We start from the raw sequence: 57671 nt of genomic DNA, 5'->3' as shown, positions 1-57671 counted from the left end.
ATGAGAAAATGAGCGGTGACAAGCAGTTTGAGCCCTTTTTGAATGCGCAGCGGGATTGGCTTTTTGGTAGAAATCCTTGGGGAACATCCATGTTTACCAAAATGCCTGAACGAGGAGAATATCCTGTGGAGGTGCATACAGCGCCCTTTGTGCTGTTGGGTATGCAGGTGCCCGGAGGTTTGGTGGATGGACCGGTCTATACTTCGATTTACAACAATCTGCTTGGTTTGAGGCTTTTGAAACCGGATGTTTTTGCCCAATTCCAAAATGAACATGTCGTCTACCATGACGATGTGGGCGATTACAGCACCAACGAACCCACGATGGACGGCACCGCCGGGTCGATTTTGATGATGACACATTTTAGTAAGGGAAAGTGAGATTCGAAGGAGAAAATTGTCAGTGGGGACACTGACAATGGCGATAAAAAGTAAACCAATCCAGAAATATAAAAAGCCCCAAATCGGGGCTTTTTCTATAGTTATACGGGTTTACAAAACGACTAAAGCATTTAAATGATATTAGTGGATATTGGGATACGATTTGATATTACTTCAATTTATTAACCAAATAACCAAATAACCAAATAACCAATAACCATTAACCAAATAACCATTTTTCAAATTGATTTACTGAATCCAAACTTCCTTTCCTCTTTTTCCTGCATCCTGAGGTCAAAAACCATGCATACGTTTCGGACAAATGGAAGTCCTGTAGCCAGGATTTTGATTCCCTTGGCGTCAAATTCGATGATTCCCTCTTCAGCAAATGTTTTGAGTTTGTCCCAATTCCTCTTTCCCAATACAGAATAGTAACAGAAGTTCCAATCGGCCTCATGGTTGCAGATTAGTTTCAAAATCAGGTTTCTGGTTTCGATATCTTCCTTTGACATCATGTGTCCTTTGCTGATGGCAAAATGTCCCAAGCTGATTTGTTCTTTGTAAAGGTCAATTTCCTTGGTGTTTTGGGCGTAAGCATAATACACATCGGAAATGGAACTGTTGCCTAAGCCCAACAATATCTTTGACGGCGAGGTGGTATACCCCATGAAGTTACGGTGGAGGGTTTTGTTTTTCTTGGCGATATAAAGCGGATCATTTTCCAAGGCAAAATGGTCCATCCCAACCTCCAGGTATCCCATTTCTGTGAGGATTTGTTTTCCTTTTTCGTAGAGATTCCTTTTTTCTGATTCCTTGGGGAGAAATTGCTCAAAACTTTTTTGGGCAGGAAATGCCGATGGCAGGTGGGCATAGCTATAAAAGGCAATGCGGTCCGGTTTGAGTTCGGCGACTTTCTCAAAAGTAGCGCTGATCGTCTCGGCTGTCTGATGTGGCAAGCCATAGATCAGATCAAAATTCACCGAGGTATATCCGATTTCCCGTGCCACATCGGTGGCTTCCTTGACCCGCTCAAAGGGCTGAATGCGGTGGATTGCTTTTTGGACTTCTTCATTGAAATCCTGAATGCCGTAACTCACCCTTCGGAAACCAAGATCAAACAAAGTCTGCAAATGCCCACGTGTGGTATTGTTGGGATGTCCTTCAAAACTGAATTCGGCATCGGGCATGACTTCCGAACTCCCGATGATTATTCCCAACATTTCTTCCAATGAATCAGGGGAAAAAAATGTGGGTGTTCCCCCACCAAGATGGATTCCGGCAAGTTTGGGTTTTGTATCTAATATTTTCAGATAAGCATCCCACTCATTCATGATTGTAGTGATGTAGGGCGTTTCTACAGCGTGGTTTTTGGTGATCCTTTTGTTGCAGCCGCAATAGGTGCAGAGGCTTTCGCAGTAAGGAAGATGGATATAAAGGGTGATTCCTTCCGATTCCCCAAAGTCCTCATAGGCCTTTTTGACTAAACTGATCCAACCCCGTTCATTGAGGTCGTCGGCCCAAAGAGGTACTGTCGGATAGGACGTATAGCGTGGTGCAGGAACGTTATATTTTTGAAGAAGTCGTGGTGAGATTGCTGTCATTGCTACAAATATTTCCCACAAATTTCACTTTTTAGGCTGCGGATTTTCATGACCAATACTGCTGGAGAAGATGATAAAAGTCATGGTTTTTCTTTTTTTGGAAATGGTTCTTAGAAATTATCCTTCTCATTTTTGTTCAAAGAGACTGACATATTTCACTTTGATATTATATAAAAATATTGGAGACATATTTTCACGCCAATCCCGAAAGGGATTAAATACCATCAGGTTATTTACCCCGGATGAAATCCGGCGGCAAAAGAAATCTTCAAGAAAGCCAACAACCCTGATAGGGGTTGAATTAGATATCAAATAAATCTGTAAACCATTTTGAATTTTCCCCTATATCCTTTTTTCAAAAAATCAAATCCTACCCGAAAGAAAAGGATGGACATTAAACCTTAATTTGATATTTTTAAGATCAACCAACAGTCCAAACTCATGAAAACCCATTCCACTGATTCTTCACGAAGGAAATTTTTAGCAAAATCCGCGACACTTGCAGCAGGTTCTGTTTTTCTCAATGGCATTGCAGAAGCACTCACCCTTCATGACAACCCGGCCGCAAAAATGAAAATTGCACTTGTCGGCTTGGGAGTTCGGGGAGCCAATATGTTTGGAAGGGACGTGCAAAATGTCTACAAGGATCAGATCGAGTTTGTGGGCCTTTGCGATAACAATCCCGGTCGTTTGGAATTTGGAAAGAATTACCTTGGAGTGGCGTGTCCACTGTTTACCGATTTTGACCAAATGCTTGTTGAGCGCAAACCTGACGTAGTCATCGTCACCACCATGGATTCGACCCACCACATCTTTATCATCAAGGCTTTGGAAGCAGGGATCAATGTCATCACTGAAAAACCAATGACTACAGATGAAGACAAGTGTCAGGCTATCCTTGACGCCGAGCGCAAATCAGGCAAGAAAGTCATCGTCACGTTCAATTACCGCTATTCACCCCACCGTCAACGGATCTATGAAATTCTCCGCAATGGCGAAATCGGTGACATCACCTCCGTGGATTTTCATTGGTACCTGAATACCTCCCACGGGGCAGATTATTTCCGCAGGTGGCACGGGTACAAAGCCAAAGGAGGAACACTGCTTGTCCACAAATCCACGCACCACTTTGACCTGCTCAATTGGTGGTTGGACTCAGATCCGGAGGAAGTTTTTGCTTATGGTGCATTGGAATTTTATGGGAAAAACGGTCCTTTCCGAAGCACCAATTGCCGTCCCTGTCCGCACAAATCCAAATGTGATTTTTATTGGGACATCACAAAAAGCAAGCACATGGTGGACCTTTATGTCAACAATGAACACCACGATGGTTACCTGCGAGACGGCTGTGTTTTCAGGGAAGACATTGATATTTATGATAAAATGGCGGTTCAGATCCGATATATGAACGGTGTGCAGGTGAGTTACTCGCTGACAACATATTCACCCTATGAAGGTTACCGGATTGCCTTTAACGGTACCAAAGGCCGCGTAGAGGCTTGGATCAAAGAAAGCCAACCTTGGGAGGAAAAGGAGGAGGACGAAATCCGCCTGACCAAAAACTTTGGAGAAACAGAATTGATCATAATTCCGCACGGAGGCGGAGGTCATGGAGGCGGAGATACCCGGCTCAAGGACAAACTTTTCCTAGATCCCAACATGGCCGATCCTTACCGACAATCCGCCGGAACCCGTGACGGGGCCATGTCCATTCTTGTCGGCATCGCCGCCCGCAATTCCATCGAATCCGGCAAACCAATCAAAGTCGCCGACCTGACAGATATTGAATTGAAAAAAAGCGGGAGGGGGAGATAGAGGAAAGGGACGGAAGTCGGAAGTCGGAAGTAGAGTGGTTTAGAGAATGGGATCGAGAATCCAATAGAGGATTCGAGATATGATTGTCATTTTTGAACCCCGAAGGGGTGATAGTTTTATAGAAAAAGATTATTATTTAACCAACAAAACCCCGAAGGGGTGACATGCTATATGCCTGGAACATTTTCCCAAATCTATATTCAATATGTTTTTGCCGTTAAAGGGAGGGAAAACCAATTGCTAAATCCTTGGCGAGAGGAAGTGTTTAAATACATAGCAGGAATAATAAAAGGCAAAAACCATAAACCCATAATTGTAAATGGGGTAACTGACCACGTTCCTGTTTTTGTTGGACTCAAACCTGCGATGTCAATATCCGATCTTATCAGGGATGTTAAAAAATAATTCTTCCAACTTCATCAATGAAAATAAATTTGTTAAAGGGAAGTTCGAATGGCAGGAAGGATATGGTGCATTTTCTTATTCCCATTCCCAATTGGATAATGTTTATCAATATATTTTAAACCAAGAAGAGCATCACAGGAAAACTTCCTTTAAACAGGAATACATTTCATATTTGAAGAAGTTTGAAATTGAATATGAAGAAAAATATTTGTTCGATTGGATTCATTGAAATCATGTCACCCCTTCGGGGTTTTTGCCTATGTGATCTTGGTTTTCTATAATCTTGACACCCCTTCGGGGTTGGTCAAATCTTGATTTTCACTAAACTCTCGAATCCCTTATCTATTCACTCTTTCACCCTCCCATCCATATCTTCTCTGTCTTTTTCAGGGAATAGGGGGAATTTGACGGGTTTGTTGTCGCGGGTTGAGCGGTAGATGGCGGTGAAAAGCTCCACTGTTTTGCGCCCTTCTTTGCCTGTAATTAGGGGTTCTCGTCCTGCACTAAGCGCATCCAAAAATTCCTCAATCTGTTTTTCAATATAATGGACAGTGGGATCGATGCTGTTGAATATCTCTGTGTCTTCTTTGGTCCATTGTTCGATAAGGTGTTCTTCTCCCGGAACTGTCCATAGGTCATTGACCGGTGGCCCTGCTATGCCGGAAACACCTGCGATAAACATGGCGCCGGCTTCAGGCGTCACCCCAACAGAAGCACCGTTACTGCCGTGAATCTGTACTTTGGTATGGATTCCCGGTTTTTGGCAATTGCTGAGGAAGATGCTTCCCAGACCGCCGTTTTTGAATTTGACGATTGCCAAAGCGGTGTCTTCCACTTCGATATAAGGATGGGTCATATTGGCCCAAGTGCCATATACTTCATCGATTTCTCCCATCAGCCATACAAGCAAATCAAGTTGATGCGGTGCCTGATTGACCATCACGCCGCCGCCTTCATGTTCCCATGAACCTCTCCAAGGATCGGATTTGTAGTATTTTTCATCTCTCCAACTCAGCATGTTGATGGTTCCGAGGATGGGCCTGCCGATTTTCCCATCGTCAATGGCTTTTTTCAACCTGATGACCGGCTCATAGAATCTCCTTTGGCTGATCGTCCCAAGTTTCTTGTTGTATTTTTTACCCGCAGCAATCATCACATCACAGTCCTCCAAGGTTGAAGCCAAGGGTTTTTCGACGATCACATGTGCGCCTGCCGCCATGGCTTCGAGGGTGGGGTCAAGGTGATTTGGATGTGGCGTGCAGACCATGACGAGATCGAGTTTTTCCTTTTCTACCATCTCAGTGATATTGTCATAGGCATTGACGCCATATTCCGAAGCAAAAGATTTTGCTTTGTCCAAAGTCCTGCTGTAGACTGCCGCAAAATCCGATGTTGGCAGGTGCTTCAAAGCTTTGGCGTGGAGGTGGGCTACTTTGCCACAGCCGATGATTCCGGTTCTATACATGTTGGTTAGGTTAGGGTTGAAGGATTACTTTGTTCAGTCCTGGTTCTTTGGCATACAGTCTTCTGAACCAATCTGCACCATCTTCCAATGGGGCTGTAGCACTCAGTAAGGAGTCCACATCGACGAGTCCTTTTTCGATCAATTCGAGTACAATGCCGTATTCTCCCGCGATGGCACAACTGCCCTGCAAACGGACTTCCCGGGTGACAACTGCCTGAAGCGGGATTTCTACTTTTGGAGAAATATTGCCCACCAAAGTCACTGTGGCTGCTTTTCTTACATTTTCAATCGCCATCTTGATCGTCGCACTGACACCGACCGCTTCGAAAGCGACATCTGCGCCTCGATTGTGGGTGAGTGCCAAAATGGCTTCGTGGATATTGGAATCTGTTGCAGAATTGAAAGTATGGTCTGCGCCGAATTTTTTGGCAAGGGCCAATTTTTGGTCATCGATGTCAATGGCGATGATGGTACCTGCATTGGAAAGTTTGAGTAACTGTACCAAAAATAGCCCGATCATACCTGTACCGACTACCAAAACAGTGTCACGGAGATTGATGGGAGTGAGGTCGATCGCATGGGCTGCGACAGCTACTGACTCCACCATGGCCGCCTGCTCAAAAGTCACCGAATCCGGCAAATGGTAAAGGATATGCTCGGGTACAACAACATATTCCGCAAAAGCGCCATGCCTTTTATATTCCTTGGGAGAAACGCCAAGAACCATCCGGCTATCACTGAGGTTGTATTTTCCTTTGAGTGTGTACCAATCGTCAAGGTCATAGACTGTGGAGTCGAAGGTGACCCGGTCGCCGACCTTGTAGTTTTTGATCGAAGAACCGACTTCGACAATTACTCCGGATGCCTCGTGGCCCATGATCAGAGGTGGATTTCTCCTCCCCGAACTCCCGTCAAAACCGTGGATATCACTTCCGCAGATCCCGCAGGCCTTGACCCTGACCAAAACCTCATTGGGTTTATATTCCGGTTCGGGCATGTCTTTATACACCAGATTATTGTAGGATTCCAGTACCAGTGCTTTCATATTCAGGGGCAAAGAGTTAGAAATTAAAAATAAGGGAAATTTTGAAGAAAAGGGAAAGCTTCTGGTCGAATGGAACAATTAGATGCGGAAAGGATTCCGATCCATTCTATTTTTATCATTTGCTGATATTCTCAGGCCAAAAAGCTATTGGCTTTACAGCCGGAATATTTGCTTTACCTGTACAATAAAAAATGAACGTTGATAGCTGGAACAATATCAATAAGTATCCAATATCAATTAATATCCGATAGCTTTGATTTGGAATTTTACATGGAAAGTGGCAAAATTACGGTCAAACCAAAAAGTAAAGAATCCCAAAAAAGAATATGCCTAATTATTTCCAATCTCAAACTTTCACCGGTTCAGATTTTGAATCCAAATTTTTCATCAAAGGGGAATATGAGTCGTGTATTTTTAAGAGCTGTGATTTAGCAAATACAGACTTGTCAGGTTCGGTTTTTATTGAGTGCGAATTTTTGGGCTGCAACCTGAGTATGGCAAATCTTTTCAAAACAGCCTTTAGAGAGGTCATATTCAAAGACTGCAAGTTATTGGGTTTGCGTTTTGACAAATGTGAAATCATAGGTTTGGTATTGGGGTTTGAGAACTGTGTTTTGGACCATGCTTCATTTTTCAGGACAAAGCTTCAGAAGACGGTTTTTAAAAATTGCAGGTTGAAGGAATCTGACTTTTCAGAAGCGGATTTTAGTGCATCCATTTTTGACGGTTCTGATCTTTCAGGAGCGGTTTTTGACAATACCGTTTTGGAAAAAGCTGACTTCCGGCTTGCTTCTAATTTCAATATTGATCCCGAGAGAAACCGGATCAAAAAAGCAAAGTTTGCCCTTGACGGACTTCCGGGATTATTGGGAAAATATGGGATTGAAATTAGCTAGTTCAGGCATAGTTCAAGTCTTTGGACTTGGACTGACACAATTAAGTCTCCAGACTTGGACTACCTATTTTAAATTTTTTTCGAAAAAGCAGTCCGAAGACTGCATTGAAATGGTCCAAGACCAAGTCTTGAACCACGGACACACTAGTTCAAGTCTTGAGACTTGGACAACCAATTTCTGATTTTTTTACCGCAAGGGACACGAAGGTTTCGCAATGGTCGCAAAAGGGGATTGAAGAAAATTTACCACAAAGTGACCAGAGAACTCAGAGAAAGACTGTGAAAAGAAAATGGATCGAGCGGCAGATTCATTCATAATTATGAATTCATCATTTATTTTCCTCTGCGTCTTTGCGTGATACTAAATCCCTAAAATCACATTTCCTTAAACTCCACCTTGCTGATGATATCCAAGGTCACGTGCAGCATCACTGCAGCCACGATAAATATCCCCATACTGACTCCAACCATGGCATAGATAAATTGACTTGAAATGATAAATCCAAAAAGTCCAGCTGCCAGTGAAGGCAAAATCCCAAATAAAAACACCCCGCCGATAATAACCGGTTTGATGAGTTTGCGGTCCCAACCTTCTTCAAATCCCACCTGCGTCGTCAGTGTAATCGCAAAGCCCGTTAGATAAAACGCCACCATGCAGTAAGGAAACAGCAACATCAATCCCCAATTTAGGTCTGCTATCAGCACCGTGGGGATGATCATAATTACTGCAAAAATCAAAGTCTGATAAATGTCCAACTTGATCATGTTCCAAAATTTGGAAGGCCAAGAAGCCGGAATCAAGATGAAAAAGGGTTTTTTCAAATCCCCAATACTCGTCCTGCCCATTCCTGCCATAAAATAGAATCCCACCATCATGATCAAATAGCCATAAATGATCTTGTGCGAAAACCAATCAAAATTGGACAAGATGGCCATAATGATGGCAATGGCTGTAAATCCCAAACCATACAATCCAAAAAGTGGGTGGAAATCCTGTCTCGAACTGTGGACGTAATTTCTCCAGTACAACGCCGTAGCGCCGGTTCCAAAGTCCTTAAGTTCCAATTTTTTGTTGACATTTAGGCTTCCGGTAGACTCTGATGCATTCTGTTTGCCCTTTGCTTTTTCTTTTACCTCCTCATTGGATTGGGTGGAATCGAGGACATCTTCATAATAATACCCGGCATGGGTCAGTACCAACTGTACAATAATCAAAAATGAAAGAAGATAAACGCCGATGAAGCCCATTGAAATCCAAACATTCTCATGGCTTACAAAAGTGATAATCCCCCGACTCCAGCCGACAAGAGGAAAGAAATCAAACCAAGGCGACCCGATCCATCCAAACATTCCCTGCCAAAATTTCTCAGCCATCATACCCGGAATCAAAATCATCAAAAAGAGGATAATGCCAAGTGCAAAAACTCCACTTTTGATGTATCCTAATATATTGTACTTGGTGTTGAGGGTATAGATCAGAAATTTGATTGGGGAAAGAATAAAAAAGAACAGGGTCACGCCGATCGACATTAAAGCCAAATTCCAGAAGTTGAGGTCAAAGACATCATTGAGCTGCGCGGTACTGTAGATGACAAACAGGAATGAACCTCCCAATGAAGGGATAATGGATCGAATCATGTAATACATCAATAATTTCTGGGGTGAAACGGGCGAGGTAAAAAGGAGATTTACATCAGCCATACTGAAAAAACTGATGTTTTTCTTGGTAGCCCGATAAAGTTGAAACATCAGGAATGCCAAAGCCAATAGGGTAATTCCACCGGCAATATTCTGAACCGCAAAGTCCACCTCTTCAATTTGACCGGCAGCATCCTGGATGTTTCCGATTTCATCTGTGCTGATTTCGGTCTTTTTACCGGTTCTCCGGAAATAGAAAAAACTGAAATAGCCCAACACAAATATGTAAGGCAAAAGCCTCAGGGGATTTCTGAGGATCAGTTTGATATTGTTGACCAGAATAAAAAGGTCTTTACGGATTAGAAGTTTGAACTCATTCATCTTTGGTCAATTCTAAAAAGAGGTCTTCTAAACTTGAATCGCCGGCACTGCTAAAGGCTGTCTTGAGATTGGATATGGTATCGTTGCCGATGATATTGCCGTCTTTCATGATCATGATCCGATCTGCGATGGTTTCCACACTATCGATGAGATGTGTACTGACCAAAATTGTTTTTCCCTGGTCTTTGAGCTCCTTGAATATTTTTTTGGTGTTTTTGATGGCTTTTGGATCAAGTCCGATCATTGGTTCATCAAAAAACAGCAACTGTGGATCAGGAAGTAAGGCACAACAGATGGAAACTTTTTGGCGCATACCTTTTGACAAATCGCGGCCAAGCTTGTCCGCCTTGTCAGTCAGGTCATAGATTTCCATCAGTTCGGCTGCTTTGTCTTTCCAATCCTTGATGCCATAAGCCTGGGCGATAAACTGCAGGTGTTCTTTGACAGTAAGCAGGTCATAGACATGGGGTGTTTCGGGGATATAGGAGAAATATTTTTTTGCCGCTACAGAAAGATGGTCATGGCCGGCGATCTGAATCTCACCTGCGGTTTTGCGAAGCAGACCCACGATACATTTCATCGTGGTACTTTTGCCGGCGCCGTTTGGACCCAAAAGTCCGACGACTTCCCCGCCTTGTAATGAAAAGCTGATGTTGTTGACGGCATTTTGCTTGCCGTATTTTTTGATTAATCCCGAAACCTCAAGCATGATGGCGTACGTAAAAGTTTTTGATCTTCGGCAAATGTAACGCCTTCAGCGGATTTTGGTTTAGCCCTTGACGATAAACGTGGATTTTCTTACATTAACCAACATAATTCAAGACCACATGAAAAAAATTATCATTGCACTTTTAATGGTACTCAGTGTGAATCTGGCTTTTGCACAGCAAGAAGACAGGTTTAGAGTAGGAATGGATTTTGGCTTTTCTGTTCCAAAAGCAGGGGGCGGGGGAGGTTTGGTATACCTCGAACCGAAGTATAACATCTCAGAAAAGATGAATATCGGATTGAGATTTGGGGGAGTAGCTATGGCTAGGGACGTGGTTTACAACACAGGCAACGAAACCGTCAAAGGTGAGTTTTCAGCCAATGGGTCGTTTGCTCTGACTTTTGACTATTATTTCAACCAAGAGGGAAGTAATTTTGCGCCATTTGTAGGTGCAGGGGTAGGAAGGGCAATTTTCTCCAACTTGGCTATTGAGGATCCAATCGGCGATGGAGATGAAATTGGAGAACTGTCTGCCAAATCCGCAACCTTTGGAATGATCAGGGCAGGTTTTGAGGCTAACAAGTTCCGGTTTTCTTTAGATTATAATTTTATGCCGGTCAGCGATATTGTAGACTTGAACAATAATGTGATCGGAGAAACGGAAAACAGCTACTTTGGAATTTCGCTTGGGTTTTTTGTAGGTGGAGGTAGGTGGAGGAATTCATCTTTCTGACTTAAAAATCAAAATCGCATTGGCTTAGAGGGACCAATGCGATTTTTTATGCTTTCCTGAATTTTTTTTCCTTTCTCAATAAGATCCTCAAAATCCTTTTTTGAATGTTTTTTGATTTTTCATTTTAGACTGTTATATAATCAGGTCAGAAAATCAATCCCCATTTGAGAACCAAGCTATTGAACACATATTCTTCTTTGCGTACCGAAATGAATCCCGGAGGAAGAGAAGCGTCTCTAAAAGATGAAAAACCGATTTCTTTTGATCCCTCATAAAAGTTTGCTTCCTGCCTTTTGTATCCAATACTCAAGACAGATGCATGTTTCCCTTTTTTTGATTGGCGTCGGATTCCTATGCTCGGGTTCAAAAACAAACCTCCTTCATACCAGGATTCTGTCCATTCGGTTTCCTCTCTTTTTTCCAACATGGCTGAGGAAGCCCCCAAGTCCATTCCTGCAAAAAGACTATGTCTTTTTCCTTTGTCCATGAAACCTCTCCAGCCTAAGCCCAATGGCATCAGGGTGAGATTAGGATAGGTATCCACTCCCACCAAAAATCCCGTGGCATGGTATTTATTGATCCACACTCCATTCAATGTTTGGAATGAAAAATTGACCCTCGTCGTGTATCCTTCAAAATCCGCCTTCACTTTTCCCAATGAAGCTCCCACTTCTGTTTGGCTGAAAAAGGTTTTTTCTTGGGAATAGGCTTCTCCCAAAAAAGAATAAATGATCAGAGTTATTAACAGTATTTTCTTCATTGTCTACTTTTTGAAAGGAAATCTAACCCTCCAAGGATTTTGAACACTTGGAGGTTTTTTATAAATCAAACAATTACAGGATTTTTGACCTGAATGCAGCTCAATGGTTTGAGTACAGAGGGAGTGGAATAATCAAACTGGCAAACGCCGTCCGGCCCGATTACAATCAAAGATTTTGGTCCTGGAATGATATCCACAGATTTCATGGATTTTAGGAATTCCAATTGGTTTTTGTCAATATTCATCACGTCCGCGACATTGAAGCTTTTGAGTCCGTGCTCCCCTTCTGCGACATAAAGAAAATCCCCTGCAAGGCCCAAACCGTGAGGATTCAGCATCTCATAGGCTTTCAATAGCTTTGGATTGTAAGGGTCTTTGATGTCCAAAACCTGCAATTCATTTACTCCCTGTCGGCAGAATACGCCATTGCGGAGCGTTACAAAGGCATAATCTTCATTCACCACAACAGGATCGCATGCCGTGAAATGGGAATATTCAGCCATTTTTTTCGGATCGGAAGGAATGCTTGCATCATAGATATGCATGCCGGTGTTGGATCCGATAAAGAGTTTTTCCTGAAAAGGAAAAATGGTTTCGATTCCCCATCCTAACTCAATGTTTTTGATAAAAGTGGGATCATCTTCTTTGGTGACGTCAAAAACCCTCAAACTATATTGGTCCACGGCATATAAATGTCCGCTCATCAATGTGAATCTCGCCATGGAACCACCCTGACCATAGCTTTGTCCGCCACCTTTTCTGCCGCTGTCATTGGCCATTGCCAAAAACTCAGGTCTTCCCCACCATCCTCCCCAACCCCACATCCTGTCCGATTCGCTCGTCAGAACAGTGTCTTTCCAAGTGATGATTTGTCCTGTATCAAAATTGGTATACATGCTTTTGAAGACATCCTCATCCCTCCCCACCATTTTGATGCTCCTTATATCACTGATATCGAAAGACAAGAGGTCCACATAATTGTCCGCATATAGGATGTCGCTGTTGACTGCAAGGTCCACATTGCCGGGTATATTGATGAAATTGAGATTCTTTGGTGCAGCCGGATCGGAATTGTCCAATATATGGATTCCTTTTTGGGGCTCATTGATCAAAAGGTAATCTCCATAAATATAAATCTTACCCGGATTATCCAATTCTTTCCCGGGTTCTATGATGATGTCTGCCTCCCTTACAGTACTCATTTGGAGATAAACCGGAATGGTGGTTTTGTAAGTGTAAGTGTTGGTGACCTCATCATGACAGGATGGCAACACCAAAAACATCATGAATGCCAAGATCAGATGTAGAGGTTTGCCGAGAGTGGAATGGTTATTTTTTTTCATGATTGTAAAATAATTGGTTGTAGGATTGAAACAATTAGTCAAATGGCTGTATTCCCCTGACGACCGATGCCGTAATTGTGCTACAGGGAGCGTAAAAAAATTGTAGAAATTTTCATTTTCAATAAAAAAGTTGGTATTCGGACCTATAAACAAATTGATATTTTGTAGCTCACCCTGTCATTTCCCCATTCCTACTCCAGCTTTTTACTCAATTTCCTTTCAAAATTTTCAAGGAGTTTGATGTACTTTTTGGCAATTTTTTCTGCAAACTCGCCCTGAAAATCCTCTGTATAAAGAGGGTTAAACTTGATCCTTTCGATGATCATATCGAGCCAACCCTTGCCGTCGTCGATCAGTTCTTCATTAAAAGCCTCTACCGTAGCGTCTCTTGAACCTGAAAAAGGATGTTGCCGGCCTTGTTTTTTGAAGAATTCCCCAATGGTTTTCAAGGCAAGTTCATGCGTCAGCTCAAAAGTGCGGATGACCTTTTTTTGCATTTTTGGATCCAAAGGGGCGGTTTTATATAGCCGTACAACTTCTTGCAGTTCATCAAGAGCATCCTTGTAGTCGTCAAAGCATTTTTCGCAGGAGGGAGGAGCTATTTTCATAAGTAGTTTGGTGTCTTTTTGGGATTGCAATCCATCCTCTAGATGTGGATTGCGAAACCTTAATTTAGGAAAATTATCTCACATTATAGGACTGCATGAAAGGTTGTCCGCTTGGAGTAAATCCCTCGAGTCTTAACCTTCCGCTGAATTTTTCTAGGTACAGGCCAACTTCCTCGGGATTTGTGGCAGGTTCACCATTGATCATGGTGATCACAAAACCGTTGTTCAATCCAAGATCTCTCAAATATCCACGCGAAATCCCGGTGATCTTGATGCCATAATTGATATCGAATTTGTCTTTTTCTATGGTATTGACGGACTCCAACCTTGCGCCAAGCAAATTGGAAGCGTAAAATTCTCTCTTGATGACTCCGGTGGTCCCTTCCAGATTTTGAAGTGTGAGGGTTGCAGTCTTGAGTTCATTTCCCCGCTTGAACTGTATACGCACTTTGTCTCCGGGTTTGTAATAGGAAAGTACTTCTTCAAAACTTCCTTTGCCTGTGATGTCAATATTTTCAATCCAGGTCACCACATCGTTTTTTTGCATACCGGCTTTTTCTGCTGCGCCTTCCCTTACCACATGGGTCACGATGACGCCATCCAAGGATGGTAATTTCATGTCCTCGGCGAGTTCGGGAGTGACTTCCACTACTTCCAAACCGGGAATGGCTTTCTGGACTTCACCGTATTTGATCAGGTCATTGGCGATTTTCATCGCAATATCCACCGGAACAGCAAATCCATATCCTGTATAAGAACCCGTCCTGGAAAGAATAGCCGTATTGATGCCCACCAATTCCCCGTTGATATTGACCAAAGCACCACCGGAATTGCCCGGGTTGATAGGTGCATCTGTTTGGATAAATGACTCCAATGGAAATTCACCTCCCAAAATATTGATCTGCCTTTCCTTGGCAGAGACAATACCGGCAGTGACGGTGGAGGTCAGATTGAATGGATTTCCTACGGCAATCACCCATTCGCCGATTTTCAAGGTGCGGCTTGTTCCCAATTGAATAGCTGGAAGATTGGCTGCTTCAATTTTCAGGACCGCGATGTCCGTATTCTTATCTGTTCCGATCAATTTGGCAGGATAGGTTCGTTTTTGGTGGACGATTTCGATGGTTTCGGCACGGTCGATGACATGGTTATTGGTAATGATATATCCGTCAGCGCTGATAATGACCCCGGATCCGGTACTGACCCGTTGGGTAGGCTCAGTTCCAAAAAAATAATCAAACATACTGTAGCGTCTTTGGTCCGTACCGGAAAAGTTCTTGATAAAAACTACAGAAGGCGTGCTTTTTTCTGAAGCTTCGACAAAGGAGATTGGGGCATTTAGAGGGGTTCCGACAGAATTATTGACCTGATAGGGGACGCTCCTTGGCATTTCCGTAACCGTATTTTCGGGAAATTCCTCCCTTGGGTTGAATTCATGAAAAGCCCATGCGCCCATCAGACCGGCTGAAAAGGCCAATATCAATGTCTTCGCATTTTTGATCATAACATCCATAACGAATTGCTGTAATTTTGGGTTAGTCCTTTTTTGAAAACAAATAATACCAATACCTATTTATGTGCCAAATTTAGCCCTTTTCAAAAAGACTGGGAATTTTGAAGGAAAAGTCCATTAACCTTGTAATTTTGTCATGTCTATAAGGGAATTTATCAGACAGATAGACTTTGTCCCTTGCTAATGCAAAATGAATTAATGTCAGGAAAAAAGAATGTAGCCATCCTTGGCTCTACCGGAAGTATAGGTACCCAGACCCTCGAGGTCATTAGATCACATCCCGAGAAATTTCAAGTAGAAGTCCTGACTGCCCAGAATAACGCAGATTTATTGATCCGTCAGGCCATAGATTTTCAGCCCAATTGTGTTGTGATAGCCAATGAGAGTCTCTATGAAAAAGTAAGGGACGTTTTGCTTCCTTTGGGTATCAAAGTTTTTGCAGGGGAAAAAGCATTGTCTGATGTGGTCACTATGGAGTCTATAGACATAGTCCTGACTGCATTAGTGGGATATTCCGGTTTGATCCCTACCATGAAAGCAATTGAGGCAGGGAAAGCAATTGCCCTTGCCAACAAAGAGACTTTGGTAGTAGCGGGGGAATTGGTAACCAAATTGGCACGTGAAAAAGGTGTGAACATTTATCCCGTAGATTCCGAACATTCCGCTATTTTTCAATGTTTGGTAGGTGAATTTCATAATCCAATAGAAAAAATTATCCTAACTGCGTCGGGAGGACCATTTCGGGGGAAAGATAGGGAGTTTCTGGGATCTGTGACCAAAGCTCAGGCATTAAAGCATCCCAATTGGGATATGGGAGCAAAAATTACCATTGATTCTGCTTCTTTGATGAACAAAGGACTTGAGGTAATTGAAGCCAAATGGTTGTTTGGACTGTCCAAAGAGCAGATAGAAGTTGTAGTCCATCCTCAATCCATCATCCATTCTTTGATACAGTTTGAGGACGGAAGTATCAAAGCACAACTTGGACTACCTGATATGCGTATCCCTATTCAGTTTGCCTTAAGCTACCCAGACAGGTTAAAGGCAGATTTTCCTAGGTTTGATTTTGCCAGATATCCAAACCTGACTTTCGAGCAACCTGATATAGAAACTTTCCGCAATTTAGGTTTGGCTTACGAGGCACTTGCAAAAGGGGGGAATTCACCTTGTATCTTAAATGCTGCCAATGAAATCGTTGTGGCTGCATTTTTGAGGGAGGATATCGGATTTCTCGAAATGTCTGACATTATCGCTGAAGCAATGGCCAAGGCAGATTTTGTCAATAACCCGACATTGGAAGATTACATCAATACGGACAAAATGTCCCGTATCATCACTCAAGAATTAATAAAGAGTAAAGTATAATGGATACACTGATCATGGTAGCCCAATTAATATTGGGGTTGTCAATTTTAGTAGGCCTGCACGAGTTGGGCCACTTACTTACCGCCAAAATGTTTGGCATGAGGGTGGAGAAATTCTCCATTGGATTCCCTCCAAAAATCATCGGATTCAAATGGGGTGAAACAGAATATTCCATTGGAGCGATTCCATTGGGAGGTTTTGTCAAAATCTCCGGTATGGTCGATGAATCCATGGACACAGAACAGCTTTCATCGGAACCTCAGCCTTGGGAGTTTCGCTCCAAACCGGCATGGCAGCGCTTGATCGTCATGCTTGGCGGTATCATCGTCAATGTAATCACAGGGATTATCATTTTTGTGGTTTTGGTATACCAAAGAGGGGAAACCTACTATTCAAGGGATCAAGTTATCCAAAACGGAATCGTTGCCTTGGAAATCGGAAAGCAGATCGGGTTTCAAGATGGAGACAAGATTTTGGATATCAATGGATTGCCATACGAAAGCATCAATGAATTAAGTGGTGGAGAAGCCTTATTGAGCAGCGGGGGTTTTTATACCGTTGACCGTGGAGGTGAGATCATCAAGATTGAAATACCAAGAGGGTTTATCAATTCTTTCAACAGCGAGCAGGCCATGTCCAGCTTCATCAATATCAGGGTTCCTTTTGATGTGAAGGAAGTTTCTCCAAACAGCACTGCGGAAAAAATCGGATTGAAAGCCGGTGACAAAATCGTTGGTGTCAATGGCTCACAGATTGCATATTTCAATGATTTGCAAAGTTCCCTTGCTGACCTGAAAGGCAAAGAAGCCACTTTGTTGGTAGAAAGAAATGGCGAAACTTTAGAAAAATCTGCCCAAATTTCTGAGGAAGGAACCATCGGCATAGCTGTAAATCCTCTGCTTGAACCCGTCGTCAAAAAATATGGAATCGCAGAATCCATCACCAAGGGTACGCAGCGTGCATTTGGAGTGGTAATTGTCAATGCCAAAGCCTTGGGAAAAATGTTTACCGGCGAAGTATCTGCCAAAAATGTGAGCGGACCCATCGGAATGGCAAAGATTTATGGCAATAATTGGGATTGGGTCAAATTCTGGAGTATTACCGGATTGATTTCTATGATCCTGGCATTTATGAACCTGTTACCGATTCCGGCACTTGATGGAGGACATGTGATGTTTTTGCTATATGAAATGGTTTCAGGTCAGGCGCCATCTGACAAGTTTTTAGAAAATGCACAGAAAGTAGGTATGGTACTTCTGCTTGCACTGATGGTATTCGCCATTGGAAATGATATCCTGAAGTTGTTTACGGGGCCATAATCAGGAAAAAACCGAGATATGAAAGGGGAAGGAAATTATTTTCTTCCCCTTATTTTTTAATATTATTTTTTTGGGTATCATTGTTCGGTTAATCACCCTAAAGCCCATTTATGAAAATTAATGTTACTTTGATTTTGCTTCTGGCAATCAGCCTGATTTTATTTTCCCAATTTTCTTTTGCCCAGTCAGAGGATTATATCCTTACACTGGATGGCACCAAAGTTTATGGGAAAATTGAGAGGAAATTCGACTACGAATCTTATGACATAATCCGCTTTTCAAAACCCGGAGAAAAGTCAAAAACTTTGTCTCCGAAGGATATTTCAGGATTTGGTTTTGATAATGGTTGGCTTTATGTAGTCAAAAAACTGACCGAAGAAAGGGAAGCGGAATTTGTTCAGGTATTGATTTCAGGCAAATTAACTTTGATCCGGAGCAGAAATATTTTTTATATCGACAACGGTACAGAAGTAGTGGAACTGGTGGCACGCTACGAGCAGGAGGAGATTAAAGGAAGAGAATTCACTGAACTCAAAAGACCCTATATCGGCACCCTGAATATGCTGATGGCGGGAGATTGTACCAATGAATTGTATCAGGACATCTTCAATTTGAAATATGAGGAATACGATTTCATTTCTATTTTGTCCAAATACCATCTTTGCGAAAACCTCCCTTTCGAACTCCATTTCAAAAAAGAACCATTTACCAGGGTTTCTCCTGTGGTTTCGGCTGGGATTTCTTCCATAGTCTTGACACCGGCAACCATTACAGGCAACAGAAAGGACGCTTTTGAAACAAGTATTTTTCCCATTTTTCAGATTGGAGTCAAAGCCCATCAGTTCAGAAAATGGCCCCGATTATCAATGGATGTGGCAATTGCCTATATGAATCAGGACAATACGGTGATTTCGGAATATGTTTCCTCGGAACAGTACATGACTGCCACAGAAACATACACTGCAAGAGCGATTATGGTACCTGTTACCATCAACTATACCTGGATTAGGCTAGGAAAGGTCGATTCCTATATTGGATTGGGAGTGGTTTCCAATTACAATAAGATCGAAAGTGAATTTTCAATCATTGACCAGACATTGAATTCCAACGGTATCACAACACTCTATGAGGAGCCATTAACAGATATCAAAAGGAGATTTGTCAGTCCTCTCGCAAAGGTCGGCAGTGTCATCAACCTGAGTAAAACCATTGGGTTGGTAGCAGAATTTCAAGTGACCCAAAACCCGGAAGTGATGAGCGTCAGTCTTCCCTTCAATGTGGTTATCTATGACAGATTGGTCAGTTCATTTCTTATCGGATTACGTTTTTAAATTGGAAAAATTATGAAAACAAGAATTATAGCAGTGTTGGTTTTGACGGTCTCATTGATGTATTCCTGTCAAAAGGAAGAAGATGTCAAGCCTGCCACCAATCCGAGGTTCAGTGTGGCTTTTATCCAGGAATTGGATGGTGAGGGAGTTCAGTTTGCTGCAAATGTGTTTGATTTTGGTTCTGATGAAATCCTGGAATATGGCTTTGTGTACAGTCCAACTTCTGTTCCGAAGGTGGAAAAAGATGATGTCGTAAGCCAAAAAGGTAAACCTTCTGCTTCTTTTGAGCTTAAGGGTACACACTCAATGAAACTTGGTGAAAAGTATTGGGTCGCTGCATTTATAAAAACCTCCAAAGGAATTGTTTATTCCAAAGTAATTGATTTTGTGAGTAAAGGGTCTTTGGGATTTTTGTTTTCGGAAATAGTAGCACCTCCAACAGTTTTTTTTGGAGATACTCTTGAAGTCAGAGGCAGTAACTTTAGTAAAATACCCGGGAACTATAGAGTTACAGTTCAAGGAGTGCCTGCAAAAGTTCTTGAGGTGTCGGGATTGGGTTTCAAGTTTGTTTTACCGGATATATTTCCAATTGGTGAAAAACAAGTTACACAAGGTTTGTATGTCTTCGAAATATCAGTTGCCGGAAAAGTTTTGGAATTGGAATATCCCTTGAATTTTCGGCAAGCAAATTTTAAAATTGATCCAAACCAAGTCGTCAATTATGAGGATACACTGGTGATTGAAGGATCTTACCTTTCTTCAGAATCAATTGAGGTAAAGTATTTTGCGGAAAACGGGAATGAGTATAAGCTCCCCGTAGTGGATTTTTCATCATCAAAAATCAGATTTAGGCCTTTAGCAAAATTTCAGGAGTCCAATCCAGAAATTAAGGTAACTATCAGAGGGAAAAAATATATTCTGTCAAACTCCTTTAAATTGAAAGCACCTGAAGTTGATTCAGGGCAGGCTTTTTTGAGAAAAACCTTTGAATGGACTTCATTAAAAGGGAAAAATTTCAATATTCATTATCCAGAATGGAATAGTTTGAGTTTTGGGGGTTTAGATTTGAATTATGAAATCCTTAATGTTAGCCCAACAAATTTGACATTTAGGGTATTGGCGGGAAACGATCTATATATTCCTAGAAACATTGAGGTTTATCCAAACAATTCGGGGAAGAATTCCATTAATTCTGTTAAGCTAACTTTCACAGACCCTGTTCTTCCTTTTTTAAACGCTGAAGGAATATTCAAAGAAGATTATGGCATTGGCGGAGGAGTCCCTATGGGGGATTACGGTTATTTTTTCAGGGTAAATTCAATTTACAAATTTACTCCTGGAACAAGAAAAATGGAACTGATTGTAGAAAATAAAAACTCTGACGCATTATTGGCTAATATTTTTACACTCAAATCTCCCAATGGAAAAATTTATTCCGGTGGCCATGCAGATAATGTGTTTTTCTATCAGTCCAGTCCGGAGATGTTTGAATTTGACCCTAGTAACAATACTCTGGTAAAGCTCCCAAAAATTCCTTCAGATGTAATTCAACCTCTAAGTGTATACGCTACTAACAAATACCTTTACTATGAAGGAGGTTTTAAAATTACCCCTGCTCAAGGTTATGTTGAAGTGAATGAAAGATGGAGGTACGAATTTTCTACAAAGACATGGAAAAAATTAGCAAGTCAAACTGAGATAAAAGATTATTCATTAAGACTCAAATCTTTTTGGTATAAGGGGAAGCTCTATCAAATCGGTGTGGAAAATCGAGAAGAAAATTTTATAGTTTTGCAAGAGTTTGACCAGCTTAAGGAAACTTGGGTGACTGTAGCCAGTTTTTCTAATCAGGATCCGATTGAATCTGAAGTAATCCCTATAATAGGCAATGAGGCTTTTTTATTTACCCCAACCCGGGTAATTAAAATCAACCTAGATTCTTTTTCTGAATCAGTTGTCCAAAATATAGGTGAAGAACATTCTATGCTATGGTTTAGCACTATGTCGGTTCTTGGAATTAATGGGAAGATCTATTCAACAAACATAGGATTCCAGGTGTTGGAACTGGACCCGGCCTATTTCACTTACTAGTTGATCAAAAAAGTTATTATTTGGTTTGTGCTATTGAAGTTTAATTTGGAGAGTGTTCCGAATTAATTCGCATTATTCACAGGATATTTATACAAACATTAACCTGCCATTTTGTACTAAAAATATCCTTGGCATATTCATTGATTTTATTTGAAGAACCTTCTTAAATTGAAGGTTCTTCTTTATTTTATTATTTACTTGACAGCTTGTCTGTCATATTGTCCTTTATGAAGAATTTTGAAAACCAATTATATCAATCGATGATAACAGGTGATTATGCCGGCGAAGGCGACTTGATACAACTGATCGCTGACGACGAAGATGAAAGTCTGCAGCAGCCGGAGAATTTTTCCACTGATATCCCGATCCTTTCTGTCCGCAATACAGTTCTTTTTCCGGGGGTAGTCATACCGATTACCGTCGGAAGGCAACGTTCCATCAAGCTTGTTAAAAAAGCCCAAAAAGGAGACAAACTCATAGGGGTCTGTGCCCAGATCAATGCCCAAAACGACGACCCTGCTTGGGACGACATATACCATGTAGGTACTCTGGCAAAGATTATCAAAATGATCATTCTTCCCGATGGCAATACCACCATCATCATCCAAGGCAAAAAGAGATTCCGCATCACGGAAACCGTGACAGAGGATCCATACTTTATGGCCAAAGTGGAATATTTGGAGGAGAATTTTCCAAAAAACAGTAAAAAAATCAAGGCCCTTGAAGAATCCCTGAAGGACTCCGCTGCCAAGATTTTGCATCTCAATCCCGAGATTCCAAGAGAAGCCCAAGTGGCACTCGATAATATAGACAATACTGCTTTTCTTACCCATTTTCTTTCTTCCAACATCAATGCTCCGGTAGAAGCCAAGCAAAAACTGTTGGAAATCAATGATGGGGTGGAAAGGGCTACGTTATTGTTGGAATTTATGATGAAGGATATTCAGATGCTCGAACTCAAAAGCGAGATTCAGAAGAAAGTCCATACAGATATAGACCAACAGCAGCGGGATTATTTTCTCCGACAGCAGATGAAAGTTCTTCAAACTGAATTGGGTGAAGAAGGGCCTGAAAAAGAAGTCGAAGAGCTCCGCTCAAAAGGGCTTTTGAAAAAATGGCCTAAGGAAGTTGCCAGGCATTTTGAAAAAGAACTTGACAAAATCCTGAGAATCAATCCATCTGCAGCAGAATATCCTATTGCACTGAATTATGCCGAAACCTTGGTCGAACTTCCATGGAATGAAATTACCGAAGACAACTTTGACCTCAAAAGAGCCAAGGCCATTTTGGACAAAGACCACCACGGTATTGAAAAAGTCAAGGACAGGATCATCGAATACCTAGCGGTATTAAAGCTTAAAAAAGACCTCAAGGGACCGATTTTGTGCCTTTATGGACCTCCGGGAGTTGGTAAAACTTCTTTGGGGAAATCAATCGCGACGGCACTCGGGAGAAAATATATCCGGATGTCTCTAGGCGGATTGCATGATGAAGCGGAAATCCGCGGACATAGAAAAACCTATGTTGGCGCTATGCCGGGAAAAATTATTCAGAACATGAAAAAAGTCAAATATTCCAATCCTGTTTACGTATTGGATGAAATTGACAAATTAAGTTCAGATTTCAGGGGAGATCCATCTTCTGCTTTTTTGGAAGTTTTGGATCCGGAGCAAAACAGCACTTTCGTTGACAATTACTTGGAAGTAGAGTATGACCTTTCCAAAGTTTTATTTATTGCCACAGCCAACTCATTGGATACCATTCAGCCTGCCCTTAGGGACAGAATGGAGATTATTGAAGTGACAGGTTATACCTTGGAAGAAAAAATTGAGATTGCCAAAAAGCACCTCATTCCCAAGCAAAGACAGGAACATGGTCTGAAGGCAAAGGATATCGCATTTGATAGGGCCGCAATAGCTAAAATCATCGAAGACTACACAAGAGAATCCGGAGTAAGAAATCTCGAAAGAGCAATCGGAAAAGTGGTCAGGAACCTCGCAAAATCCATTGCGATGGAAGAGGAATATGACAAAAAAGTCACTCCTGAGATGGTTAGAAAAATATTGGGAGGTGAATTTTTTGATAAAGAAATGTATCAGGACAACAGCACTGCCGGTGTGGTAACTGGATTGGCCTGGACATCCGTGGGTGGAGAAATTCTCTTTGTTGAAACTTCTTTGAGTAAAGGAAAAGGCAAACTGACGCTTTCCGGTCAATTGGGTGAGGTGATGAAAGAATCTGCAATGACTGCGCTTTCCTACCTTAAATCCAAAGCAGATAAATTGGGAATTGATGACAGGCTGTTTGATTATTACGACCTGCACATCCACGTTCCGGCCGGGGCAGTTCCAAAAGACGGCCCTTCTGCAGGAATTACAATGCTGACTGCCATAGCCTCGATTTTTACCCAAAGGAAAGTAAAAGCCAAGATCGCCATGACGGGAGAAATCACCCTCCGTGGCAAAGTGATGCCTGTAGGTGGAATCAAAGAAAAAATACTTGCAGCAAAAAGAGCCGGAATCAAAGAAATCATCCTTTGTAAAAACAACAAAAGAGATATCGATGAAATCGACAAGGAGTATATCAAAGGTGTGGAATTCCACTTTGTCGACAAAGTGGAAGAAGTGTTGGAAATAGCCTTGATGAAGTCCAAAGTGGATGATCCTATGGTCTTTTCTTTTCCAAAAGAATCTGAAAACAGCCGTCAAATAGCCTAAAAGAAATGTAAGCAAAGGCTGTTTGGCCGAAATTAAGTAAAACCTTTTTTGGTGGATAAGCTTCATGTCAATTCCCCAAAAATCAAGCGTTCTTCCTATTCAGGAATGTTTTGCGGTGTACCCGGTGGGTCAAATGTTTTGAGAAAATCCACCTTAATAAATGAATGGAGAACGTTTTAACGTCAACAATATGAGAAATGATTTTAGTGATTTGACCCCAAAACAGATTGTCACGGAGCTTGATAAATATATCATCGGTCAACATGACGCCAAAAGGAATGTGGCCATAGCCCTTCGCAATAGAATCAGGAGAATGAATGTGAAAGGAGATATCCAAAAAGATATTGTTCCCAATAACATCCTTCTCATCGGATCTACCGGGGTGGGAAAGACAGAAATAGCACGAAGATTGGCGAAAATCGCAAATGCCCCTTTCACTAAGGTGGAGGCTTCCAAGTTTACAGAGGTAGGATATGTGGGTAGGGATGTGGAAAGTATGGTCCGGGACCTTGTAGAGCAGTCTGTACATTTGGTCAGGGAAAAGAAAAATGAAGAAGTCAAAGGTAAAGCAGCAGATGCAGTAGATGAAGCAATCTTGGACATCCTGATCCCACCTGTAAAAACAGCAGGATTTGTACGCCCTTCCACCACGGCATCCATCGATTTCACTCCGGACCATGCACCGGACGATGAGTTGAATGAAAGGACCCGAGACAGGTTTCGGGAAAAACTCAAAAACGGAGAATTGGAAGACCGCAAGGTGGAGATCAATGTCAAGCAAAGTCCGCCTGTAGGTATAGGAATGATCGGTAACGGCATGATGGATGATGCCAGTATGGCTGGAATCCAGGATATGATCAGCGGCATGATGCCAAAAAAAACCAAGAAAAGAAAGGTTACGATAGCCGAAGCACGAAAGATCCTAATGGAAGAGGAAACCTCAAAGTTGGTGGATTTTGACGAGGTAAAAGAGGAAGCCCTTCGGTTAGCTGAAAACAATGGAATCATTTTCATCGATGAAATAGATAAGATCGCTTCAAAAAGTGGTAAAGGTGGATCAGGACCTGATGTCAGCCGCGAAGGTGTGCAGCGTGATTTGCTACCCATAGTAGAAGGAAGCGCTGTCAATACCAAATATGGGATCATCAATACAGACCATGTCCTGTTTATTGCGGCCGGGGCATTCCATGTTGCCAAACCATCCGATTTGATTCCCGAACTTCAAGGAAGATTTCCAATTAGAGTTGAATTAAACAGCTTGACAGAGGATGATTTCTATAGGATATTAAAAGAGCCGAAAAATGCTTTGACCAAGCAATACCAAGCGTTGTTTGAGTCAGAGGAAGTCTATCTTGATTTCAATGATGACGCCATCCGTGAGATTGCCAAACTGGCTTTTCAGATCAATGAGGAGGTGGAAAACATCGGAGCAAGGAGGTTACATACTGTCATGAGTCATTTGCTTAATGATTTCCTTTTTGAAGTACCTGATACCATAGAGGCAAATTCAAAAATCATGATCACCCAAGAAATGGTGCAGGAAAGATTGACTTCTTTGGTAAAGAACAGGGATCTTTCACAATATATTCTATAATCGGGATTTAGCTAACCCATATTTTAACTCCAGACTTCAGCAGGATAAATCCTTGAAGTCTGGAGTTATGTTTTATGGGCTTTAATAATGTTTTATATTTGATTATGTCTGCAACATCACTTTTTATCATTACAGGTACAAGCAAAGGAATCGGCAAGGCTTTGGTCGGCCTGGTACTTCAGAAAAGCCAAATCAAGGTCATTGGAATTTCTAGATCAAAATCAGAAGTGAAACATCCAAATTACCTTCACATAGCTTGTGACTTGGGAAAAATGGAGGAGATCGAAGATAAGCTGAATGAAATTTTTCCAGAAGGAAAATTTGAACGTATTGTTTTGATAAACAATGCAGGGGTGATCGGGGAAATCGCACATTTGGGTAAGTCATCCAATCAAAGCATCCGTCAAATATTTGCGATCAATTCCATTGCGCCTGCCATTTTGATGAATGCTTTCGTAAAAAAGTATGCACAATCTAAGGAAGCGAAAAAAATTGTCGTGAATATTAGCTCTGGGGCAGCCACCAAGGCAATAGATGGCTGGTCAGGTTATTCGGCTTCCAAAGCTGCCTTGAATATGCTGACCCAAACAGCACAAAATGAGTCAGAACTCGATCAAAACGGAATCAGATTTTTTGCAGTCGCGCCGGGAGTGGTGGATACAGCTATGCAGCAAGAAATCAGGAATTCCTCCTCCAAAGATTTTTCTTCCTTGGGGAATTTTATTGGTCTAAAGGAAAATAATCAATTGAGTAGTCCTGAATATGCTGCGGAAAAAATAATGTATTTAATAGAAAATCAAGAAAAATTTAATGAGGTGATCCAAGACGTTAGGAAGTTTTAAACAATTCTAAAACCCCAGGTCAATCTTTTTTTGGATAGTCAAAAAACCATATTTTGGCATTTTTGGCGCTTATTTCCTCCCATGTTTTCACATCAAACTTAAACCCAAACTGACCCGCAGTTGGAAGATTGTCAATTTCCCCCCCAAGCTTCCAGATCAGGTCATTCAATCCCGGATTGTGGCCAAACAAGAATAGCGCTTTGACACTTTCATCTGTTTTTTTTATCTCTGATAGAATTTGTGAGACGGAACCATGATAAAGGTCTTTGATGAAATCAATCTTTTTGGTTGGGAAATCAAGCTGTTCGGCGGTGATGATCGCTGTTGCTTTTGCCCTTACGGCGTCAGAGGAGATGATGGCATCTGGAAAAATGTTTTCTTTTTTCAACCTCTTCGCCATCTTGGGAGCGTCCTTTAAACCTCTTTCAGCAAGAGGTCTGTCATGGTCGTTTAAGAAGGGCTCATCCCAAGAAGATTTGGCATGCCTGATAATTACAAGCTTTTTCATAAGGGCAATTTAGCAAAATAAATTTTTGTTTTGTCAACTAGTATATTTACATTTAAAGGACATTTAACCACAAAATTTTAAAATTTATCATGCTTACCGGAACAGTAAAATTCTACAACGATGCAAAAGGATTCGGTTTTATCGTTGATGACGAGTCTCAAAATGACGTTTTTGTCCATGCCACAGGCTTGGTGGACAAAGTAGCCCAAAATGACAAAGTAACCTATGATGTTAAGGACGGTAAAAAAGGACTTAATGCTATTAATGTAAAAAAGTTATAGTAGTAGCTTTGCTTTGAAGTGTAAAAAAAGGTCCGAAACTTAAGTTTCGGACCTTTTTTTATGCACTTGTTGGAGTTACCTTTTTGAGTTTTGTCCTTTCGAATACAGATATGGATTCAAATTTCTCATCAATATCCACTCCTGACAGGTAATCATTGATCAATTCACGCAATTCCTGAAAAGAAAGGTTGTGAAGAATCTTTCCGTTTTTGGCCAATGATACCTGACCTGTTTCTTCGGAAATTATCAAAACCAAAGTATCCGTAGCCTCAGACATCCCAATTCCCGCCCGGTGTCTGAGACCAAACTGGGCCGGGACTTCGCGTTCAGTCACAGGAAGAATGCACCTTGCGGCTTTTACTTTTCCATTGTAAATGATCACAGCGCCGTCGTGAAGCGGACTGTATTTATTGAATATGGAGATCAGCAATCGTTTTGAAATCTGTGCATCGAGGATATCCCCGCTCTCTGCATAAAATTTCAATTCAGTATTGCTGGATAAGACCATCAAAGCACCTGTATTTGTACCGGACAGACTTTTTGAAGCTTCGATTATTGGATTGATATTGAATGCATTGCTTTCCCGTTTTTTCCAAAAAAGCAATTCCTGAAAGAAATTTTCATTGGATAAGAAAGAGGAACGGCCGATAATGAGAAGGAATTTCCGGATCTCGGGAGCGAAGATAATGATCGCTGCAATGACACCGACTCCCATGAATTGGCCAAGGATAATGGAAAGAAGCTCCATTCTCAAAGCACTTACCATGAGGTAAATCAAATAAATGGAAAGGAATCCAAGAAAAATTTTGATGGCTACACTGCCTCTCAACAATTTATAAACCTGATAAATAAGGATACTCACCAAGGTGATATCGATGATATTCACGATGGATATTTCTAAAAATCCTATTTTGAAAAGTAATGTCAAGGGTAAATTTCTTTATATAATTTTATTGTTTCTTTTGCCTCTTTCACGTCATGTACTCTCAAAATGTTTGCTCCGTTAATAAGCGCGGCCATGTGGAGTGCTGTGGTCCCGTTTAACGATTCCTCGGCAGAAACTCCAAGTTTTTTGGAAATCATTGATTTTCTTGAGACCCCAACCAAGATTGGTGCTTGAATTGTTTTAAAATAAGCCAAATTTTTGAGAATCCAATAGTTTTGTTCCAAAGTTTTAGAAAATCCAAATCCAGGATCAATCAATACATCTTTAATGCCAGCTTTCCTGCATAGGTTCAGTTTTTTAGAAAAATAATGCATAATTTCTGTTAAAATATTTTGGTATCCTGAATTTTGCTGCATCGTCTTTGGAGTGCCTTTCATATGCATGGCGATATAGGGTACATTTAGCTTTCCGACTTTTTCTATCATCAAAGGATCAAGTTCTCCGGCGGAAATATCATTGACAAAATCTGCGCCTGCAGCAACTGCCTCTTCGGCAACTTTTGACCTGAAAGTATCTATTGAAATCAGGATGTCGGGAAATTCCCTTTTGATTTTTCCGATCGTAGAAATGGTTCTTTTCAATTCTTCGTCAATTGAAATATCCTCAGCCATTGGCCTGCTTGAGTAGCCTCCGATATCTAAAATGTCTGCTCCCTCCGAAATCATTTTTTCAGAAACGTTCAAAAAACCTTCATTGGAGAATGTAACCCTGCTTTTTTCAAAAAATGAATCCGGAGTGAGGTTTATTATTCCCATTACCCAAAGTCTATCCAAAACCAATAGCTTTCCTTTGGAACAGAATGTTATTTTTGTGGGAAATAATATATCTTCGGAGGCGGAAGTTGGTTGAGGATCAGAAATCATTAAAATTGAAAATACATTGAAAACGCAAACAGTCAGCGAATATAATCAAGTTATCGCCCATTGTAAAGAACTCTTTAAGAAGAAAACCCAGGATTATGGGACTGCGTGGAGAATCCTCAGACTTCCTTCTATTACCGATCAGATTTTCATCAAAGCGCAACGGATAAGATCCATTCAAGAAAAAGGCAACCAAAAAGTCAACGACCCGATTGTTGATGAGTTTGTAGGCATTATAAATTATTGTCTTATTGCCCTAATTCAGATCTCATACCAAAACGATTCTAGATTGGAAATTCCTTATGCCGAGCTTGAGCCTGTGTACGATAAATGGGCGGAGTCTACAAGAAGCTTGTTGGAAAACAAGAACCATGATTATGGTGAAGCTTGGAGGGATATGAGAGTATCTTCCATGACAGACATCATCTTGATGAAACTTTTCCGAGTCAAACAAATCGAGGATAATCAGGGAATGACGCTGGTCTCGGAAGGCATAGAAGCCAATTATCAAGATATGATTAATTATGCTGTTTTCTGTTTGATAAAATTGAATTACCATGTTTAAGCAAACCATGTTATATATCGTCAGGCTCTTGGTTGGAGGCCTATTTATTTTTTCCGGTCTGATCAAAGTAAATGATCCTGTAGGTACGGCTATTAAATTGGAAGAATATTTTGATGTTTTTTCAAATGAAATCGCTTCATTCTTTTATTTATTCAAAGATTATGCTCTTCCGATAGCAGTCTTCCTTGTGGTTGCAGAAGTAGTCTTGGGAGTGATGTTGATCCTGGGAGTAAGGCTAAGATTTACGGTTTGGGCTCTTGGAATCATGATTTTGTTTTTCACTTTCCTGACTTTTTACTCGGCATATTTCAATAAAGTCACTGATTGCGGTTGTTTTGGCGATGCAATCAAATTGACACCTTGGGAGTCATTTACAAAAGATGTGATCTTATTGGTTTTGATAGGGATTCTATTTCTTTTCAAAAAAGACCTTTCCAATGACGGTCCTTCATGGGCAAAGTGGACAGTTCGTGGCAGCTTGGTCATTTCTTTGATATTGGCAATAACAGCAATCCGCAACTTGCCATTTATCGATTTTAGAGCCTATAAAGAGGGTGTGGATATTACAACAGCGATGAAGCCTTCTGCACCTTTGCAATATAATTACATCATGAAAAAAGATGGACTAGAAGTGGTATTGGACCAATATCCTACAGACGAATCCTACGAATTTGTGGATATGGTCTTGGTCAATGAAGATGCCCTACCCAAGATTTCAGATTTTGCCGTATGGAATGACGAAGGTGATTTTACAGAAGGAATTTTGACCGGGAATAAGGCTGTGATTTTTGTGACTTATATGGGAAAAATGAATACTGCTCACCTCGAAACAATTGATGCCATGGTTCAGGGGCTTCAGGGGAGTGAGATTTCCCCCATTCTTGTTGCGGCATCTTCGGTGGAGGAAATCGAGGCCTTGATTTCTGACAGAAAATGGAACATAGAAGGTTATCAGGGTGATGCCACTGTAATCAAAACCATCATGCGTTCAAACCCCGGTGTCATGCTTATCCAAGATGGAGTGGTATTGAAGAAATACCATTACCGGAATACTCCAAGTCCAGAGGAAGTGAAATCACTTTTTGTAAGATGAAATCCCCTTTGAAGATTGTTTTGGTCGGATTGCCGGGTTCAGGAAAATCCACTTTCGGAAGGCAGATAGCCAAAGAACTCAACTTCATATTCATCGATTTAGATCATTTGATTGAAAGAGAGACCGGAAAAAAAATCAAAGACATTTTTGGTTCCGAGGGTGAAGGTAAATTCAGGGAATTAGAAACATTTTACCTCGAGAAAACGCTCGATGGTCATGATGGATTTGTTTTATCTACTGGAGGGGGCACTCCTTGTTTCAACAACAACATGGATACGATCAACAAAAAAGGAGTTTCAGTTTATTTAGATGTCTCTTTAGAGGAAATCAATAAAAGATTGCTCAAAGACCAAACAGGAAAAAGACCAATGTTTGCAGGTTTGGAGGTTGGGGAAATCACATTAAAATTAAAAAACCTTCTTTTGCAACGTGAATATTTTTATCTCCAGTCAAAAATAAAACTCAGTGGAGAGGATATTTCCACTGAGCATTTGATGTCGGCATTGATGGGTTTTTTTAGAAATTAAAACCGAATGTCATCGTTCCGGTGGTGATATTGTTACGTATCTCAGTAAATGGTCCAATGTTGAAACCACCTTCTTCCACCGGGAATGAATTGTAAAGCTGTCTAAAGTTGGTAGAGGACAATGCGAAATCAAAATACATCGCTTTTAACCTTACCCCAAATCCTCCCGAAAACTGCTGTGTGCTCCTGTCAAAATTGCTGTTTACAAAAGGATCTCCATAAAAACCGTATCCTCCTCTCAATCTCCAAATATCAAATCTGAATTCTCCACCGACCCTATAATTTAATGTTTGTCCATATAAAGACCTGATTTGTTGATTATCGGCAGTCGCATTAAAATCTCTGGAGTTGATTGTACTTTTGCTATAATCAAGATAATCTATATCAGCTGAAATGAAACCGCTTTTCCCGATAAACAATGTCGCTCCTCCACTCAATCTCAAAGGGGTGTTGAGGTTATAGTTCCCTATCGTAATTGGCGTTTGCGCTTCTTCTGTTCCAAGGGTAATATTTTCTTCTTCAAAGAAAAAGTTGTCAAAGTTGTTGACCATTCTTGCCTCATATTCTTCATTGAAGTTATACCAAGTAGGTGATTGGAAGTTCACCCCCAGGTTTAATTGGTCAATAGGCTTGAAAATTACTCCCAGATTGATATTGGCTCCAAATCCACTCATAGAAAGTCGCTCATCGATAGTGGAGTTCAGTAATGGCTCATCGAAAAATTCTTCTCTATAATTTTTTCTTTGGTTATAAATTACTGAAGAAAGTCCCAATCCAGCACCTACAAAGAATTTGTTTAGGAAGTTGGCGCCATAAGAAACTGATGTTTGGCTTATTCTTCCTTCTGAGGTTACTGTCTCATTTTGGAATGGAAAGCCCAGGACAAAGGAATCATATTGGGTAGGATTGTTGATTGGGTTCCCGTTTGGATCCGTGGTAATGGGATTAATTAAAAATGTTTGGTAAGCCAAACCGGTGAGGCCAAAGTTTTCTATCTGACTTTCGGGAATACCATTTGCTTGCTGAAGGAAAAAATCAATTATAGAAACATCCCCTTCAATGTCTGAGAAATAGCCAAACTGAGTGTTAAAGTGGTTCATTCTGTTAAAACTGATACCAAACGACCCGCCTTTGAATGCGCTTGTGTTTAGGGCTCCTTGCCTGGGATTGCTGATTACCAAACTGAGGTTTGGAATAGAAAAATTTCCTGTTCTATCATTTTGGATTTGACCCAAATAATTGGATTCTGTATTCCAAGTCCCAAAAGATGGTGAAAAACTAAATTCAGACCTTCTGAAAAACCCAAGTCCGGCAGGATTGGTATGGATATTCGAAATATCACCACCCAACGACATTTGGGCACCGCCTAAACCAATTATTCTCGCAGATCCAGTTGATCTAAACTGGCTAAACCTTAAAGCATCTTCATAATATCCAAACTGAGCAAATACTGACGAAGAGCCTAAAAAAATCAAAAAAAATCCAAGCAATGAATGTTTTGTCGAAATCATATATGAAATATAGAAATTTGACTTATAGTTTTTAAGAAAGAGGATAAATTTTCAATCACAAAGTCTCTATAAAAAAAGGGGAATTACCTTCCCCCTCTTCCTCCTCTAGATCCTCCGGAGCTCATACCACCTCCACGGCTTGCTCCTCCCATACTTCCTCCTCCCATGCTTCCTCCGCTACTCCTGCTAGGAGAACTGAAAGAAGGTGATGAACTTCTGCTTGGAGCTGACATGCTTCCGCCCCTTGATGGGGTAGACATGCTACCACCTCTTGATGGTGTAGATGTCCTGTTATTATTCATTGTGTTTCCTCCTCTGTTGTAAGAAGGATTTGCACCTCTGTTTGTATTGGTAGTGCCCCTATTATTGAAACTAGGAGAGGTTGAAGAGCCTCTGTTTACAGTTCCATTAGATACACCTGAATTTCCTCTTGAATTATAAGTTGGCCTTGCATTATCAATACCGGTTCGGTTGGTAGGTCTTGTTGCAGCTGCTGAACCAACATTTCTGTTACCTGCTGCAGCTGAATTTGCAACCCTGCTTCTTGAACTGTTATAATAATCATTTTGTGATCTGCCGAAGTCTCTTCCTGCTGTTCTATTACTTGCACCTACTGATCTGTCAGGGCTCACAGCATCTCTTCTCGCTGATCTTGCGGTAGATGGATAATTAGTTCCAGGTCTATTTCCACCTGATGCCATTCCGGAATCTCTACCTGGTCTGCCACCCCTTACAACCTGACGGCCATTATCACCACCCCATCCTGGAGCACCCCAGCAACATCCTGGCATTCCCCAGCCCGGCATTCCCCAACCCCACATTCCGCCACCCATCCAAGGGTTCATCCAGGGATTCATCCATGGGTTACCCCACATTCCACCCATTCCCCATCCGATACCCATGTTCCAACCCCACATGGAGTTCCATCCCATTCCCCACATTGGCATTCCCCATCCCATTCCCATTCCCCACATAGGAGCACCGAAACCCATACCAAAACCAACATTTACATTCAGTCCACTATTGAAACCTGCACCGTTTACACCGGCACCGGAACCATAGAAGTTATTGTAAACATTCACGTTTGGATTTGATTCTTGCACTTCATTGTCATCAAAATAAACTTCTCCCGTATTAGGAGTTGCAGTTTGGGATTGATATTTGGCAATGTATTCTGGATTAACATTCCTCGCAGAGAAATTTTCCTGTTCAAATTCAGCTGGATTTACAGTGCTTAACTGATTGAAATTTTGGGGATTGTTATTCGAAACTGCAAACTGAGTGGCAACCTTGACATCAGAAGCCATAAAGTAAAGATCGTCGGTTTCCCTACCTCTTGTAGCCGTTTGACTTGTGCTGCAAGAAGAGAGCATAAGTACTGTACCCGCTCCTAGGATCAATATTTTGTTATAGTTTTTCATTTGTTTGGTTTTTACTATTTACCGTTATATACGAGTCATATAAGAGAGGGTTATCATTTTTTGGATTATATTTGCCCCCTACAGTAATTAGCGAAGATAATTAGATTTTTGAAATCAAAAAACACTATGAGTAAAGGATTGCCAAAAAGGAGTGAAGACTATTCTTCGTGGTACAATGAATTGGTAAAGCGGGCCGATCTGGCCGAAAATTCGCCGGTAAGGGGTTGTATGGTGATCAAGCCATATGGCTATTCGATCTGGGAAAAAATGCAGGCGGAACTTGATAGGATGTTTAAGGAAACAGGGCATGTGAATGCATATTTTCCTCTTTTTATCCCAAAATCTTACCTTTCTAAAGAAGCCAGCCACATTGAAGGATTCGCTAAAGAATGTGCGGTAGTGACCCATTACCGACTCAAAAATTCTGAAGACGGAAAAAGTGTGATCGTCGATCCTGAAGCAAAGCTTGAAGAGGAATTGATCGTCAGGCCCACATCCGAAACTGTCATCTGGAGTACATACAAAAACTGGATCCAATCTTACCGTGACCTGCCTCTTCTTGTTAACCAGTGGGCAAATGTCGTCCGGTGGGAGATGAGAACTCGTTTGTTTTTAAGGACAACTGAGTTTTTGTGGCAAGAAGGACATACTGCCCATGCTACCAAGCAAGAGGCCATCGATGAAACTGTTCAAATGATGAACGTGTATGCTGAATTTGCAGAAACTTTTATGGCACTCCCTGTTGTAAAAGGGATTAAAAGCGCCAACGAAAGATTTGCTGGTGCTGAAGACACATATTGCATAGAAGCGTTGATGCAGGACGGAAAGGCTCTTCAGGCCGGAACCTCCCATTTTCTAGGACAGAATTTTGCAAAAGCTTTTGATGTCAAATTCGCCACCAAAGAAGGTGGGCTGGAATATGTATGGGGGACTTCTTGGGGTGCCAGTACCCGCTTGATGGGGGCATTGATCATGGCCCATTCTGATGACAATGGCTTGGTGCTTCCTCCAAAGCTTGCACCAAATCAGGTAGTTATCGTGCCGATTTATAAAGGAGAAGAAGAACTCATCAGGATTAGCGTAAAGGCAAAAGAAATTATAGCCAAGCTGAAAAGGAAAGGGATTTCTGTACATTTTGATAACAGGGATACCCATAAGCCGGGGTGGAAATTTGCTGAGTATGAACTCAAAGGTGTTCCATTAAGGATAGCTATGGGTCCAAGGGATCTGGAAAACAATACCATTGAATTGGCAAGACGTGACACCCTGACCAAAGAAACAGTCAACCTCGGAGAAATAATCCTGGAAGATCATATCAGCAACCTACTGGACGAAATTCAGGAAAGCATTTATAAAAAAGCCTTCAATTTCAGAGAAGAAATGACCACAGAGGTCAATTCATGGACTGATTTTGAAGAATTATTGGAGTCTAAAGGGGGTTTTCTTTCTGCGCATTGGGATGGTACTCCTGAAACAGAAGAGAAAATCAAAGAACTTACCAAGGCAACAATCAGGTGTATTCCAATTGGCAGGAAAGAAGAGGAAGGGAAATGTATCCTTACAGGCAATCCTTCGAAAGGCCGCGTTTACTTCGCAAGAGCTTATTAAATTCTCATTTACTATTCATATGCCTTCTCTATTTTGGGAAGGCATTTTTTTTGACTTAATTATTATGTTCAGTTTTTTCCCAAACAAAAAACTGACTAATTTCATGAAAAATAAATAAAATGGTCTGGTTTATCTTGAGTACGCTTCTATTGATCGGATTGATCCTGGTGATCGCGGAGATCCTCTTTGTTCCGGGTACTACCATTGTCGGGATTATCGGTGTTTTGGTGACAGCAGTCGGAATCTATTATGCCTTTGTTACTTTTGAAAAGCAAGTTGCCGGAATGGTTTTAGTAGCAGCACTTGTTTTGAATTTTGGCGCCCTTATTTATGGTTTTAGGACGGGTGCCTGGAAGAAATTTGCATTGAAAAGTGCCATCAAAAGCCGTGCATTTGATGACCGGCTCAAAGGATTGGATGTCGGAATGAAAGGAATTGCAGTTTCTGATATCAAGCCCATTGGCAAAGCAGAAATTGGTGAGGGGATTTATGAGGTTAAATCCGAATCAGGGTTTATTTCTGTGGGCACTACTGTTTTTATTACTAAATTGGAAAACAATACAATTATAATTAAATCATAGTTTATGGACATGTCTAACTCGGCTATTATTTTGTTTACAGCCTTTGCCGCGCTGATTTTACTATTTGTGTTTTTGTATTTTATCCCAGTTAATCTTTGGATTACCGCCATCTTTTCAAATGTGAAAGTCGGAATCGGAGAATTGATCGGAATGAGAATCAGAAAGGTGCCCCCCGGAGTGATCGTCAACTCCCTAATTACCGCTACCAAAGCTGGACTTGACTTGACAACCAATGATCTGGAAACCCACTACCTTGCCGGTGGAAATGTTCCAAACGTTATACGGGCATTGATTTCGGCAGACAAAGCAAATATTACCTTGAGTTTCAAGCAAGCCACTGCCATTGACCTGGCAGGAAGAGATGTATTTGAGGCGGTTCAGATTTCTGTAAATCCCAAGGTCATCAATACACCAAATGTTGCAGCGGTTGCAGCTGATGGTATCCAGTTGATAGCTAAAGCAAGGGTGACGGTAAGAGCTAATATTGCCCAGCTTGTCGGTGGAGCAGGAGAAGAGACCATCTTGGCAAGAGTAGGAGAGGGAATTGTTACTTCAATCGGTTCATCTTTGAACCATAAGAGCGTATTGGAAAACCCTGATAAAATCTCAAAATTGGTTCTTCAAAGAGGACTTGATGCTGGTACTGCATTTGAAATTCTTTCTATCGATATTGCAGATATTGATGTAGGGACCAACATCGGTGCAAAACTTCAGATAGATCAGGCTTCTGCCGATCTTAAAGTAGCAGAAGCCAAGGCGGAAGAAAGAAGGGCCATGGCTGTTGCTCTTGAGCAGGAAATGAAAGCTAGGACGGTCGAAATGAGAGCTCTTGTAATAGCTGCTGAGGCGGAAATCCCGAAAGCTATTTCAGAAGCATTCAGAAGCGGAAATCTAGGAGTCATGGATTATTATAAAATGGAAAATATCAAGTCCGATACCGAAATGAGGGCCTCCATCGCCGGCACAGATGTTGCAAGTGGTACCGAAGGGGGTAGAGGGAAACAAGGAGATAAGAAATAAATCCAAATACAAAAAAAAGACTGACTCGATTTAAATTCAGGTCAGTCTTTTTTTTTATGCTTATTGATAAAGGAATCAGGCGCCTTTCTTCTTTTTTATATTAATGTTTTCGATAGGTTCGGCCGGCGCAAATTGATAGTCGTCTTCTGCCAGGATTTGATTATTGCCGCTATCAAATACAATACTTTTGTAATAGACCGGTAAAACATAATCTCCATTCTCATCCAAGATGCCATACTTATCGCCTAATCTGACAAGAATTTTATTCAAATCCTCTCTTCTCAATTCTTGGAATTTGGGTTCTACAATTTCTTTTCCCTCGGGCGAAATCAAACCAAACTTATCCTCATTTTCGGAAATGTAATAATTGTCAGCAGCTAAAGAAATCCTGTCATAAGTTTTTTCCAGGATTGGTTTTCCATCCTTCCCAATCAGTAAGTGCTTTCCTTCCTGTTTAACAATTGCCTTGCCTTTGTGGAAAAAAGAGACTTGCTCATAGTCAGCTCCTGTGATTTCTGTTCCTTGGTTGTTGATAAATCCCCATTTTTCATCCTGTCTAAAGGCAGCAATACCCTCTTTAAATGTCCCAACTTCGTCATATTGGTTTCCAACTATCCAATTCCCGGAATTATCGATAAACCCAAATTTTCCGGATTTTTTGGCAGGAAATAAACCTTCACTCCCGGGAAGAATCAAATCGACCTCAAGTACTGGCGGCACTTCCCAACCTTTCGGTCCAAGCAATCCTGTTTTATTATCCCTCAAAAGAACATTGTAATGTTTTTCTCCGACATCGGTGACTTTTTCCATCCCAACCTGATCCAATAGAATCCCGTCATTATCCATCACCCTGCGCAATTTTCCATGGATATACTCAAGGAGCATTCCGTCTTCAAGAGTAATTTTATGGTAGGATGTATATTTGATATCTGCTCGCTCCTCTAAGCATCTGACCAACATGTATTGATTTCCATCAAGGGCATAAAAATAGTCACCCTCGAGGTAAACCATATGGTCTATGATTGGCTCTAAGATGTAATTTCCCTGCCTGTTGATCAACCCATATCCTGAGCTTTCTTTTGATTTCAGGAAATTCATATTCACTTCTTGAAGCTCGTCATATATTTTTTGGGGGTTGTCCGATAGTGGAAGATAATACCCATCAGGATTTTTCGCGATCACCTGCCCGTTTAAGGCAAGTTTGGCCTCCTGAAACGTTCCTATTGCCGTTATCTTCCGGGTCGAATGGTCATATACCCAAAACTGATTTCCTTTTCTTGCTAATATTCTGGTGTAAAAAACTTCGATTTCGTCAAATTCAGGAGCAAAAATCTCCTCTCCGTATTCATGAAAAGCACCTTTACCTTGTGGGCCTTGGACTACTATCCAAGGCTGGTCATAGTTGTATACCGATAATGCTTTGAGATCAACAAATGGCTTATATTCTTTGCTCAGCAGCTTAAGTTCATTGTTGGCTGAACTGATTCTGACTGTTTCTCCCAAAATACTGATGTGGTCGAATTCGATCCTAGATTTTAACCTGAGATTTTGATCATAAACCTCATAGGTTTGAGATATTGCCTGTTTGGCAGTGAGTATTTCAAAAATCAAATACAGGGAAAATATCCAATAAATTTTAACCTTCATAAATCTTTAAATTGACGAAGGTAAAATAAAGAGATTGAATCCGTAATTCAAGTATGTGGAAGATTATTCTATGCCTTTTTTTCTTGATCTTTTTCAAGATCAAATAAATCAGACAATATGTCAATCATCTTATCCGCATCATCCCTTTGGCAGGCTGCACGAAGTTGGACCACAGGGACTTTAAGGATTTTTTGCATCATGCTTTTTGTGATTTTGTCGATGATGGCTATCTGCGCTTCATCAGCATTTTTCAAAAACCTCTCCATCTCTTCTTGACGGATTTGCTCCAATGCATTTTTAAGCTTATTGATGGTCGGGGAAACCATCATCTCTTTCTTCCAGTTAAAAAAGTCTTCAATACTTTCATTGATTATTCTTTCAACCTGCGGAATAGACGCAAGTCTTTTTTCAAGGGTTTCGGTGGCCTTGCTTCGGATATTATCCACATTATAAAGCATGACTCCCGGGATTTCCTCCAGGTTTGTTTCTATACTTCGGGGTACAGAAAGGTCAACAAAAAGTTTATAGCTATGGATTTCCATTTTGGACACCAATGATTTGGTGATAAATGGCTCAGATTTCATGATGGAAGAGACGATAACATCTGCTTCTTTCATCGCTTCAAAGCAATTTTCGAAAGGAATAACCTCAAATCCCATCTCATCTGCCAAAGCCTTGGCTCTTTCAAAAGTCCTGTTTGTGATGGTAACTTTTGCATCGGGGATATGCACCATGTTTTTGGCTACATCTTCTCCGATTTCACCAACTCCTATGAGCAAAACCCTGGGCTGGTATGTGTTGGAGGTGAGTTCTTCGATCAGTTCAACCGCTGCGTATGAAATAGAAGCTGCACCGTCTCTAAATGCAGTTTCCTGAACAAGTCTTTTGCTGGTAAAAAAAATCATATGCATCAATCTATGCAGGAATGGTCCGGCCATATCCAAGTCTGCTGAAGCCTGATAGGCTCTTTTCACTTGATTGGATATTTGCATGTCGCCCACTACTTGGGCCTCAAGTCCCATGGAAACCCTAAAAAGATGGTCGATGGCATCTCTATCATCGTTATGGATTTTGAAGTAGTCCATATAATCAACCACATTGGTCAAGCCTTTTTCAAGTCCAATGAGCTTGATAATTTCTTCATTCAAATCGATTTCGTGTGAGTAATATACTTCCGTCCTGTTGCAGGTAGAAAGAATGAGCGTGTCAGTAATGCTGAAAAAATCTTTCAGTTTCAATAAAAGAGAATGAATGGAGCCCTCATCAAGTGCGATGACCTCCCGTATTTCGACAGGGGCACTTTTATGGGATAAACTGATGGCTCTAAACGTTTTTTGCATTTTGATACTTTTCTGTCACAAATTTAATTCAGATTAGATAGCAAAGAATAATTTCTCTTTACTTCCGTTTAATTTAAATTCGGTCTAAATAAAACAGGCAAAACTTAAATTTTTGGTTTTCAATTTCAAATTTCGTAATAATTGTAAAATAATTCCAATCGTATTATTTTATCGGAGATAGATGCGATTTATCGGTTGCGATGGAGTTATGGTTTTTAATAATAATTCCGGATGGCTAAAATTTATTTTTTTCTGAAATCGTATTTTGGATTCTCCAAAAGGGAATCTAGAGGTTTCGTTTTGGTAATTCCGGCCCTTATTGTTCTCTATTTGATTCCGTTGGGCTATGATTGGCTGGTTCGAAAGAAAAACGAAGAGCATTATTCGGCTTATTCCCATAAGATTGACAGTTTGGTCTTGGCCGGTTGGAAACCTTCTCAAAATAACTATCAAAGTCAATCAATAGGTTCCAAATCAGATACGGTCAAAAGAGCAAACGCTTATCAAAAACCCAAAAGTCCGCAGCTGAATAAAATGTCATTCTCAGAAGCTGACTCTGTTGTACTTCAAATAGTTCCGGGGATAGGGCAGACCATGGCCGGAAGAGTAGTAAAGTTCAGGGATAATATTGGGGGCTTACATAGCAAGGATCAACTTTTGGAGGTTTACGGCATGACTCCTGAGGTTTTGGAAAGGGTCTTTGATTATTTTTATTTTGAACCCGGTGTCAAAAACAAAATCCCCATCAATCAAGCTGATGTCAACACTCTGGCTAAACATCCTTATATCAATTACGGGTCTGCCAAAGTCATCATTGCTTTCCGTGAACAACATGGACCTTATCAGTCTTCGGATGATTTGCTCAAAATCAAAATCTTCAATGCTGAATGGGTGGATAGGCTCAAACCTTACCTGGAATTTTGATGATGTTTGAACTCATATGTTAAAAGACTTTTTTCCCACCAACAAAGGTTCCTGAGATTTTGATCTCACGGAGTTCGTTTTCGGGAGCTGTCATGATGTCTTTTTCCAAAACCACAAAGTCAGCGAGTTTTCCCGGTTCAATACTTCCTTTTAGGTTTTCCTCAAAGTTTGCAAATGCTGCCCAAATGGTCATACCCTTAAGTGCATGTTCCCGGGTGATTTTGTTTTCAGGTTGAAATCCGTCATCAGGCCAGTTTTTGGCGTCTTTTCTGACAACACCAGAATGAAAGCCATACAGAGGATTGATGTGTTCTACAGGGAAATCACTACCTAGTGCCAGCATGCCATTTTGGTCCAGGAGGTCTTTGTATGCATATGCTGTTTTGATCCGGAAAGGACCGAGCCTTTGGCCGGCCCAATACATATCAGAAGTGGCGTGAGTAGGTTGGACGGAAGGAATGATGCTATACTTGGCAAATTTCGGCATGTCTTCTTTGCTCACTACCTGGGCATGCTCGATTCTCCACCTGAGATCATTTTTGCCTTTGAGATATTTGGCATAGATGTCCAAGAGTGTCCTATTTGCAGAATCACCAATACAATGGGTATTCATTTGGAAGCCGTTTTCGTACATTTTTTTAGCCAACTCATCAAATTCCTCAGGGTTTTTGAGAAGAAATCCATAATTGTCAGCGTGGTCATGGTAAGGCTTTAGGAGTGCGGCACCTCTGGAGCCCAAAGCCCCATCTCCATATATTTTAAAACTCCTGACTGTGAGGTTGTCGTCTTGATAAATCCCCGTTTTGAAATAATGGGCCATATTGGCTTCTGTAGGATTTACCATGGCATATACACGCATTTTTAATGTATTGTCTTTTTGCATTTCAGAGATAAGGTCGATTGTTTCCTTCTCCAGACCCGCATCTACTACTGTGGTCAGACCGACTGCAAAACAATTTTCCTGAGCTCCGAGCAATGCAATCCTGGACTCCTCCTTACTCGCATTAGGCACCTTATATGAAACCAGATCAATCGCATTGTCAATCAAAACCCCTGAAGGCTTGTTTCCTATAAGTATAACTTTTCCTCCGATCATGGAAGTTTGGGCAGTAACGCCTCCCAGATCCAAAGCCTTTTGGTTGACCAGGGCAGCATGTCCGTCAATCCGGGTAAGAAGGACCGGCTTGTCAGGGAATAGGGAATCCAATTTGGCTTTGGTTGGAAATTCTTTTGATTCCCATAGGTTCTGATCCCAACCTCTTCCCAATATCCACGCCGCATCAGGATTTTTTTCAGCATGAACCCTAACCCTTTCCACCAGTTCTGCTTCTGATTCGGCTCCAAGTAGATCAGCCACTTGCAATCCTAATCCATACCTGTAAAAATGAGAATGGGAATCTATGAATCCAGGATATACTGGTTTGCCTTGCAAGTCAATAACTTCTTCGGATTCATATTTGGAAAATATCGCGTTTTCATTGCCCACTGCCACAAAACGGTTATCCTTGATTGCAAATGCATTTGCTATCGAAAAACCTTCATCAACGGTATAGATGGTTCCGTTATGTACGATGAGGTCAACTTTCTCCTTTGTGGTGCAGGAAAAGTAGAAAATGGTTGAAAACAGAAGTGAAAAGAAAATAAATTTCTTCATTTTAGACGGTTTGGTTGATGTTTCTAACAAGAAAGCGGACATATTTGCGAAATGATGGCGGATAGGTATGGATTTATGCAGTTTTCCCTCAATTTTCCTGAATTTGAATTCAAAATTCAGGAGTCCGAGGGTAAATTAAGCATTTTCGATTCCCTTCGAAAGAAATATTTGATATTGACCCCTGAAGAATGGGTCAGACAGCATATGGTTTCTTTTTTGGTCCAACACCGAAACTATCCAAAAGGACTTTTCTCTTTGGAGAAAGAAGTGGTTTATAATTCCCTTCAGAAAAGATTTGATATTTTGGTTTTGGACAGAGTCGGAAATCCGTTCCTTTTGATCGAATGCAAAGCCCCTGAAGTAAGATTGTCTAAAAAAACAGTCGAACAGGTAGCAGTCTATAATAAAACCATAGGTGCTTCTTACATGGGAATAAGCAACGGCAGACAGCATTTATTCTTGAAATATAATTCTGATGTTAATAATTATGATCAAATATCCGATTTACCTCAATTTCAACCATAATTAATGTGATATATGTCATGTTATCTGTTATATTTATGAAATAAGTTTGTTCAGCGGTATTAACCTTTTGATATGAAAACTATAGAAAAAAGCACTCCATGTGAGCTTTGCATGAGTAGGAAATTTTCACTCTTTTCTAATCTCACTGAGCCCCATTTATGCCATTTATCTGATCACAAAAATTTTATTACCCATAAAAAGGGTCAGATATTGTTTTATGAAGGAACCAAGCCTCTTGGAGTTTTCTGCATCAATGATGGAGTGGTAAAGGTTTTCAAAACTGCGTCCAATGGAAAAGAGCAGATTATCAGACTTGCCAAAAAAGGTGATTTTTTAGGATATGCTTCCCTCTTGGGTGAAGAATCATATTCCAATTCAGCTACCATCGTGGAAGATGCCAAAATATGTTTTGTTCCAAGAGAGTCTTTCCTGAAAGTGCTGTCCGAAGACACTGAGTTCCACAGAAGGGTTACTAAAGCACTTTGCCATGACCTCGGTATCATGGAAGACAAACTCACCGATGCTACCCAAAAATCAATCAGGGAAAGGCTTGCATTTACTTTGCTAAAACTCAGTGAAACTTATGGGATCGACGGAAAAGAAGGAGAGAAGATTGACATCGTCCTGACAAGGGAGGAAATAGCAGGGTTGGTTGGAACAGCTACAGAAACAGTAATCAGACTTCTTTCGGAATTCAAAAAGGACGAACTGATTGATTTTGAAGGAAAGAAAATCCTTGTTCTTGATAAAAGGGGACTGGCTAGGCTGTCTGACTTCTATGGCTGAAATTCCTTTTTCTCAGTAAAAAATAATCCAACGGACCAATTCAAATTGAAAAATTGATTTTTTGTGGGGCCAAACAATCATTTCTGATTATTTTTTGTTTGGAAGATTGAACCCCCATGAACAATTCGAATTATGTTCATTAATAAGCCCAAATTCATGCTAATCCGTATTCCTTTTATTTTCCTCCTGGTATTTTTGATACAATCACCTACTTTCAGCCAAAGTTTGGCTTATAAAACCATGCTAAGCGGGATATATGAAAAGGATTTTCCTTTGGTGTATTTAGACCAAGATGAAATTCTTGGCAAGTCTGTTTTACTCGACACCAGAGAAAAAGAAGAGTATGAAGTGAGCCATATCAAAGGAGCGAGATGGGTTGGTTTTGATACTTTTTCAATGGAAAGCGTCAGGGATATCCCAAAAGACCAGCCAATAGTGGTTTACTGTTCTGTCGGTGCAAGAAGTCAGGATATAGGGAAAAAACTCAAATCCGCAGGATACAAGAAGGTATACAACCTTTATGGAGGGATTTTTCATTGGATGAATGAAGAGCAGCCGGTTTACAAAGACGAAAAGACAACAAACAGAATTCATACCTACAACCGAGCGTGGAGTATCTGGGTAAATAAAGGAGAAAAAGTATTCTGATGTCCTCTTTTGACCCTGTTGGGATATAAGTAAGAAAAGACCCTTTCCTACTTTAAAATTATCTCCCTATTTTTATTCGCTTAATTAAAATCACGACTATGAAAATTCTGGAAGTCAACAGTCCAGCACTTGAAAAAGAATTTTTGGAAATGGCCGTGAGGCTATATAAAAATGAGGAAAACTGGATTAGGCCTCTAGATAAAGACATACAGGGTTTGTTTGAGCCCGAAACAAATAAGCTGTTTAAGCAAGGAGGAAAGGCCAAGCGTTGGTTGGTACAGGATCAAAAAGGAAAATCTGTTGGAAGGATTGCAGCTTTTATCCATCCCAAATGGAAAGAAAAACAACCTACAGGCGGAGTCGGCTTCTTTGAGTCCATAGATGATAGCAAAGTTGCTTTCCTGTTATTTGACACAGCAAAATCCTGGCTCCAGAAAGAAGGGGTCGAAGCCATGGATGGACCGGTCAATTTTGGTGAAAGGGATAAATGGTGGGGCTTATTGGTGAAGGGTTTTTCCCCTCCCAATTACAACATGCCTTGGAACTTTCACTATTATCAGAAATTCTTCGAAGATTATGGTTTTCAGCTGTATTTCAGGCAATACACCTACATGCGGCCTGTTCAGGGTGGGAACTTTGACGCAAAAATGGTGGAAAGAGCCAACAAAGTCTTGGCTGATCCTGATTTTTCATTTCGATATATGAAAGGAAAAGAGCTTTCCGAAAAAGCTCCGCAATATTTTATGGAAGTGTATAACAGGGCTTGGGCAAAGCATATGGGAAAAAGCCTTACCATCAGGGAGACCCAATTGATGTTTGCTAAATTAAAACCGATACGTGACCCAAGGTTGCTATACTTTGGTTTTTATAAAGGGGAACCTGTTTCATTTTTTATTAATATTCCCGAGATCAACCAAATATTCAAATATGTAAACGGGAAGTTGGATCTGATTGGCAAACTCAAATTCCTTTGGTATAAAACCTTTCATCCACCCAATAAAATGTTGGGTTTGGTCTTTGGTGTTGTGCCGGAGTTTCAGGGAAAAGGTGTAGACAGCGCCATGATTATGGCATATAATGAAATATTTGCCCGCCATGATTCTTTTCCCTACAAAACCATCGAAATGAATTGGATCGGAGATTTTAATCCTAAAATGATGCGTGTCTGCGAGCAGCTCAATGCAGAAATATACAAAACCCATCATACCTACAGATATCTGTTTGACAGATCCATACCTTTTGAGAGGCATAAAATTTTTGAATGACCGGATGGTCTTCCAAGTAGGGGGATTTATTTACTGAACAAAACATCTAATTGATAAAAACAAAATACATGAAAAAGTACGATGTAACGGGCATCGGTAATGCCCTTGTAGATATAGAATTCAGGGTTTCTGACCAGTTTTTCTTAGACAACCATGTTGAAAAAGGCCTGATGACCTTGGTGGACGAAGACCGTCAAAACTCCCTGATGCAAGTCATCAATACAGAAGAAGCGAAAAAACAATGCGGAGGTTCGGCTGCAAACTCCGTCATTGCAGTAAGCCAATTTGGGGGAAAGGCTTTCTATTGTTGTAAAGTCGCCAATGACCAACTTGGACATTTTTATCTAGAGGATTTGAAAAACTCCGGAGTGGACAACAGCTTGGAAGGAAAAGTCCCTGAGGACGGAATTACAGGCAAATGTCTCGTCATGGTCACCGAAGACTCCGAAAGGACGATGAATACATTTTTGGGAATCACCCAGAATTTTTCAGTCCAAGACCTGAATGAATGGGCCATCAAAGATTCCAAATACTTATTTATAGAAGGGTATCTTGTGACTTCTCCTAACGGGAAAGAAGCCATGGTAAATGCAAAGAAAATTGCAGAAGCCGCTGGCACAAAAGTAGCACTGACATTTTCGGATCCGGCTATGGTGAAGTATTTCAAGTCCGGATTTGATGATGTCATCGGACCAAGTGTTGACTTGTTATTTGCCAATGAAGAAGAGGCAATGTTGTTTACTGCTAAAGATACCCTTGCAGAAGCCAGGGAGGAATTGAAAAAGGCAGCAAAGCATTTTGTAATCACCCAGGGAAAAAACGGCGCGATGATTTGGGATGGGGACACCTTTATAGACATTGAGCCTTACAGGACCGTGGCCATCGACAGCAATGGGGCAGGAGATATGTTTGCCGGAGCATTTATGTATGGTATTACCAATGGTCACAGCTATGCTTCGAGTGGAAAATTAGCATCTATGGCAAGTTCCAAAATCGTCAGTCAGTTTGGGCCAAGGTTGAAATGGCATGAAGCTAAGGAAATACTCGGCAGGCTAACTCCTTGATTCCAACATATGATTTACGGATTCCGGGATTTAGCTGAAAATAATTAGTTATAGATTTGTTCAGTTATTGGCTTTGTTATATTTTTCGCAGATATAACTTAACAATTTCCTCACCGGTATCCAATTTTATTCTTTTATCCATTTTTGATAAACAAAATTGATTTAAAAAAGTAAAACTTACATGAACCAAAAACTAAATCCGAGTATATGAGAAAGTTTACCTTTATGCTGTTTATGGGAGTCTTTTTGACACTTTCAGCAATAGCCCAAAACAAAATCGATTTCAAGGAATTTACCTTGGACAATGGGTTGAATGTGATTATGCATCAGGATAACAGCACGCCGATCGTCGCGGTATCTGTTTTGTATCATGTTGGGTCAAAAAATGAAAATCCTGACAGAACAGGATTCGCACACTTTTTTGAGCACCTCCTGTTTGAAGGAACAGAAAACATCGGCAGAGGAGAATACATGAACAAAATCCAATCTATCGGAGGAACGCTCAATGCCTTTACCTCAAACGATATGACTTATTACTACGAGATTGTTCCTTCCAATCAATTGGAAACTGCACTTTACATGGAATCAGAGAGGATGCTTCATCCAAAGATAGACCAAATCGGGGTGGACACTCAAAGGGAAGTGATCAAGGAAGAAAAAAGACAATCTTACGATAACCGTCCCTACGGAACAATCCTTCCTGAGACGATGAAAAGATCATTTGTTAAGCATCCTTACATGTCACCGGTGATTGGTTCTATGGCCCACTTAGATTCTGCCAAATTGGAAGAATTTATGGCTTTTCATGAGGCTTATTATGTCCCTAGAAATTCCACTTTGACAATTGCAGGAGACATTGATTACGGACAGGCAGAAAAATGGGTCAGGGATTATTTTGGAGAAATCCCGTCAGGACCATCAGAATTTTATCGACCTAATATTATTGAACCTAAAAAAACCACAGAAACCCGAGATGTCATTTATGACAATATCCAGATCCCGGCTGTGATTCAATCTTACAACCTTCCGCCAAAAAACCATCCGGATTCATACGCCCTCTCTATGCTTTCGACCTACTTGGCTGGAGGTAATTCTTCTCTGATGACCAAAGAACTTGTCGACAAACAGCAAAAAGCCCTTGGTGTTGCTGCCATTCCTTTGGACCTCGAAGATGGCGGAGTGTTTTTGATGTATGGTATTGCCAATATGGGTGTAGATCCCAAGGCTTTGGAAACAGAGATGGATCTAATCTTAGCCAAAGTTCAAAAAGAAGGTATCTCCGATAAGGATTTTCAAAAATTGAAAAATATCATTGAGAATAACCTGGTAACAAAAAACAGTTCGATGGAAGGAATTGCCCAAAATTTGGCTGAATCTAAAGTGTTTTATGGAAAAACAGATTATATCAACCAAGAAATGGAGTATTACTCTAAAGTGACGCCCGAGGACTTGAAGAGAGTGGCCAATCAGTACCTTTCTTTAGACGGAAGGGTGGTATTGTACTACCTGCCAAAATCAGCCCAAGTCCCTGAATCTCCGGCAGGAGCTTCAATTAAGGAAAACAAAAATTGATAGAAGATTTAATCCCAGTCACTTTTATCCATCAATATCAAAAACATGAAAAATTTAATCCTATATATTCTATTGGCCTTTGTCGTTCAGACGGGCTTTGCACAGATTGACAGGAGTACCTATCCTGAACCCGGTCCGGCGCGAGAAATCAAACTTGGAAATGCTGATTCTTTTACCCTACCAAACGGACTCAAGGTATTTGTTGTCGAAAACCGAAAATTGCCAAGAGTAGCATTTTCTTTGGTTTTGGAGAGAGATCCGATATTTGAAGGAGACAAGGCAGGTATGCTCAGCATGGTAGGTCAGATGATGACCGGTGGAACCGCCACCAGGACCAAAGACCAACTGGATGAGGAGATTGATTTTATTGGAGCTTCTTTGGAAGCAAGTGCTAGTTCAATCTATGCCGCTTCCTTGAAAAAGCATCAAGAGAAGGTTCTCGAGTTGATGACAGATGTACTTTACAATCCTGTATTTCCGCAAGAGGAACTTGATAAGCTGAAAAAGCAAATGATTTCAGGGTTGGCAGCAAGCAAGGATGATCCAAACGCCATTTCGGGAAGGCTGACATCAACATTAAATTTTGGAGCAAGCCATCCTTATGGAGAATCTGAAACTGAGGCTACTGTCAAAAATATCACCGTTGAGGATATCAAATCCTATTATGGCATTTATTTCAAGCCAAACATCGCTTACCTGGCCATCGTCGGGGATATCAACAAAAAAGAAGCTGAAGCTTTGGTCAAGAAGTATTTTAGCAAATGGCAAAAAGGCACCGTTCCGACCCATTCCTATGACAAACCAACCTCTCCGGCAAAGAACACCGTAGCATTGGTGGACAGATCAGCCTCCGTTCAATCTGTGGTAGATGTCACTTATCCTTTGGAAATGAACCTCAGCAACCCTGACTATTTGGCTTCAAGGATGTTGAATTATATACTTGGAGGTGGTTCTTCTTCAAGACTGTTCATGAACCTGAGGGAGAAAAAAGGGTATACCTATGGCGCTTATTCCTCAATCGGTGCAGATAAGCTGATCACAAGTTTTTCGGCAAATGCAAGCGTTAAGCAAACTGCAACAGACTCAGCCATCACCGAGATTATCTATGAGATCAGAAATTTGAGAGACAATGGCATCACAGAAGAGGAATTAATCAATGCCAAAGCAAACCTAAGTGGCTCTTTTGGGAGGTCATTGGAAAGCCCTTCAACCATTGCCAATTTTGCTATCAACACCGAGAGATATAAGCTCCCGCAAGATTTCTATGCCACTTACCTTCAAAAATTGAATGCAATGACTGTCGCTGATATCAATGCAGCAGCCAAGAAATTCCTGAAGCCTGACAACATGTACATTACTGTAGTCGGAAACGGTGCTGCGATTGAGAAAAGCCTGCTCGCTTTTGGTGAAGTGAAAAGATTCACCAATATGGCGGAGCCTGAAAAGCAGATAGTGATGAACTCCGAAATGACAGCTGATCAAGTCATTAAAAACTACCTTTCAGCAATAGGCGGCGAAAGCAATGCGAGGGCCATCAAGACCTCCAAAATGGAATCTGTTGCAGAAATTCAGGGAATGAAACTGAATTTTGTAGCCGTCTATGATGAGCCTAAGGGAGCATTTTCCCAAAAAGTGATGATGATGGGAAATGTGGCTTCCAATACAGTAATCAAGGATGGAAAAGGTTCGGTCTCTGCCATGGGACAATCCAACCAATTGACAGACGAACAGTATGAAGCTGCCAAAATGAGTATGTATATTTTCCCTGAATTGCATTACGAAGAATTAGGTTATTCAATGGTTTTGGAAGGAATCAAAGATGTAGAAGGGGAGAATGCTTACAAAATCATCGTCTCAAACCCAACCGGTTCCAAGCAGATCAACTATTATAGTGTGGAGACAGGTCTGAAAATCAAAACAGAAAGTGCCGAGGCCGGCGACATGTTTTACAGTGGTTACGAAGAAGTAGATGGTGTAAAATATCCAATGATGATGTTGTTGAAATCTCCGATGATTCCAATGCCTTTGGAAACCAAAATTGAAAAAATCGAATTCAATGTTTCAATCTCGGAAGACGATATGAAATAAAGTAAAAAGAGGGATTGAGTCCCTCTTTTTTTTGTTTAAATTTCAAAAATTAAAATCATAAATAATGAAAAAAATATTTGTTGCAGCACTCGCATTGGGGATTATTTTGACAGGATCCAATGCCAAAGCATATATGGCTGATAAAGCAGTATTGGCAGCCACCAACCTTGTTGAAAACGATCCCACAACTATCATTGATAATTATATCAAAGCGGTCGGAGGAAAAGCCAACGTATCGAAAATCAAGAATTCAGTCTTAGTGATGGAAGCTGATTTTCAAGGAAATGCCATTGTTATCCGCGGGATTTCCGACCAGGAAAACGGAAGGATGCTACAGGAAACATCTGTAATGGGTAATGTTGCCCAAAAAACAGTACTTGCCAACGGAAAAGGAAAAATGTCAGGTATGGGACAGGAACAGGAACTCACTGAGGAAATGGTATCCGTGTTGAAAGCCCAGACTTATGTATTTCCTGAGATGCACTACATAGATTTAGGGTATGTTTTGGAAGCACAGGGAACTGAAAAAATCGATGAAGAAGATGCCTACAAATTGATCATTACTGCACCAAACGGGATGAAGACAGTAGAGTATTATTCAGTTTCTTCAGGGTTGAAATTGAGAACAAGTTCGGATGCTACAGGTGAAATTTCCTACTTGGATTATACGGAGATCGAAGGCGTAAAAGTCCCTACCAAGCTTGCAATCAAAAATCCAATGCTGCCCGTTACCCTTGAAGCAAAGATGATTTCTTTGAAATTCAACCAAGTGCTTTCTGACGAAGATTTCAAATAAATCCAGAACGGCGTAAATATACAAAAGGGCTTCCATATTTATGGAAGCCCTTTTTTTTACTGACCTATCTTTTTTTCCATTTCATTTTTTTTGGAAAATTCACCAAATGGAAGTCCAAAACATGAGCGAAAAAAAAATGCTTACTCAATCCATAAAGACCGTCATGCCCCAATAAGTCCATGGAGACTCGATCTGTGGTCTCCATTTGTCTGCAGTATGAATTTTGGGAAATACATTTTCTGACACTTTGGGAGTATAATAGGAATGGTTCTTCCTAACCTTTCAATTTTGAGATGGACTTGATTACCGCTTGTAATAATAGAATCAGGATCCAGAATCCGGTCATTTTTCATAAGAATGTTGTATGCCTCAGCATTCGGATGAAGTTGGGTGATGATGCCCGATTCTTCTTTTCGGATTCCAAAGAAATGAAGCAGGTCATTGTTTTCGAAATTTTCTAGGAGTTCGATTTTTATAATAGTCAACAAGGATTTCAAAAAGGGAAGCAAGTCGTTTTTACCCCAAACAAAATCCCGGAAGAAGTCTGTCATCGATTCTTTTTCTTTTGTATGAGACACCACCAATTTTTCAAAATCCCCAAGTCCATAACCGATCTGAGTTTTTCCGAATTTCTCCCACATATCTTTCATTACTTTGGCAAGCGAAGAGCCTGACTTCCGCAACATCAGATCCATACAAAGTGAAAGTAAAGCGCCGCGGTTGTATATACTGACTTTCTTTTCAGGGATTCCACCTTTATAGCCATCTAGCCACAGGTCAAAACTTGATTCAACAATGGATTGATTTTGCCATCCGAAGCTATCAAACTCACGTTGAATCTGTTTTTGGAGAATCAGGAGGTATTCTTCCAATTTCAAATATCCTGATTTAAGCAAATAATAATCTCCCATATAGGTAGTGACTCCTTCCATGACCAAGCCTTCCTCCAAATACACTTCCTTTGAAAGATCATAGGGAAGAATGCCTTTTGGCCTTATCCGGCAGACATTCCAAAAGTGGTAGAGTTCATGGGAACTTACCCCAATGAGTTCATCTAATTCGGATTTTTCTGATAATGCGTGGGCGGGTCCAAAGGTAATGACTGTAGAATAGGCGTGTTCGACACCGTGATAATGCGTATATGGCAACAGCTGAAAAATAAAATGGTAATCTTCAGCCGGGAATTCTCCAAAATCTTCGATTTGCTTTTCAGAAAAGGAATGAAATACAGCAATCAGGTTTTCAATTTGAAAATGAATTTCCCCCTGAACCCAAATATGAAATGTCGAACTATTTAAGGAATAGGAAAAATGTTTCAATTCTGCACTAGCCAATAAAGTACTGTCCATCAAATGTTGAAAAGACGCAGATTCCCATTTATTTATCCCCGTTTTTTTAAGTGCAGTTGCAACTTTATAATCACTTGGTAATTCAATGGAAATGCTTATTTCTTCATTTTTCCTCGGCAAAATTTCAAAAGTGAAATTACTGAAGTTGAGATACAATTGTTGGTCATCAGACCAACAACCACCGGCGTCCATTTGATTACAATAAAACTCATAATTGATGAAATATTGTCCGGACTCGGTAGCCGTAAATTCCCAAAGGTCTTTGTCCGATTTTTTCCAAGCAATTTCCGATCCGTTAGCACGTACTTCAAAAGCCCTTATTTTTTGCGCATAGTTGGCCAACTCATACCTTCCGGGCCTCCAGGATGGCAATTGGAGACTGATTGTTTCCTTTTCGTGGCAGGAAATTTCCAGTTGGATTTGTATAAATTGGGAAGTGAGTGATTTCCTCAAAATCGAATAATGCATTGGCCAAATTCTTTGGTTTCAAAACAAAAGTAAATCTACGGTTTGTAAATAAAAAAAGGTTATCTATCTTTGCAGTCCTTTAAAGGGAAACCTTCAGGAATTCAACAAGCAAAGCACAAAATATTAAATAGATAGCGTCATGAAAAGAACATTTCAGCCTTCTCGAAGAAAAAGAAGAAACAAGCATGGATTCAAACTTAGAATGTCCACTGCTAACGGTAGGAGAGTATTGAAATCCAGAAGAGCAAAAGGAAGACACAAACTTACAGTATCTTCTGAAAAGACTTTGAAGAAGTAATTTTGAGCATTTAGTTTCGTATGTTTAATACGTAAATCAAAATGCAATGAATTCCGGACTTCACAAGAATGAAAGATTGCATTCTAAAAAGTTAATAAAGGAACTTTTTGACAAAGGTTCCTCTTTTTTTTTATATCCCTTTAAGGTAATGGTTTTGGAAATCAATTTTGATATTCCAGAAACTAATCAGGTATTGTTTTCCGTTTCAAAGAAGAAGCTCAAAAAGGCTGTCGATAGGAACCTGATCAAACGTAGGATGAGAGAGGCCTACAGACTTAACAAGCAAATTCTTGGGGAAATGGCTGAGGGTAAAAAAATAATCGGCCTTATTTACGTTTCTTCAGAAATTGTTACATTTCAGGTCATCGAGACCAAAATCAAAAAAATTCTTACCACTATTAAGGAAAAGCCACATTCCGCCAAAGACAATCCATGAACAAAAACTTCAAAAAACCGATCATCCTCATTCTTTCAGCAATTTTGACAGCGGGTCTGCTGTTTTCTTTTGTTGACAAAAATGACAAGTTATTTGCCATTGCAAAAAACCTGGACATTTTCGCATCCCTGATCAGGGAATTGGATTCCTATTATGTCGATGAAATCAATGCGGAGGAGTTGGTAACAATCGGAATCAACGCTATGCTCGAAGAGTTGGACCCATATACTGAATTCATTCCAGAAGAGAACTCAGATGATTTTAGACTGATGACTACCGGAGAATATGCCGGTGTAGGTGCATTGATCGGAAACAGGACCGGGTCAAACATGATTTTGATGCCTTATAAAGGTTTTCCTGCACAATTTGCAGGATTAAGGATCGGCGATGAGATTTTGAAAGTGGATACTGTAGATGTTGTCAATAGTCTTACTTCTGATATTTCTAAATTATTGAAAGGTCCTGCCAATACCAATGTCTTTGTTCAGGTAAAAAGAGGCACTGATACCATTTCAGTGAATTTGACTAGAAAGAAAATCGTCATCAGTAACGTTCCGTTTTATGGCAAGCTCGATGACCAAACAGGGTATATCAAACTTTCGGATTTCACTACCAATGCTGCTTCGGATGTCAGAAATGCACTGGTTGATCTGAAATCCCAAGGAATTACCCGCCTTGTTTTGGACGTTAGAGACAATCCCGGAGGAATTTTGAAAGAAGCGGTGGATATCGTCAATCTATTTATCCCCAAAGGAAAAGAAGTGGTAAGGACAATTGGTAAACTTGAAAATGTAAACTCTGTTTATAAAACCACCAAACCTCCAGTTGACAAGGATATTCCGATGGTTGTTTTGATCAATGAAAGAAGTGCCTCAGCAGCAGAAATAGTGGCCGGAGCTCTTCAGGATTATGACAGGGCGGTTTTGGTCGGAAGAAGGACCTTTGGCAAAGGCTTGGTGCAGACTACTGTCCCCCTTTCCTACAACTCCCAAGTAAAAATTACAACAGCGAAGTACTATATCCCAAGTGGGAGATGTATCCAAGCCATTGATTACAGCCAAGAAAACAGGGATGAGAATGGGAATTCCATTTCAATTCCCGATTCTCTCAGGAAAGAATTTAGAACAAAAAACGGCCGAATTGTACTTGATGGAGCGGGTATCGAACCTGATGAGAAAACAGAAACCAAGTCATATGCGCCTATTACATACAGTTTGGTGGCGAGGAACCTTGTTTTCGAATATGGCAACAAGTTTTTCTTAGAAAATGAAATGATTGCCAATCCCAGGGATTTTGTGGTGACGGATGAAATCTATGCTGACTTTGTAGCTTCTTTGGAAGGTAAAGATTACGATTACACCACCTATGTAGAAAAAACACTTGAAGATCTGGAAAAATACGCCTTGAAGGAGAAATTTTTTGATGATATCAAGCCGACGATTGATGACCTTAAGAAAAAAGTAAGCCATAACAAAGAGCAGGACTTAGTCACCTTCAAATTTGAAATTAAAGAAGCGTTGAGAGAAGAATTGGTCTCTCGATACTATTTTCAACAGGGAATAATTGAAGCTTCTCTTGTAAATGATGACGATGTCAAAACCGCCTTGGGTATCCTTTCCAGTCCTGTTGAAATCAATAGGGTTTTAACAGCCTCAGCAAAATAGAAAGACCAAAATATGGCATTAATTCTTTCCATTGAGTCTGCTACTTCCATTTCTTCGGTTGCATTGCATAGGGAAGGAAAGTTGTTGATGTTATCTGAACAAGACCAGGAAAATGCGCATGCCAGACAGTTGATGCTTTTGATTGAGGGAATGTTTAAGGAGTCAGGTCTGAAAACGTCTGATCTTGCGGCTGTAGCAATTTCATCAGGCCCCGGTTCTTATACAGGTTTACGCATTGGCGTGTCAGTAGCAAAGGGCTTGGCCTTTGGACATGATTTACCGTTGATTGCGGTAGATACATTGAGAGCATTGGCTTCTCAGGCTTTTGGATTATGCGGGGAAAATGATTTTGTGATTCCGTTGTTGGATGCAAGAAGAATGGAGGTTTACACCAGTGTGTTTGGGACTATGGGGAAAATGATTGAATCATCGCACCCTCTTGAAATAGATGTAAATCCTTTTTTTAAGTATTTGGAAAGAGGAAAAGTTTTTTTTCTTGGAGATGGATTAGAAAAGCTGAAAGGTGTACTTGATCATGTTAACGCAGTTTACCTTTCCAACTCAAATTCCGCAGATTCAGTAGGTCAATTGGCTTACCAAAAGTACCTTGATAAGGCATTTGAAGACATTGCCTATTTTGAGCCGAACTACTTAAAAGAATTTCGAGTTTTAGCCTCAAAAAAGAACCCACTTCTAATATGAGCGAAATAGTAAACAGGGTTGCGTCGAGCCCTATCATTACCATAGACCTTGAGACTTTTTACAGACTGGAAGAAAGAGTCGGTTTCGACCTCAAAGAGTTTCTCTTTCAGGAATTGGTTTTGAGGGAAAAAGAATTTAGGGCAGATCTGAATAAAATAGATTGGGATCAATATAAAGGAAAATTGGTGGCTATATTCTGTTCAGCAGATGCCATTGTGCCAAATTGGGCATTTATGTTGGTAGGAACTTATCTATCAAAAGCTGGGGTTGAATTTGTGATTGGAGGAATGGATGACTTGGAACAATATCTCTTTGAAAAAGCAATCTCACAAGTCAATCCTCGGGACTATGAAAATAGACCTGTCGTCATCAAGGGATGTAGTAAATACCCAGTGCCATTATATGCTTATGGGAGAATTCAGTCCATAATCCAACCCTACGCAAAATCAATTATGTATGGAGAACCTTGCAGTACGGTACCTTTATATAAGGCACCAAAGTAAAAACATTCTTCTTGTATACAGATACTTAGGTTACATATGCAGTTTTTTTAACATCACAGTTTGGTAATATTCATTCAGTCTGCTAAGTTTGCAATCCGATTACGCCGAAGATCAACCTAAAGAGGTTTTTATAAGGTGTATAAATGCATAACCAACAATTAGTTAAAAAATAAATTTATTCTTTTTTTGATTAGATTTTTGCAAGTTCAAATTTATATCCCGATATTTGCACTCGCTTTCAAGACAAGGGTCTTACACTACTGCTAAAAAGGGCAGTAAAAGTTCATTGAAGTACTGGAGAAATAACACAAAATACCATTTGTATTATATATAAATGGAAACAATAGGGCTAGGAAACGAATCAGCAGTGATGCTGAAAAAAAAACTATACAATGGAGAGTTTGATCCTGGCTCAGGATGAACGCTAGCGGCAGGCCTAATACATGCAAGTCGGGCGGCAAGTTGAGGAGTA

General features: G+C 40.6%; 50 protein-coding genes, 1 rRNA gene and 1 pseudogene (1 of these 52 running past the window's edge). 34 read left to right on the top strand and 18 right to left on the bottom strand.

The genetic code is table 11. The features are described 5' to 3' along the window. On the top strand, window positions 1-380 hold the end of the coding sequence (locus tag DQW11_RS21550) for a glycoside hydrolase family 9 protein (protein WP_113926207.1). Its footprint begins 1408 nt before the window's first position; 380 of the gene's 1788 nt are visible here — the last part of the coding sequence; the start codon falls outside the window, past its left edge; it ends in the stop codon at window positions 378-380. A 239-nt stretch (window positions 381-619) separates the two neighbouring features. Here the strand turns inward: DQW11_RS21550 and hemN are convergent, their stop codons facing one another. Next, a complete protein-coding gene (gene hemN / locus DQW11_RS21545; RefSeq protein WP_113926206.1) occupies window positions 620-1981 on the bottom strand; it encodes an oxygen-independent coproporphyrinogen III oxidase in 1362 nt (453 codons plus the stop codon). A 441-nt stretch (window positions 1982-2422) separates the two neighbouring features. Here hemN and DQW11_RS21535 point away from each other — a divergent pair, with 441 nt between their 5' ends. Together DQW11_RS21535 and tnpA are read left to right on the top strand one after the other, a co-directional pair. Beyond that, window positions 2423-3796, top strand: a complete 1374-nt coding sequence (locus DQW11_RS21535) for a Gfo/Idh/MocA family protein (RefSeq protein ID WP_113926204.1) — start codon at window positions 2423-2425, stop codon at window positions 3794-3796. A 171-nt stretch (window positions 3797-3967) separates the two neighbouring features. Then, window positions 3968-4430 (top strand): annotated as a pseudogene (tnpA, locus tag DQW11_RS22690) (IS200/IS605 family transposase). A gap of 117 nt (window positions 4431-4547) precedes the next feature. Here the strand turns inward: tnpA and DQW11_RS21525 are convergent. Together DQW11_RS21525 and DQW11_RS21520 are read right to left on the bottom strand one after the other, a co-directional pair. Further along, window positions 4548-5666, bottom strand: a complete 1119-nt coding sequence (locus DQW11_RS21525) for a Gfo/Idh/MocA family protein (protein WP_113926203.1) — start codon at window positions 5664-5666, stop codon at window positions 4548-4550. Window positions 5667-5676: 10 nt separating this feature from the next. After that, on the bottom strand, window positions 5677-6711 hold the full coding sequence (locus tag DQW11_RS21520; RefSeq protein WP_113926202.1) for a galactitol-1-phosphate 5-dehydrogenase: 1035 nt from the start codon (window positions 6709-6711) through the stop codon (window positions 5677-5679). A 326-nt stretch (window positions 6712-7037) separates the two neighbouring features. Here DQW11_RS21520 and DQW11_RS21515 point away from each other — a divergent pair, with 326 nt between their 5' ends. Then, window positions 7038-7607: a pentapeptide repeat-containing protein gene (locus DQW11_RS21515; protein WP_113926201.1), complete on the top strand. Its 570-nt coding sequence runs from the start codon at window positions 7038-7040 to the stop codon at window positions 7605-7607. 374 nt (window positions 7608-7981) lie between these two features. Here DQW11_RS21515 and DQW11_RS21505 read toward each other — a convergent pair whose 3' ends face one another. Both DQW11_RS21505 and DQW11_RS21500 read right to left on the bottom strand, forming a co-directional pair. Then, on the bottom strand, window positions 7982-9625 hold the full coding sequence (locus DQW11_RS21505; RefSeq protein WP_113926199.1) for a putative ABC exporter domain-containing protein: 1644 nt from the start codon (window positions 9623-9625) through the stop codon (window positions 7982-7984). Beyond that, window positions 9618-10334 carry an ABC transporter ATP-binding protein gene (locus DQW11_RS21500; RefSeq protein ID WP_113926198.1) on the bottom strand — a complete coding sequence of 239 codons (717 nt, stop codon included), beginning with the start codon at window positions 10332-10334 and terminating at the stop codon, window positions 9618-9620. Before DQW11_RS21500 ends, DQW11_RS21505 begins: the two co-directional genes overlap by 8 nt. Before the next feature lie 118 nt (window positions 10335-10452). Between DQW11_RS21500 and DQW11_RS21495 the strand changes: the two genes are divergently transcribed. Further along, on the top strand, window positions 10453-11067 hold the full coding sequence (locus tag DQW11_RS21495; RefSeq protein ID WP_113926197.1) for an outer membrane beta-barrel protein: 615 nt from the start codon (window positions 10453-10455) through the stop codon (window positions 11065-11067). A gap of 145 nt (window positions 11068-11212) precedes the next feature. Here the strand turns inward: DQW11_RS21495 and DQW11_RS21490 are convergent, their stop codons facing one another. The 4 genes from DQW11_RS21490 to DQW11_RS21475 all read right to left on the bottom strand — a co-directional run bounded on the left by DQW11_RS21490 (window position 11213) and on the right by DQW11_RS21475 (window position 15282). Then, complete coding sequence (locus DQW11_RS21490; protein ID WP_113926196.1) at window positions 11213-11827, bottom strand: hypothetical protein; 615 nt, start codon at window positions 11825-11827, stop codon at window positions 11213-11215. A 65-nt stretch (window positions 11828-11892) separates the two neighbouring features. Continuing rightward, window positions 11893-13170, bottom strand: coding sequence for a hypothetical protein (locus DQW11_RS21485; protein ID WP_113926195.1), 1278 nt, complete (start codon window positions 13168-13170; stop codon window positions 11893-11895). A gap of 191 nt (window positions 13171-13361) precedes the next feature. Continuing rightward, window positions 13362-13778 (bottom strand): nucleotidyltransferase substrate binding protein, encoded by a 417-nt coding sequence (locus tag DQW11_RS21480; RefSeq protein ID WP_113926194.1) that lies wholly within the window; start codon window positions 13776-13778, stop codon window positions 13362-13364. A gap of 73 nt (window positions 13779-13851) precedes the next feature. After that, a complete protein-coding gene (locus DQW11_RS21475) occupies window positions 13852-15282 on the bottom strand; it encodes a S1C family serine protease (protein ID WP_394337152.1) in 1431 nt (476 codons plus the stop codon). Between the two features lie 207 nt (window positions 15283-15489). Between DQW11_RS21475 and DQW11_RS21470 the strand changes: the two genes are divergently transcribed. From DQW11_RS21470 to DQW11_RS21440, 7 genes are all read left to right on the top strand, one after another. Continuing rightward, window positions 15490-16656, top strand: a complete 1167-nt coding sequence (locus DQW11_RS21470) for a 1-deoxy-D-xylulose-5-phosphate reductoisomerase (protein ID WP_113926260.1) — start codon at window positions 15490-15492, stop codon at window positions 16654-16656. Further along, window positions 16656-17975, top strand: coding sequence for an RIP metalloprotease RseP (rseP, locus tag DQW11_RS21465; protein WP_113926192.1), 1320 nt, complete (start codon window positions 16656-16658; stop codon window positions 17973-17975). Before DQW11_RS21470 ends, rseP begins: the two co-directional genes overlap by 1 nt. A gap of 110 nt (window positions 17976-18085) precedes the next feature. Further along, window positions 18086-19306: a hypothetical protein gene (locus DQW11_RS21460; RefSeq protein WP_113926191.1), complete on the top strand. Its 1221-nt coding sequence runs from the start codon at window positions 18086-18088 to the stop codon at window positions 19304-19306. Between the two features lie 234 nt (window positions 19307-19540). Further along, window positions 19541-21397 (top strand): Kelch repeat-containing protein, encoded by a 1857-nt coding sequence (locus DQW11_RS21455; protein ID WP_157966172.1) that lies wholly within the window; start codon window positions 19541-19543, stop codon window positions 21395-21397. Between the two features lie 227 nt (window positions 21398-21624). Further along, window positions 21625-24114 (top strand): endopeptidase La, encoded by a 2490-nt coding sequence (lon, locus tag DQW11_RS21450; RefSeq protein WP_113926189.1) that lies wholly within the window; start codon window positions 21625-21627, stop codon window positions 24112-24114. 190 nt (window positions 24115-24304) lie between these two features. Further along, complete coding sequence (gene hslU / locus DQW11_RS21445) at window positions 24305-25708, top strand: ATP-dependent protease ATPase subunit HslU (protein WP_113926259.1); 1404 nt, start codon at window positions 24305-24307, stop codon at window positions 25706-25708. 104 nt (window positions 25709-25812) lie between these two features. Then, window positions 25813-26550, top strand: coding sequence for an SDR family NAD(P)-dependent oxidoreductase (locus DQW11_RS21440; protein ID WP_113926188.1), 738 nt, complete (start codon window positions 25813-25815; stop codon window positions 26548-26550). Between the two features lie 19 nt (window positions 26551-26569). Here the strand turns inward: DQW11_RS21440 and DQW11_RS21435 are convergent, their stop codons facing one another. Continuing rightward, a complete protein-coding gene (locus tag DQW11_RS21435) occupies window positions 26570-27058 on the bottom strand; it encodes a SixA phosphatase family protein (protein WP_113926187.1) in 489 nt (162 codons plus the stop codon). An 89-nt stretch (window positions 27059-27147) separates the two neighbouring features. Between DQW11_RS21435 and DQW11_RS21430 the strand changes: the two genes are divergently transcribed. Next, window positions 27148-27339, top strand: a complete 192-nt coding sequence (locus tag DQW11_RS21430; RefSeq protein ID WP_113926186.1) for a cold-shock protein — start codon at window positions 27148-27150, stop codon at window positions 27337-27339. A gap of 58 nt (window positions 27340-27397) precedes the next feature. Here DQW11_RS21430 and cdaA read toward each other — a convergent pair whose 3' ends face one another. After that, window positions 27398-28267, bottom strand: coding sequence for a diadenylate cyclase CdaA (gene cdaA, locus DQW11_RS21425; RefSeq protein WP_113926185.1), 870 nt, complete (start codon window positions 28265-28267; stop codon window positions 27398-27400). Continuing rightward, window positions 28264-29148: a dihydropteroate synthase gene (gene folP, locus DQW11_RS21420; RefSeq protein WP_113926184.1), complete on the bottom strand. Its 885-nt coding sequence runs from the start codon at window positions 29146-29148 to the stop codon at window positions 28264-28266. The genes cdaA and folP overlap by 4 nt, the downstream gene beginning before the upstream one ends. 16 nt (window positions 29149-29164) lie before the next feature. Here folP and DQW11_RS21415 point away from each other — a divergent pair, with 16 nt between their 5' ends. The 3 genes from DQW11_RS21415 to DQW11_RS21405 are packed head-to-tail and all read left to right on the top strand — an operon-like array spanning window position 29165 to window position 31330. Further along, window positions 29165-29710, top strand: coding sequence for a DUF1599 domain-containing protein (locus tag DQW11_RS21415; protein WP_113926183.1), 546 nt, complete (start codon window positions 29165-29167; stop codon window positions 29708-29710). After that, on the top strand, window positions 29703-30803 hold the full coding sequence (locus tag DQW11_RS21410) for a BT_3928 family protein (RefSeq protein ID WP_113926182.1): 1101 nt from the start codon (window positions 29703-29705) through the stop codon (window positions 30801-30803). The genes DQW11_RS21415 and DQW11_RS21410 overlap by 8 nt, the downstream gene beginning before the upstream one ends. After that, window positions 30800-31330 carry a shikimate kinase gene (locus tag DQW11_RS21405; protein ID WP_113926181.1) on the top strand — a complete coding sequence of 177 codons (531 nt, stop codon included), beginning with the start codon at window positions 30800-30802 and terminating at the stop codon, window positions 31328-31330. Before DQW11_RS21410 ends, DQW11_RS21405 begins: the two co-directional genes overlap by 4 nt. On the opposite strand, the gene DQW11_RS21400 is transcribed toward DQW11_RS21405, so the two are convergent. Further along, window positions 31320-32840 carry an OmpP1/FadL family transporter gene (locus tag DQW11_RS21400; protein ID WP_113926180.1) on the bottom strand — a complete coding sequence of 507 codons (1521 nt, stop codon included), beginning with the start codon at window positions 32838-32840 and terminating at the stop codon, window positions 31320-31322. The genes DQW11_RS21405 and DQW11_RS21400 overlap by 11 nt on opposite strands. An 83-nt stretch (window positions 32841-32923) precedes the next feature. Beyond that, window positions 32924-34261, bottom strand: coding sequence for a hypothetical protein (locus DQW11_RS21395; RefSeq protein WP_113926179.1), 1338 nt, complete (start codon window positions 34259-34261; stop codon window positions 32924-32926). Between the two features lie 126 nt (window positions 34262-34387). On the opposite strand from DQW11_RS21395, the gene proS reads away from it, so the two are divergent. The 3 genes from proS (at window position 34388) to floA (ending at window position 37470) form a co-directional block, all read left to right on the top strand. Beyond that, the gene (gene proS / locus DQW11_RS21390) at window positions 34388-35869 is read left to right on the top strand and encodes a proline--tRNA ligase (RefSeq protein WP_113926178.1); all 1482 of its coding nucleotides are present in this window, start codon (window positions 34388-34390) and stop codon (window positions 35867-35869) included. 119 nt (window positions 35870-35988) lie between these two features. Next, window positions 35989-36450 (top strand): NfeD family protein, encoded by a 462-nt coding sequence (locus DQW11_RS21385; RefSeq protein ID WP_113926177.1) that lies wholly within the window; start codon window positions 35989-35991, stop codon window positions 36448-36450. 3 nt (window positions 36451-36453) lie between these two features. Continuing rightward, on the top strand, window positions 36454-37470 hold the full coding sequence (floA, locus tag DQW11_RS21380; RefSeq protein ID WP_113926176.1) for a flotillin-like protein FloA: 1017 nt from the start codon (window positions 36454-36456) through the stop codon (window positions 37468-37470). A 75-nt stretch (window positions 37471-37545) separates the two neighbouring features. Here floA and DQW11_RS21375 read toward each other — a convergent pair whose 3' ends face one another. Beyond that, window positions 37546-39117 (bottom strand): WG repeat-containing protein, encoded by a 1572-nt coding sequence (locus tag DQW11_RS21375; RefSeq protein ID WP_113926175.1) that lies wholly within the window; start codon window positions 39115-39117, stop codon window positions 37546-37548. Between the two features lie 68 nt (window positions 39118-39185). Continuing rightward, entirely contained in the window at window positions 39186-40457 is a 1272-nt protein-coding gene (gene hemA, locus DQW11_RS21370) for a glutamyl-tRNA reductase (RefSeq protein WP_113926174.1), read from the bottom strand. Window positions 40458-40688: 231 nt separating this feature from the next. On the opposite strand from hemA, the gene DQW11_RS21365 reads away from it, so the two are divergent. After that, on the top strand, window positions 40689-41381 hold the full coding sequence (locus DQW11_RS21365) for a ComEA family DNA-binding protein (protein WP_113926173.1): 693 nt from the start codon (window positions 40689-40691) through the stop codon (window positions 41379-41381). A gap of 19 nt (window positions 41382-41400) precedes the next feature. Here DQW11_RS21365 and DQW11_RS21360 read toward each other — a convergent pair whose 3' ends face one another. Further along, complete coding sequence (locus tag DQW11_RS21360) at window positions 41401-43035, bottom strand: amidohydrolase (RefSeq protein ID WP_113926172.1); 1635 nt, start codon at window positions 43033-43035, stop codon at window positions 41401-41403. Between the two features lie 51 nt (window positions 43036-43086). Between DQW11_RS21360 and DQW11_RS21355 the strand changes: the two genes are divergently transcribed. The 8 genes from DQW11_RS21355 to DQW11_RS21320 all read left to right on the top strand — a co-directional run bounded on the left by DQW11_RS21355 (window position 43087) and on the right by DQW11_RS21320 (window position 51779). Next, window positions 43087-43560 (top strand): type I restriction enzyme HsdR N-terminal domain-containing protein, encoded by a 474-nt coding sequence (locus DQW11_RS21355; protein WP_113926171.1) that lies wholly within the window; start codon window positions 43087-43089, stop codon window positions 43558-43560. A gap of 72 nt (window positions 43561-43632) precedes the next feature. Beyond that, window positions 43633-44346 carry a Crp/Fnr family transcriptional regulator gene (locus DQW11_RS21350; RefSeq protein WP_113926170.1) on the top strand — a complete coding sequence of 238 codons (714 nt, stop codon included), beginning with the start codon at window positions 43633-43635 and terminating at the stop codon, window positions 44344-44346. A 156-nt stretch (window positions 44347-44502) separates the two neighbouring features. Further along, window positions 44503-44994 (top strand): rhodanese-like domain-containing protein, encoded by a 492-nt coding sequence (locus tag DQW11_RS21345; RefSeq protein ID WP_113926258.1) that lies wholly within the window; start codon window positions 44503-44505, stop codon window positions 44992-44994. A 98-nt stretch (window positions 44995-45092) separates the two neighbouring features. Further along, window positions 45093-46259 carry a hypothetical protein gene (locus DQW11_RS21340; RefSeq protein ID WP_113926169.1) on the top strand — a complete coding sequence of 389 codons (1167 nt, stop codon included), beginning with the start codon at window positions 45093-45095 and terminating at the stop codon, window positions 46257-46259. Between the two features lie 68 nt (window positions 46260-46327). Continuing rightward, window positions 46328-47323, top strand: coding sequence for an adenosine kinase (locus DQW11_RS21335; protein WP_113926168.1), 996 nt, complete (start codon window positions 46328-46330; stop codon window positions 47321-47323). Between the two features lie 207 nt (window positions 47324-47530). Continuing rightward, complete coding sequence (locus DQW11_RS21330) at window positions 47531-48895, top strand: M16 family metallopeptidase (protein WP_113926167.1); 1365 nt, start codon at window positions 47531-47533, stop codon at window positions 48893-48895. A gap of 45 nt (window positions 48896-48940) precedes the next feature. Further along, window positions 48941-50983 carry a M16 family metallopeptidase gene (locus tag DQW11_RS21325; protein ID WP_113926166.1) on the top strand — a complete coding sequence of 681 codons (2043 nt, stop codon included), beginning with the start codon at window positions 48941-48943 and terminating at the stop codon, window positions 50981-50983. A 64-nt stretch (window positions 50984-51047) separates the two neighbouring features. Then, window positions 51048-51779 (top strand): LolA-like protein, encoded by a 732-nt coding sequence (locus tag DQW11_RS21320; RefSeq protein WP_113926165.1) that lies wholly within the window; start codon window positions 51048-51050, stop codon window positions 51777-51779. 161 nt (window positions 51780-51940) lie between these two features. Here DQW11_RS21320 and DQW11_RS21315 read toward each other — a convergent pair whose 3' ends face one another. After that, window positions 51941-53596: a M61 family metallopeptidase gene (locus DQW11_RS21315; RefSeq protein WP_113926164.1), complete on the bottom strand. Its 1656-nt coding sequence runs from the start codon at window positions 53594-53596 to the stop codon at window positions 51941-51943. 139 nt (window positions 53597-53735) lie between these two features. On the opposite strand from DQW11_RS21315, the gene rpmH reads away from it, so the two are divergent. From rpmH to DQW11_RS21285, 6 genes are all read left to right on the top strand, one after another. Next, a complete protein-coding gene (rpmH, locus tag DQW11_RS21310) occupies window positions 53736-53894 on the top strand; it encodes a 50S ribosomal protein L34 (RefSeq protein ID WP_113926163.1) in 159 nt (52 codons plus the stop codon). Between the two features lie 46 nt (window positions 53895-53940). Beyond that, window positions 53941-54330 carry a ribonuclease P protein component gene (rnpA, locus tag DQW11_RS21305; RefSeq protein ID WP_113926162.1) on the top strand — a complete coding sequence of 130 codons (390 nt, stop codon included), beginning with the start codon at window positions 53941-53943 and terminating at the stop codon, window positions 54328-54330. Then, the gene (locus DQW11_RS21300; protein ID WP_113926161.1) at window positions 54327-55994 is read left to right on the top strand and encodes a S41 family peptidase; all 1668 of its coding nucleotides are present in this window, start codon (window positions 54327-54329) and stop codon (window positions 55992-55994) included. Before rnpA ends, DQW11_RS21300 begins: the two co-directional genes overlap by 4 nt. A gap of 12 nt (window positions 55995-56006) precedes the next feature. After that, window positions 56007-56696 carry a tRNA (adenosine(37)-N6)-threonylcarbamoyltransferase complex dimerization subunit type 1 TsaB gene (tsaB, locus tag DQW11_RS21295; protein WP_113926160.1) on the top strand — a complete coding sequence of 230 codons (690 nt, stop codon included), beginning with the start codon at window positions 56007-56009 and terminating at the stop codon, window positions 56694-56696. Next, window positions 56693-57199: a DUF2480 family protein gene (locus DQW11_RS21290; protein ID WP_113926159.1), complete on the top strand. Its 507-nt coding sequence runs from the start codon at window positions 56693-56695 to the stop codon at window positions 57197-57199. Before tsaB ends, DQW11_RS21290 begins: the two co-directional genes overlap by 4 nt. A 389-nt stretch (window positions 57200-57588) precedes the next feature. Then, window positions 57589-57671: ribosomal RNA gene (locus DQW11_RS21285) — 16S ribosomal RNA — on the top strand; the annotation flags it as partial.

This window comes from Cognataquiflexum aquatile (assembly GCF_003316845.1).
Classification (GTDB): Bacteria; Bacteroidota; Bacteroidia; order Cytophagales; family Cyclobacteriaceae; genus Cognataquiflexum; species Cognataquiflexum aquatile.
Note: the sequence above shows the minus strand (reverse complement) of the source record. Positions and strands in the feature narration are given on the sequence as shown.

What these genes read in the sequence shown, in the direction of transcription:
- DQW11_RS21475 (WP_394337152.1), bottom strand. Translation starts at nt 15,282, where the DNA reads ATGATCAAAAATGCGAAGACATTGATATTGGCCTTTTCAGCCGGTCTG.
- DQW11_RS21395 (WP_113926179.1), bottom strand. Translation starts at nt 34,261, where the DNA reads ATGAAAAACTATAACAAAATATTGATCCTAGGAGCGGGTACAGTACTT.
- DQW11_RS21525 (WP_113926203.1), bottom strand. Translation starts at nt 5,666, where the DNA reads ATGTATAGAACCGGAATCATCGGCTGTGGCAAAGTAGCCCACCTCCAC.
- DQW11_RS21440 (WP_113926188.1), top strand. Translation starts at nt 25,813, where the DNA reads ATGTCTGCAACATCACTTTTTATCATTACAGGTACAAGCAAAGGAATC.
- DQW11_RS21405 (WP_113926181.1), top strand. Translation starts at nt 30,800, where the DNA reads ATGAAATCCCCTTTGAAGATTGTTTTGGTCGGATTGCCGGGTTCAGGA.
- DQW11_RS21325 (WP_113926166.1), top strand. Translation starts at nt 48,941, where the DNA reads ATGAAAAATTTAATCCTATATATTCTATTGGCCTTTGTCGTTCAGACG.
- DQW11_RS21430 (WP_113926186.1), top strand. Translation starts at nt 27,148, where the DNA reads ATGCTTACCGGAACAGTAAAATTCTACAACGATGCAAAAGGATTCGGT.
- DQW11_RS21410 (WP_113926182.1), top strand. Translation starts at nt 29,703, where the DNA reads ATGTTTAAGCAAACCATGTTATATATCGTCAGGCTCTTGGTTGGAGGC.
- DQW11_RS21345 (WP_113926258.1), top strand. Translation starts at nt 44,503, where the DNA reads ATGCTAATCCGTATTCCTTTTATTTTCCTCCTGGTATTTTTGATACAA.
- DQW11_RS21535 (WP_113926204.1), top strand. Translation starts at nt 2,423, where the DNA reads ATGAAAACCCATTCCACTGATTCTTCACGAAGGAAATTTTTAGCAAAA.
- DQW11_RS21435 (WP_113926187.1), bottom strand. Translation starts at nt 27,058, where the DNA reads ATGAAAAAGCTTGTAATTATCAGGCATGCCAAATCTTCTTGGGATGAG.
- DQW11_RS21290 (WP_113926159.1), top strand. Translation starts at nt 56,693, where the DNA reads ATGAGCGAAATAGTAAACAGGGTTGCGTCGAGCCCTATCATTACCATA.
- DQW11_RS21335 (WP_113926168.1), top strand. Translation starts at nt 46,328, where the DNA reads ATGAAAAAGTACGATGTAACGGGCATCGGTAATGCCCTTGTAGATATA.
- rseP (WP_113926192.1), top strand. Translation starts at nt 16,656, where the DNA reads ATGGATACACTGATCATGGTAGCCCAATTAATATTGGGGTTGTCAATT.
- DQW11_RS21355 (WP_113926171.1), top strand. Translation starts at nt 43,087, where the DNA reads ATGATGGCGGATAGGTATGGATTTATGCAGTTTTCCCTCAATTTTCCT.
- DQW11_RS21320 (WP_113926165.1), top strand. Translation starts at nt 51,048, where the DNA reads ATGAAAAAAATATTTGTTGCAGCACTCGCATTGGGGATTATTTTGACA.
- rpmH (WP_113926163.1), top strand. Translation starts at nt 53,736, where the DNA reads ATGAAAAGAACATTTCAGCCTTCTCGAAGAAAAAGAAGAAACAAGCAT.
- DQW11_RS21300 (WP_113926161.1), top strand. Translation starts at nt 54,327, where the DNA reads ATGAACAAAAACTTCAAAAAACCGATCATCCTCATTCTTTCAGCAATT.
- DQW11_RS21350 (WP_113926170.1), top strand. Translation starts at nt 43,633, where the DNA reads ATGAAAACTATAGAAAAAAGCACTCCATGTGAGCTTTGCATGAGTAGG.
- DQW11_RS21360 (WP_113926172.1), bottom strand. Translation starts at nt 43,035, where the DNA reads ATGAAGAAATTTATTTTCTTTTCACTTCTGTTTTCAACCATTTTCTAC.
- rnpA (WP_113926162.1), top strand. Translation starts at nt 53,941, where the DNA reads ATGAATTCCGGACTTCACAAGAATGAAAGATTGCATTCTAAAAAGTTA.
- DQW11_RS21500 (WP_113926198.1), bottom strand. Translation starts at nt 10,334, where the DNA reads ATGCTTGAGGTTTCGGGATTAATCAAAAAATACGGCAAGCAAAATGCC.
- hslU (WP_113926259.1), top strand. Translation starts at nt 24,305, where the DNA reads ATGAGAAATGATTTTAGTGATTTGACCCCAAAACAGATTGTCACGGAG.
- DQW11_RS21400 (WP_113926180.1), bottom strand. Translation starts at nt 32,840, where the DNA reads ATGATTTCGACAAAACATTCATTGCTTGGATTTTTTTTGATTTTTTTA.
- lon (WP_113926189.1), top strand. Translation starts at nt 21,625, where the DNA reads ATGAAGAATTTTGAAAACCAATTATATCAATCGATGATAACAGGTGAT.
- proS (WP_113926178.1), top strand. Translation starts at nt 34,388, where the DNA reads ATGAGTAAAGGATTGCCAAAAAGGAGTGAAGACTATTCTTCGTGGTAC.
- DQW11_RS21315 (WP_113926164.1), bottom strand. Translation starts at nt 53,596, where the DNA reads ATGCATTATTCGATTTTGAGGAAATCACTCACTTCCCAATTTATACAA.
- DQW11_RS21520 (WP_113926202.1), bottom strand. Translation starts at nt 6,711, where the DNA reads ATGAAAGCACTGGTACTGGAATCCTACAATAATCTGGTGTATAAAGAC.
- DQW11_RS21485 (WP_113926195.1), bottom strand. Translation starts at nt 13,170, where the DNA reads ATGAAAAAAAATAACCATTCCACTCTCGGCAAACCTCTACATCTGATC.
- tsaB (WP_113926160.1), top strand. Translation starts at nt 56,007, where the DNA reads ATGGCATTAATTCTTTCCATTGAGTCTGCTACTTCCATTTCTTCGGTT.
- DQW11_RS21385 (WP_113926177.1), top strand. Translation starts at nt 35,989, where the DNA reads ATGGTCTGGTTTATCTTGAGTACGCTTCTATTGATCGGATTGATCCTG.
- DQW11_RS21470 (WP_113926260.1), top strand. Translation starts at nt 15,490, where the DNA reads ATGTCAGGAAAAAAGAATGTAGCCATCCTTGGCTCTACCGGAAGTATA.
- DQW11_RS21490 (WP_113926196.1), bottom strand. Translation starts at nt 11,827, where the DNA reads ATGAAGAAAATACTGTTAATAACTCTGATCATTTATTCTTTTTTGGGA.
- DQW11_RS21330 (WP_113926167.1), top strand. Translation starts at nt 47,531, where the DNA reads ATGAGAAAGTTTACCTTTATGCTGTTTATGGGAGTCTTTTTGACACTT.
- DQW11_RS21495 (WP_113926197.1), top strand. Translation starts at nt 10,453, where the DNA reads ATGAAAAAAATTATCATTGCACTTTTAATGGTACTCAGTGTGAATCTG.
- DQW11_RS21340 (WP_113926169.1), top strand. Translation starts at nt 45,093, where the DNA reads ATGAAAATTCTGGAAGTCAACAGTCCAGCACTTGAAAAAGAATTTTTG.
- DQW11_RS21505 (WP_113926199.1), bottom strand. Translation starts at nt 9,625, where the DNA reads ATGAATGAGTTCAAACTTCTAATCCGTAAAGACCTTTTTATTCTGGTC.
- folP (WP_113926184.1), bottom strand. Translation starts at nt 29,148, where the DNA reads ATGATTTCTGATCCTCAACCAACTTCCGCCTCCGAAGATATATTATTT.
- hemN (WP_113926206.1), bottom strand. Translation starts at nt 1,981, where the DNA reads ATGACAGCAATCTCACCACGACTTCTTCAAAAATATAACGTTCCTGCA.
- DQW11_RS21460 (WP_113926191.1), top strand. Translation starts at nt 18,086, where the DNA reads ATGAAAATTAATGTTACTTTGATTTTGCTTCTGGCAATCAGCCTGATT.
- floA (WP_113926176.1), top strand. Translation starts at nt 36,454, where the DNA reads ATGGACATGTCTAACTCGGCTATTATTTTGTTTACAGCCTTTGCCGCG.
- hemA (WP_113926174.1), bottom strand. Translation starts at nt 40,457, where the DNA reads ATGCAAAAAACGTTTAGAGCCATCAGTTTATCCCATAAAAGTGCCCCT.
- DQW11_RS21365 (WP_113926173.1), top strand. Translation starts at nt 40,689, where the DNA reads ATGGCTAAAATTTATTTTTTTCTGAAATCGTATTTTGGATTCTCCAAA.
- DQW11_RS21375 (WP_113926175.1), bottom strand. Translation starts at nt 39,117, where the DNA reads ATGAAGGTTAAAATTTATTGGATATTTTCCCTGTATTTGATTTTTGAA.
- DQW11_RS21480 (WP_113926194.1), bottom strand. Translation starts at nt 13,778, where the DNA reads ATGAAAATAGCTCCTCCCTCCTGCGAAAAATGCTTTGACGACTACAAG.
- DQW11_RS21515 (WP_113926201.1), top strand. Translation starts at nt 7,038, where the DNA reads ATGCCTAATTATTTCCAATCTCAAACTTTCACCGGTTCAGATTTTGAA.